The following is a 57,671-nucleotide window of genomic DNA, read 5'->3' as shown; positions in this document are numbered from 1 at the left end:
GCGGTGCCATGCAGAACATCACTCCCTCGTCAAAATCATAATCTTGCTGTCCATATCTATACTTGTGATCCATATCCCGTTTAACAGAAATTAGATAAAAATCGAAAAGCAAGCTTTGTTTTCCAATCCTCGTATTGTCGGTCATATCTTCAAAATTTATCACGCTGATCAGTGGATGCTTTGGTGCCGGCAATCCTCGAAGCTTATGAAATTCGGAAATGGTCTTTAGTCTTATCGGTTTATTATCGGACATGGCATTACAGCATTTTTAGTATATGTGGATCGGAACAAAAGTACAAATATTTAAAGCCCAGAAAAATAATATGAGCCTTTTAAATCTTCCAGTAAAGTCGGATGGACCGGGGTCCAGTCCAGCATTTCCCTTGTGAGCGTACTTGAACTATGATTGTCGAGTTTTGCAAAATGCGTAAACCAAGAAAAATGCTGTTCAGCTTCTTCGGCATTCAGTGAAATGAGTGGGATGTTGAGACGCTCGGCAATTTCAGCAGCGATTGTCTTAAGCTGAATTCCTTCTTCCGCTACAGCATGATATCTAGTTCCTTTTTCAAATGGTTTTTCAAGGGCTAGGCGGTAAAGCTTTGCTGCATCTAGGCGGTGCACAGCTGGCCAGTGGTTCTTTCCTTCGCAAATGATGGCTGAGACGCCTTTTTCTTTTGCTATTTTTATAAATAATGGAACAAAACCTATTTCATCCCCCTCACCGTGTACTGAGGGAGATAATCTGATCACCGAAACATTTACGCCTTTCTCAACCTGATCATCCGCTGCATTTTCAGTAGCAATCCTTGGATGCGGATGGTTCATCGCTCTGTCATTCTCCGTTGTTATTCCATCTTTTGAAAACAACGCGGTTCCAGAAGTAATCAAAAAGGGTTTTTCAGTTCCAACCAGCGCATCTCCGATAGCTTCGATCACTTTACTATCTAAAATGCACATTTCGGGAAAACGGCTAAAATCATGAACAAATCCTAAATGGATCACAGCATCGGAGAGTTTGGCTCCTAACTTTAAGCTTTCAAAATCCATCAGGTCACCAACATGGGGCTCTGCTCCTGCGTTAATTAATTTTTTAGCAGATTCTTCTGATCTTGCCAGACCTAGAACTTTGTGACCAGCTTTTAATAATTCCTGTACTACAGCTGTTCCTACGAAACCTGTAGCGCCTGTAACAAATACTTTCATATCCTAAACTATTTATAAACCAAAGTTCAGATTTGGCAAACTTACAAATGTATCCGAAAGTAGTTATGTTGTAGCCAGAACGATATTATTTGTATAAATATTTCGTCATCTCAGATATTTTATTCTCAAAAATGTTTTGTTTTGTACCATTGCAAAAATTCCAAATTCATTGATCGTTAGCATTTTTTTAATAGTCTTTATCTCCATTACGTAATATGCGCATATTGAAAGGAAAAAGTTACTCACAGGAGGAATACAATGTAACAAATGAAAGATCCCAGTTGTCATTATCCTAGTTTCACCATTTATAATATCCATATGAAAAGTTATTTCAAAATCATTTTACTCCTATTTACAAGCACATTGTCTCAACAGGTTTTTGCTCAAAGTACTTCGGATAGCATTGATCTTTTTATAAAAGAAAAGATGCTGAAGTTAAAAATCCCCGGACTTCAGCTTGCTGTTATCAGAAACAACAGCTTAGAAAAGCTGTCCGCATATGGTCTTGCCAACATTGAACATCAGATTTCCGTTGATTCCACAAGTTCATTTTCAATCAATTCCATGACCAAGGCGCATATTCTACAATTGTCAATGTGGACGGTAAATGGATCAATGACGGCAAGCTTCATAATGCCTTTGCCACTTTCCCACTCTTCTTCAGAACTGCAACAGGTATAACCTCGACATCGGAGGACTTGGCCAAATGGCTGATTGCATTACAAAGCGGAAAGCTGTTGAAAAATAAGGGTAGCGTCCAGCAATTGTTAACTTCTGTAAAATTGAACGACGATCGTATTGATGGTTTTAACAAACTGACTAATGGCTATGCTTTGGGCTGGCCGACCGTAGTCAGAGATGAACATCCCGCAGCGGCTCCTGTCGGGGGAATGCGCTCTGCATTATTCGTCTATCCTAAAGATAATTTGTCGATAATCGTTTTGACTAATCTTCAGGGCTCTAATCCGGAATGGTTCATTGATGAGATAGCAGGATATTATTTCCCAGATATGAAAATAGCAAACGGTTTTGGATTGAGTAAAAATCTCAAGCTGCTACGGCAGGGACTTCTGAAAAATAATTTTCAAAATAGTTTCAAAATCTATTCTAATATCAAGCGTAGTAATAAAGAATTTGATTTGTCAGAAGACGAAATCAACTCGTGGGGATACCAGCTTATTGAACAAAATAAGAAAAAGGAAGCATTACAGATTTTTCAATTAAACACTTTGCTGTTTCCAAAAAGTGCCAATGTCTATGATAGCTATGCAGAGACGCTGGAACTACTCGGACATCGCAGAGAAGCCATCAAAAATTACAGCAAATCCCTGGAACTTGATCCCAAAAATCACAATGCTCGCCAATTTTTAGAAAGTAAAAGATGAGGAATTTCCAGATCAAAAATACATTTCACGGATTTGCTGAACTGTATATTCTATTTATATGATCAAATATTGATATTGCAAATTACAAAGATTTACAGTAGGTCGGTTACCTATTTTCATGAATTGAAAGATTCTGTTGTCATTTGTAAATTTCCTCGAAATTATCATATCAGTAAAGATCTTTTGCTATTCAACGTTCTTCGCTTCAAGAACTTAGAAAGTAGGACTTTCTACTTTTTTTATTATTTTTAAGTATGAAAGAACCCAATCCGAATCTTGGAAATGCTCAGGAGCTGACGATTAATCCAGTTCAAGCGCAGCTTAGGTCATTTGCCTACTTCTTGCCATTTGCGCTGGTCTTTGGTCTTGCCTTTTACGCTCTATGGCCGCAAAGGCTTTCCATTGCGAATTATAAAGCCGCTTTTCCGTCGGGTACAGCTGGGATTGCCTCGCTGATCCTCACTATTGTTGCGGGGGTGATTGTACATGAGCTTATTCACGGCATAACTTGGTCCAGATATGCCGCCTCGGGATTCCGGTCCATTCGCTTCGGCATCTTATGGAAGTCCATCACCCCATACTGTCATTGCAAAGAACCGCTGAAGGTGAGAGAATATCAGATCGGTGCTGCCGCTCCTGGTATTATCCTGGGCATATTACCTTCGGTAGTCGCCCTGTTTTTAGGCAATATAGTGTGGTTGGCATTCGGACTGTTTTTTACGATGGCAGCAGGTGGAGATTTAATGATTATACTTATGCTCAACAGGCAAGGTAGGGAAAGCTTAGTACAGGACCATCCCTCCAAAATCGGCTGCCTGATTTATCCCAAAGAGGGCCTGAACGGACAATAGAGTTGTCGAGCTTATCTGTCTCGCTTCTAAACAATCAGACGCGTATTTCTATTCGCCAGATTTTGCTATACTCATCATCTTCGTTTACCCAGTTTGGCCAGCAGCGTACTGGTAGCAAAACTAACGGATTTGACCAAAGCAGCGGTCGTAGCAGTTTGCAGTACATCGCCCAGCGATATACCTTCGCAGGTTGCACAGACTCTACCAATAATTTTCTCAATTTTCCTTCTAGATGCATCCATTCGTTTTGGATTTCAATCAGAATAAGTGCCGATTTTTGTTTTGTTTATGCGTGCATAACGTTCATACTTAAAAATGTCAGAATAATACTATAGATAAAATTGAAATTGTATTTTTCATACTTTTATTGCTTTTAATTATCAATAATTGTAAATTATTTACAAATGAGCAAATCAGATAATAATAAAGACCTTTCATTTGAGTTTAATTTTTTAGATAAATTAGTTGTGGGAATTGGAGAAGTTGCACAAATAACAGGCATTCCGACAAGGCAAATACATTATTGGGAAGAAAAAGTAATTATACAAAGCCTAACGGAAGAGGAAGGTAAAAACAGATGATATAATTATGAGAACATCAAAAAAATGCTGCTCATAAAGGAAATGATTGATGATGGCTATACGCTCGATGCTTCCGCTGAAAAGGTTAAAAGGTGTATCGAAATGATTGAAGAAACCTTAAATAAGCTTAAAGATAGTTAAAACCTTACATGGATTTTATACAATTATGGATACTTTCAGCATAATAATAAATGATAAATGTACTTACGGAAATAGCCTTATTTAAGGAGGGAATTGTAGGAAGATCATTGACACCTTCAAATTTTTTGTTCATCATCATAGAAAGCGGACATATAAAAATTGAGGAAAATGAAAGCAGAATAAAATACAGTAGAGGTAATATCGTAACGCTACGATAAGATTAATGTACGAGAAAAATTTGAAAGTTATTAAAGACTGTTTTCAACTTCAAATTGCTTCTTGATACGATTTCTTTTGTCATCCGCTTCGTAAACTACCTGATATAAACGTTGTTTATCAAGAGCAAGTTTATATCTTTTATCGATGGCAATCCTGAACTTTTGTTCGTTTTTTCCCTGCTCTATTTTCTTTTGCTGCTCAACTTCTTTTTTGGAAAAGAGATATAGATTTTTGAGAGCCATATAGTAATCAATCTCAGCTTGCTGGATCTCTTTACCTTTTTTTATACCATCAACATTTGCATTTTTTAGATCTTTGAGAATAACGTTGAACGCTGTTTCCTGTTGATCGATAATTAATAGGGCGCTGTCATAATCATGTTGGATCAAATAGTTCAGCTTAGCAGACTCCATACCTTTTTCACCAATCAAAATAGAAGTTGCCTGAACTTCCTTCTCGTCCATAATTTCTTTCAATTGAATAGCATTTTTATTTGTACATCCACAAAGAAATATAAACGATAAAACTGTAAATAAGACTATGCCCAATTTTTTTAAAGCCATACAAATGAAGTTGGTTTTTAAAGATACTTACGCTTTATTTTCTAACAATTACCATACCTAAGCGCTTAGTTGATTACTTTATATAGTCTAAAGTTTCCTAATTTCTTCACTACGAAGCATCCATATTGAACAGGCATGGTGTCCAGAATTTCCTAATGGCTTTTGAAGTAACCTAAAGCCCATGTTTTCGTACATTCTTATAGCATTTGAAAATTCCGGAAAGCTCTCAAGATAGATTTTATCATACCCTAGACTCTTTGCGCTTTCGATGCTTTTATTCATTAAAGCTTTACCAAGCCCCATGCCTCTGAACGCTGGATTGAGATAAAACTTAACCAGCTCTGCGCAGTACGGAGGCAATCCAGCAGTGGGATAAATCCCGCAACAGCCCACCACGACGCCATTTACCTCACCAACCCAGAGCACGGAACTTTCATTGCTGAAAAGTGCATATAAGTCTGAAGTGGTAGGATCGGAATAAACAGTTCCTTCTTTTGGTGCGTTGTGCTCTTCAAACACAGCTCGAATTAGTTTTAAAAGAGTATCGTTGTCCGATTTTTTTATTTTTCTGATGATTGTACCCTTCATACGCCGATATTAAGTTTATAAGATTAAAATTTTGCTATTGTCCGAAAAGTTTTCTAAAAAAGCTTGGCTCTTTGACGTTCGCCCGTGCGATTTTTAAGTTATCTTCTGTAATACGATTATAGAAAAGTCCAAGTGAGATTTCAAGATTTTTCACTGCCTCTGTGTAATGTCCGATATCAATCAGCGAAGTACCGATATGTTCATATAGTTCTGCCGCGATATCATCTGTAATTTCTTTCTGTTCCGGCAGCATGGAGATTGCCAATGTACCGTAATGCACAGTTTTTTCATTTTCTGTCAAGTGGTATGCGCTGTGTACGGCCCAGTAATAACACCAAAAATCTGTGTTGCCATGCCCAATGCTCTGCTCAAAACTATCAAGAGCTGATTCGCTATCTTTCATATGCACTTCTAAAACATATCCCCGGTTGTACAATGCGACCTGAACAGATCTTGCCATTCCTTTTTCTAGCCCGAAATGTACTGCTTGATTGTAACATTCCAAAGCCTTTTCCCATTGTTTATCCCTTAAAAACGTTTCTCCTCTGCTTATCATCAAACTCGGATTGTCGGGCATAGCTTCCAGTAAGGAGTCAGCCTGTTCGGAATCCACCGAATTATTAACATCTAAGCCAAGCATCGACCCGGCTTTGGATTTAGATATGTAGAAATTGGTTACACAGCGTACAACTTCCTCGTCTTGAAGAAGTGGGTCACCTGGATTTACCGATTGATAATATTCGAGTCCCTGGTCGGCCCAGTACAGCATTTCCTGATATTGACCAATATCCGAGTGGCTCAGACATACCACATCAATCGTGCTAATTAAGGTAATAAAGTCCATTTCTTCAGAATACGCTCTCAAAAGCTCTTCGCCATCGATAATAGCACTTTTAGGCATACCAGCACTCATATAAATGTACATTCTATTGAGAAGAATCACCATAAATTTACTTTGTGCTATGCCCTCGTTGACAATGGTAACAGCATCCTGATATTCCCCTTTAAAATTGAGTTCCCGCGCAAGATTATTACAGCACATGGCGAACGTATGCGGGTCGTAATTAAGACTGTTCGTCTGCGCTGTCAAAACTGCCGCTCTAAAAAGTTGATAAGATTGGGTGTAGAACTGTATTTTTAGTTCGGTGAGCCGTTGGTTCTCAGCTCCGGACATTTCGGCATATTGCTTGAGAACATAATCGATTTCAACCCCGGCATTGTATAATTCCATAGCAGATTGCGAATCTGCAGAAGGATGAAGTTGCGAAAAATCCGGATAGTCACTGTGTCTATTGATTATCCGGAAGATTCGTATCTCTAAGACTGGAGCGGATCGTAATTGACAGGATCTTTCGTAATAACGCAAAGCCGCATCCCAGTCTTCAAGCCAGTACAGTGCAGAACCAGCATTCCGGTAACAATGGTAATGCTCAGGATCAATTTTAAGCCCACTAATAGCCCAGTCCAAGCATTTTTCTAACGCTTTCTCTCTGTCGGATTCAAATATTTCATTATAGTCGAGTGCTATAAGACCCAATATGGCACATAGATTAGGGTCAACGCTTGCCTCATTGAGGTTATTGATATGGTAAAATAGTTCATGAAGTTCCTCCAAATCATGAGGAAGAGCATATCCGTCCAGCCAAAATTTCGCAGCCAAGGCATAATTGCCTTCGGCAACTGCGTTTAATGCGTTCTGATGAAGTGTATCTTTCATTGTTGTGTATAATTATTTTAAATTCAGAGCGATTGACCACGGTGTGGTTCAATCCTAACGTACAGGCAATTGCCGCATTTCATAGAGCTTTGCTAAAATAGCGTTCTCGTATGCTGATTCTTTTGACGATTTTTTTCTGCCCTCCCTAAAATCCTCACTGATACGGTAGCTTTTAACCAAATGATTATTCTTTGCCCCAATAGCATAATGCCAATAGCTTCCCGTGGTGCTGGTGAAAATGACAATTTCTTCAAAGGACATAATCTTTTTTGTAGGAAATAAGGGCTTTTCTATATATACGATCCGATCTTCTCGGTCAAACACGTAACATATTTCGGCGCGTATAAAAATATCATAAAGGCTGTGTAGGATAAGATATGGACCAAGAACAGTAAGCAGAATGACCATTCCCCGGTTGATATCACGAAAAAAGATAATGGCTAACAAAACCAGTGACAAAATTACACCAAGTGTCCAAACTGATAACTTAACGCTATGGCGGTTGGGCGTAAAACTAAAAATCCTACCGCTGTCAACAATTTTATACTTGCTGATTGCCGACATAAGGTTGCGTTATTTCTTCAATATCATTCAAAATATCCTGCATAGCTCGTTTTGACAGGCCTTGTGCAACGATAGCGAACTTCTCTTCACCTGCGGAAAAATAACGCACATTAAGTGATGTGTTGACAGGTATAAAGATGTAAATCAACCTGCTCATCTGGTAATGGGCAATATCTGAAAATGGAATACAGGTCTCTGCTTTTAAACCTCTTTTGATAAACAAAGCTTTCTCATCTAAGTCAATCACCATGCGCTCTGTATAAATGGATAAAAAACATAGTGCCGCGAAGATTCCAAAAATCCACATCATTGCTGCATTATTAGATGTGTATCCGAACCAGGCCAAGACTGTAAGACCAGCGACAATCAATATACCGAATCCATACTGCCGTTTAAGTATATAACGGTTACCCTCTTTCTTAAAATTTTTAATTGTATTTTCCATAGTTAATCAAGTTTAACACCGTTTACGTTTATTTCACTGCACCAAAGATAGAGGAACATACTAGCCTCATCCCGCGTACTCTGGTAGGCAACGTTATCCAGCGATGCGCCAAAAAATTCTATTTTCTGCGAAAGGTTATTGTCCACCTGACTAATGACCCGCAATTCACCTGAAAAATCACTTTCATAGTCGGTCAACAATTTGAGAATTTCAGCATTCATCTTTTCAAAATCGATAGTCAAAAAATATTTTTTTTCTATTCTTTTATTTTCACTGGGTGAAGCAAAACTAAATGAAGCACCTTTGTTAGGATTACTGAATGTCAGCGATACTCCCCGTGCTGCATGAATAGCTATACCATCTTTACCTTTCACTAAAAATTCGATCTTATTTTTGGTATTCTTTTTAGTCTGCGCATTAGAGATACTAGAAATCATTAAAAATAAGAACAGGGAAAATTTCAACGGTTTAAATATTTCTATAAAATACATATAATGATGTGTTTTGTATATCAAGTAGATCAATATTACTACTTTAAAGCTATCGATTCCAATAGGTAATCTGTATCTGGATGTTTTTACTTGTTGTATGGTGGATTTGAGTCCCTATTCGAAAAATTAAACCAATGATTTAATAGCTATATTTGCAAAAAGATATTGCAGCATTTTATGGATCACCTATATTTTACCAGACTGTATTTTTTCCGTGCAATATTAATCCCGCTGATGGCATTGACCGCTTCACTGAAAGCGCAAGACTCAAAAATAGAGTCATTGGCATCCCAGGGATATTCGTATAGATTTACGGATAGTGCGAAAGCTAAACAAATGCTCAATAATGCGCTAATACTGGCCAAGAAATCAAATTCTAAAAAAGATGAAGCAATCTGTCTTGCCTTTTTGGCGTTAACTTATCGAAGGCTGAATAGCCCGAAGGAATTTAATAACTATGCCGAGCAAGCCTACAAAATTTCCTCACAAACCAACGATGAGCGCGCAAAGGCTTACACTTATATGGTTATGGGAAATCTTAAATCATATTTCGATGACAATGCAGCCGCGCTGAATTACCAGCTTCAAGCCAATACACTTTTTGAAAAGCATAAGAATTATGCTCTCTGTGCTCAAATATGCGCCGATATTTCCTATAGCTTTTCCTTAAATTCGGATGATCGGGTCGAAAAATATGTGCGCGAGGCTATGAAGCATGCGCAACAATCTTCAGATGCCGAAAGCATACTACATGCCCGATTGGCAATGGGCTCTTACCTGACAGGTTTGACAGATAAAGACCCGGATAACATTTCCTTATGGGAAAATTCTGTGAAATTTTTAAAACAGACCGCAGACTATTCCGCAGAGAACGATAGCAGGATACCTAGTAAGAGTAACATCGCTATTTCTCATCTTAATCTTGCAGCACTGTTGATAAGACGGCCAAAACTGATGGATGGAATGTTATTTGCGCGACAATTGGATACGGCCATTGCCATAAGCAAAAAATACGGCGTGAAGGCTACTTATAGAAACAGCCTAGGATTGCGTGGAAAGTATTTATTGTATCAGGGCAACTATAGCAAAGCGAAGAAATTGTTTCTGGACGGAATTGCTTACCAGCTTCGGCTACCTTATAAAGACCATGAAATATTATCCCAGTTTTACGCCAGTCTCAAAGAAGTCGCTGCAAGGGAAAAAGATTATTCTTCTTATTATCTCTATGACCAGTCTTTTAGCAAATATAACCGCCTTACCTACGATGAAGCAATGCAACGGAATTTGCAGCTTGCGGAAATAAAATTTGAATCTGCTGAAAAAATCCGTAAAATAAAACAGTTAGAGAATGAAAAATTGCTTCAGGAAAAAAATAAGAATCTTGGATATGTAATTTCACTGATCTTGTTTCTTATCGTTATTTTTATCTTCATTTCTTTTTATTATAGAAAGCGATTTTACCAGAAGCAAGCTGATAACTTGAAGCAGCAGCAAATAAATGACCAACTCAAGCTCAACCTGCTGGAAAAGGACAGCCTTGAAAATCTATTGGCAAAGCTTTCTTTGGAACGGCGGTTTCTTCAGTCTCAGATGGACCCTCATTTTATTTTTAATTGCCTTGCAAATATTCAGAGCATCATCCTGAAAGGTGACCGTACAAAAGCGCTCACCTATCTTAATAAATTTGCACGGCTAACCAGAGAGACCTTGTATCATTCCAGAAAAGAATCAGTAACCTTGGAAGAGGAGACAGAAAACTTGAAAAGTTACATTGAATTGCAACAACTGAGGCTTAACCATTCATTTGATTATAGGTTCGAATTTTCAGATGAAGTAAATATGTACGAAAAAATACCACCCCTACTCATACAACCTTTGGTGGAAAATGCGATCGAACACGGGCTAAAACCGTTGACACATCGAAAAGGAAACATGGTTATAACATTCACAAAAAAATCATCGGAGCAGGTATTGATTTGTGTTATCAGAGACAATGGAATCGGAATGGAAGCTTCCCAAAAAGGGAAAAACAAAGACAAACATGATCCATTGGCTATAAAAATAATAGATGAAAGACTGGCACTGTATGCAAAGAATGACTCAGACAAACTTATTCCTCATTTTACAAAACAAAGCTCTGACGAGGGATGCACAATCACTATCAATATTCCAATAGTATAAATATGTATAAAGCAGTTATTATAGAAGATGAATATCATCTGAGAGAGGCCCTTTCTATCCTTCTTGAAATGGTCGCGTCTGACAGAATACAGGTGATCGGTTACGCCGAAGGGCTGCCAGAAGCCGTCAAAATTATTGACCGTTTAAAGCCAGACCTAGTTTTTATGGATATCATGCTGAAAAACGGGACCGGTTTTGATGTTCTTGAACAGATTAACCATAAAAACTTCCATCTTGTTTTTACTACCGCTTATGAGGAGCATGCGATAAGGGCATTCAAATTCAATGCTATCGACTATCTCCTGAAACCAATAGACTATGATGAGTTAAGAGAGACGCTTGATCGTATAGCACTCAAAAAATCGGATTACATGGATTTTCAAAATGTTATTGCTCCTTCTTCTAGCATCGCCAAGAAGCATGATAGAATAGTGCTTCCTACCATAGAAGCTATGCATGTTGTAAAACTCAAAAACATTATCAGGTGTGAAACCTCAGGTTCTTATACAACATTTATTCTCAAGAACGGGCAGCACATTATTGTTTCCAAACCATTGAAATATTATGAAGATATACTTATTTCACCCAATTTTATACGCGTACATCAGTCGCATTTAATCAATACAGATTTCGTCACAAGCTTCTCTAAGGATGGGGTTATAATGATGCTGAACAATGATACAATCCCTATATCCCGAGCTAACAGAGAACATTTCTTTAGAATCATGAAAAACGAAGAGGATTAGACTTCAAACCGGATAAAAATCCAAACTGCAGAAACGCAAAGTCATCAGGACAGAAAAAAAATCTGCTGACAAAAAATTCGGGCGTTATGATAGTTTTGTAAAAAAAAATCAGATTATGACTAGCAAAACTGCAGCAATTTTATCTTACATCACCATTATCGGATGGTTAATAGCGTATGTTAAAAGGAATGATATCACTCCTAAAAATGATCTTGTAACCTACCATTTGAAACAGGGTTTTGGCCTCTTTATCACTACAGTGATATTTAATTTCAGCATGTGGTTTGTTCTTTTATTAGTTCCTTCACTCTATTTTATTAATTTTATTGGAATCGTACTTTTCATTCTTTTTATCATCGGAGTCATCAATGCTGCCGGTGAAGTCAAGAAACCTCTTCCTTTGATTGGTAAACTTTTCGAAAACCAGTTTAATTTCATCGAGCAATAACTTGTGAATAACTGAAATTAAACATCAGACATAAAAATAAGATGCATTTTCTAATCTCCATTATTTTTTTAATATATAGATGTTGCTACTCTTTTTACTGAAACCAAGCTTTTCATAGAGTCCGATGGCAGACGTACGGTGTTCTTCGGTAAATAGCAGCACTTCACTTAGTTGCTGTTCGTTGGAGATGGACAGTAGTTTTTCGATAAGTCTATTCCCGATTCCCATTCCACGATAGCCCTTGTCTACCACAACATCTTCAATCCAGCCTTTCCTACCTGAGATTACGTGGTAGACTGCCATGGAGGCAATGCCGACTATTCTGTCTCCGATAAAACAAGCTAGTAAAGTTACCTCGTTGTTTTGAATTAAAATTTCATCCAATTTCGATTGTCTTTTATTGGGACTCAATTGCTTAAACAGCTCAAAAATCTGATTCTGGACATTTCCATTGATATTGGTATGGTTTAAAACTACTATTTTTATCATGTTAAAACGCTATTTCTTCTCATGCTTTAATACGTTGACTGTTTTCAGATTCCCCACTACATCCATTCAACTTTCGGAAATAAGTCGACAGAAAATTTAAACTAAGCTTTAGGGGCAAATAGTATAAAGATCCGTGAATTACTGGGGCTTCCCGATAACAAATGCTTTAAGTTCTGCTATTTTTCCATCTTCGAATCTCCAAATGTCGCAATAATAGAAATGCTCATATTCTCCGGCCTTGTTTTTCAATCGGATTTCTCCGGTCACTGTAACAAAATCCTCCTCCTCAATCGTCTTCTCTACGTTGAAAACTGGCGGTTCCTCATAAAACTCCTCCATATAAGTACGGACTTCTTCCTTACCATTCAGCGTTCGCTCCCCGACAAATACCCACTTTGTTTGATCAGTACAGTAGGCTAAGAACCCTTCATGGTCTCCTTTGGATACAAATTCATTGGCTGTGTGTAAAATTGATGCATTTTTCATGTTCGTATATCTTTTTGCTATTATCCTATTGCATTATTAAAATAGGTCAATCGACCTAATACAAATATAGGTCATTTGACCTATATAAAAATATTTTTTGATATTTTATTTTTAAATTTGTCGAATGCATAAAAAGGAAGAGCGGTTACACAAGATTTTATCCACAACAATAGCGATCCTAACTGAACAGGGAGCCGAAAAACTATCGATGAGAATGGTTGCTAAACATGCTAATATCTCGCTCAGTAACCTTCAATATTATTATAAGGATAAGGACCTCCTCTTCATTGCCACAGTTGAATTTTACTTTGAAAGCTGTAAAAAAGAACTTACCCAGACCATAAAACTTTTAACCGAGAATAGCGTGCCCGATAAAGATACTTTTTTGGAAAAGGTATTGAGCATGTTATTAATTGATAGCAAATCCAGCCATCAAACATTGATGTTTCAGGAGATATGGACTTTGGCAGCTAGAAATGAAGATTTGCAGCACGCAGTAGAAGCATATTATAAAACATACTGTCTTTGGATGATTAATTTGGTATCCAAATTTTGCCGCAAGCCTGAAGATGTTGTGAACTTCCTTATTCCTTTTGTGGAAGGTTATACGATTGTTCATAATGTCATCCCTTTGACTAAAGAAAAGGTGATTACAATGATGTTACGGATAATCTCCATCGTGGATGAATAAAGATGTAATACATATTACTGGTTAAATGTGACGATTCGATCATGTTGAACTGTACCTATATTGCAGGTCAATTATTGCCATCAATTTTCGAAAAAGAATAGACATTTCAAAAAAGAGCGCCAAGAAATTTTGATTTTTTGGCGCTGGTCTATCGTTCATAATACGAGGCTAAAAATAATAATCGCTGCGACTAGCTATATAAATAGACAGCTCGATTACTGACTAAGGATTATATACTCCGTTAAACAGTACAACCCTCCATCCGTCTGGATCTTCATACGTCACACTCTTATCTTTCCAGTAAGGATTTTCAGGTTCGACGGCGCCAATTCCCGCATTCTTGAAACGGTCATTTGCGCGTTTATAGTCGTCTTCATTATCGTAGTAAAGGACTAGTAGGTTTTCTTTCGTCGGCTCAGGTAAAGGAAACTTTTCCGCTTGCTGGGTAAACTCCAGATGATAGGTTTTGTCAGGCATACCCAACATCACACCATCGTAACCCAGATGATCTTCAAATTTTCCAATTATTTCCATTCCCAGGATATCAAAAAAATTGGGCGTTACCTCTTATGATGTTTTTGTTGCCGATGGACACTCGGATTTTTATGGCAATAATCGCTACAAAACCAGTTCTGCCGGCAATCACGAATTCTTAACAATCGGTTCGAGTGTTTATTCCGAACAATTTAAACAAGGATTAAAAGATCACCAGCCAGGCTAAACAGACTACGCAAACAGCTCGTCGCCATCACGCGCTTACATTTTATATATCTTTGTAGTGCTTTTATAGAGATTTAGGAGAATTCTATCTCATATTGATTTATTAGCTCTTTAAAAAAATGTTTAGAAAAGTTCGTAGTGGATATCCTTTTTAAAATATCTAATTGATCTGAATATTCTTTTTTTAAAGATTTCTCGACATACTCCCAGGAGTCGCCATCTAAATTTCGTTGTTGAAATTCTTCAGATTTTACAATATTTATAATTTCCTCTGCCCGGCACCTTTTCGCATCGAAATAATAAAAGGCCATTCGTATTCCTTGTTATGGGTATTTTATAGCGATACATAGACCATCGCGATACGTTTTAATGAGTTGGACAGGCCCACTTTCAGAATAATTCCATTCACCTGTTCGTTTACCGTTGATATAATGCCCATCTTCGACCATATTTTTATTGAACATAATGTCATACCGTTTCTCAATCCAATAGCCATTTTTCAGCTGATCTTTGGTTAGGCCCTTTAGCTGGTAATCTCCCCATTTTTTATCAACCGATGGCGTGCTTAGGTAATCAAGGAACAAACCATCCTTAACCTCATACTTCAAAGCTTTATCAGCTTTTTCGGTTTTTAAATGAATAGTGACTAGACTTTGTTTAATCTCGCTGTAACGCCGGTAGGTTTCTTCTGAATGAAGTACCTCGTAACATAACAAACTCGTGTATTCTACAAAAGGTAGCTCATTAACAAGCAGAATTGCCTGATAATCTCCATCCTCATAATCTACTTTCAAATAGAAAGCTTTAAACGTTGTGCCGTCGATAACCAGATCTTTGTAATTATAAAATTGCAATAAGGTGTCATTAGATGAAACAAAAAGATCCCACATAAATGGTCTTTCTACATCTCTTTCTAGAGCACACTTTAATCTCTTTTTCAACGCACAGATGCTATCTGGTGTTGTAATTATTTTTTGAATAGCGCCTTTCTCAATACTATTTATTAAAATTGAATCACCATCAAAAGATGTATTACTATTTTGGGCATGGTGTGTAAGACAGAGAAAAAATAATATGCAGGTACTAATAACACGTAATATAGGCATGGCTTTATTCTAGTTTCTATACATATTTATTTTTAGTGATTGCCACACCTATATTGCTGCAGTATTTCTTTTGCCATAACTTGACTATCAGCAAGTAGATTAACCTCATGCTCTTTTAAATATTTTCTTACCTTTTCTTTCATATATCATTAGTTCTTTAAAAATTCAGTTCGTATAACAATACGTATCAGTAATTGTTAATTACTCTCTATAGTACGTTTTTTTATATTTAATTTCTACCGCAAAACGCGACTCATCTTCCAGAAACTTAATTTTCTTCTAGATACAAACCCCAGCTTTTGATATAAGCGTATCGCATTCGCATTATCAGAAGCAACGTGCAAATAGGGAATTTTGGATCTGTTAAATATTTTATTGCTTACGTGGCTAATCAACTGTTTTGCATACCCCTTACCGGTATAGTCGGGATGGGTCACAATAGCACTTAACTCGGTATAATTGTTCATCTTCATACGCTCTCCCGCCACTGCAATGAGATTTTTATCTTTATAAATACCATAATATGTTCCTAAATCAGCAGTTTTCTCTTTAAAATAGCCCGGCTGAACGAGATTCACAAGGGTGGAAAGCTGAACTCTTTGTTCATATGTCTGCAGTTCAACTATATATTCATTGGATTCTAAATCGATTGGTTTCTCAAGAATCATCTGATTGCATACAAGTTCGCCATCAATTTTGACGTTCTGATCAATCTTGGGCTCATCGCCAATTAGGAAAAAATAGTCTGTGAATGAAGCATAATCTGCTATATTGAGCGCAACCGATTTATCATTAAATACCCCTCCAAATGGACAATAAGCAGGTTGGTAAAACTTTAGGCCATCATAATTAACTGCGAATTCCTCATGTGCTTCATCTAGTGAATACCAGGCAGGGTTATCTAATTTAAAAGTATCCATTTTAATATTTTTCATTACTTCAAATTACCTAATTTAAGAAAATAAAGTAATCTATTAATATCCTGATAGGTAAAAAATGATCTTAATCCATTTCTTAAACCTGTTTAAGTTTTATCAAATTATATTTATTCAACTTTGCATTACTCAAATAATGAATTATAAAATCAAATATGAGCATAACAGGAGGAAAACAGAAATATCTTTTTAACTACGAAAAATAGACAAAAATGAAACAACGCATCAACATTAAGGAATTGGAACCAAAAGTGTATGAAATCTTATATGCTATGGAAAAATATTTATCAACTACAAACCTAAGCGTAAACCTTCGTGAGCTAATCAAAATTCGGGTTTCGCAAATCAACAAATGTGCTTTTTGCATTGAGATACATACAAAGGATGCTAGAAGATTAGGGGAAACGGAATCTCGTATCTATGCTCTGACAGCATGGAAGGAAAGCCCATTGTTTAATGATGAGGAAAGAGCTGTTTTAGCATTGGCTGACCAGGTAACAGAAATTTCTGAAAACGGTGTATGTGAATCCGTCTTTCAAGAAGTTCAGAAATATTTTGACGACCATCAGGTCGCTCAAATGATTGTTGCCATCAATCAGATGAATTTTTGGAACAGAATTGCGGTATCTACAAAAATGTTTCATAGCTAAACATTTTCGAATTTTGCTTTTTGGATATGAGAATAAGGCGTACGTTGTAGTGCGCCTTATTTGTTCCTCTTTATTGTTCCGTTTGCCCAATCGGGCAAGCACCCTCGTTTGAATATATTAGGCAACTCTGGCTGGAACCAAAGCGTACTTTTAATGTAATCATGCCTAGAGAATTTGTTTACAACTTAATAACTGGAGTATAATCACTAGTTTAAAGGTTACAAGTCGTAATATGAATCCAGAGAAACCATAATTCAAGACTGAGTTGAACAAATAATTTGTAAAATAAAAAGCATAACTTACTTTCGCGCTTCAATTGTAATAGTTACATATCAATACTAAGATCCTGTATTTCCAATGAATAATCTAGCTGTACATTGATGGCATTGTTGGAAAAAATCTTCGGCGCTACAAAAACGATGATCAATTCTTCTTCAAAAAAATGAAATTGATCTATCAGCAGATCTTGCCTTAGCTCAGCATACTCTTTCTCTCTCAAATCGCCTTCGTAGGCACTCTCGGTGATTTCTATTGCAATCGCCTTTGTAATTTCAACAATCTCATTCTTAATAAACAATGTCTCGAGCACTCGCTTACTTTGTGCCAAAAGCGCTTTATAGTCTTCTTTTGATGAACCGTCCTGCTCTAAAAACAGTTCTGCCGCAATTTTTTTTTGATAGCATCAATTTCAAAAAGTACTTTTAGACTATCTGCTGTAATTTCTTCCTTTGTGACCCTGATTATTTCTAGCATATAATTACTTTTCAGTTATAAACTTTTGTGCCTGCTGTCGTATTCACGAATCATGGGCGAGACAGATCAAAATCCACTTCTCATTCTGATTAATATCACTGATTTTATTTCTTTCCGATCCAGTCCTTATCCGGATACTTTTTACCGGCACCACTGTAATCTCACCCTAACTAACTATATTCAAAACTAAATAATTCCAGCCGAATTTATTATTATTATCTTGTTGGATGATTGGGAAACTCTCCTGTTTACCATATTTCATTAAAAATTCTGCAGGTGGAAGTTGCCCTAGCGAAGAATGTGATCTGACATTGCTAAATTTAAATACATCTTAAAAACACGTGGCAAAGAATTGAAGATAACAATTGAAAAAAATCTATCAATCATAATTTGAAAGGTTCGAGACTGCAACATAGACTGTGTCAACCAATTTAATGGGCTCCGCCCATTCATCTATCGGTGTGGAGCAGTCATCCAAAATAAAGAAACTTAGAGTTTTTGGACCTCTTCGACAGAAAGTCCTGTGCCCTTAGCGATATCAGCTATAGGTAGCCCCATTTCCTTAAATGCTTTAGCAGTCTCAAGAGCTTTTTTACGCTCTCCTACTGCTAGACCTTTAGCTTTACCTTCTGCTAATCCTTCTGCTAAGCCTTTAGCGTGACCCAAAGCTTCTCCGGATTTCTTGGCCGAATTAAATACGCTCTCAGCATCACGCTTATGTTTTAAACTTGCTTCGTATGACATTAGCTCCTCCTCNNTGGCAATCTATCCATGGTACTCAAATGTTTAAGTAAGTACAACCACTGATCCATAACTGTCTTTAGTTCTTCTGGCTGTTTATTAAATAATGGAAGCGAAATCATTTTATATCCCAATTTATCATAAAATATTTCTTTGGTCATTTTGTCACACAGCGCCACATCATAGAAATAAGGCCGCCCTGTGACACGGGATACCCCAGAGCTTCCATTTCTATCCATGTCAAACTCCAAAATACCAATAAAGTAAACCTCTGGTAGGTAATAATCACTGCCCTTCTTACCTCGTGCTAATTGTTTATTGACAAAATTTCCAACCGAAATCGGTACGTGGATCTACATACCTACCCAAATGTTTTTTTGATCTAGCCATATTATTTATTAATTGGTTATCGAGTAAATATACAATAATAAATTGAAAAATACTAAAATAATTAGCACAAAAAAAGATTGGTTACCATTGCTATAGTGCGTGTGAGATTTGTCGCATAATCGATCTCTTTCGAATTAAAGAGAATTTTAGCTATTGATTGATAACTTTATACTCGGAAATTATTTTAATGGTATTTTTCCCTGCAGATTGAAACTCAAAGAAATATGCATAATTTACTTCTTTTGCTTTATATTTAATCGTTCCATTACATGCACCATATTTACCGTGGCTTAGAATTTCATCTATATTCAGTTCGACTACATTAATAAAACTATGTAAGTATTTTACAAATTCATCATCAGTTTCTATATTTCTATTGCCGATAATTTTGAAAGTAAATTTGTCTTCAAGCATTTCATTAATTTTTTGCCAATCTTTTTTATAAAAGGCAACTACAAAATCCCTAATAATTCTTCTTTTAGGGGAATTATCGCAATCTTTAGGTATATTCAGTACAATCTCTTTTTCTGATTTCATTTTGTTCATTGATATGATAAAACTCTTGAGTTTTAACTAAATTAAGTGAAATATTCCTTTCATAAACTTAAATTGGAATGAGGCTGCTGTTCTCATCCCTTTTAAATTAGTAATTCAAGTCCGAATTCTCTACTTTTAAATGCTCCATTTTTGCAGGGGGGGTCACAAATTTTAAACAGCAAGAACTTTACGATAATGTATTAAAGTCGATCAATAGCTTATATTCAAATCCCAAAGAAGGCCTGACTTTGGTTCCCGGGCAGGCGATAACTTTAGCAGCTTACCAACATAGAGGACTTAAAACATCCGCTATTGCCATCATACCAGAAAGTAATACCATAGCTCCTGCTAAAATTAGGCGTTCCTGTTTTTTTGCATTCTTAAACTTTTAAAGCTAACCTCAGAAACGGTATTGCGGTTGTCAATACTACTACGGATGAGTGGATGAGTTAGACATAACGTTGGATTTCGGCTTATTTTTTCGTTAATAAAAGAGCTAAATCCTGTTTTGCAAGCAAATGTCCTTTATTGACGATGTTACTCTTGAGATACAGAAAACACTGATTGCTATGATCGAGTTTGCCAATGATTACCTTAATAGATTTTATATCCAGTTCTTCCATTTCTGCAGGAGCTACTTTATTCGGATCTGAAATTAGTTTTCCGTCTTTCTTAACTTCTTCGAGTTGCCAGGAGTAACCTACCCAAGGCCCTGCAACCAATGTTGTCCGTTTGGCATCCATAGTGATCTGCTCTTTGTATTCCAAGCCCACATTATCAACTCTGAGTCTATGGTCTTTTAAATCGACGACTAGGTATTTTAAATAGTCTCCGAAGTCTTTCGGTTCAAAATGTAAACTATTTTCCTTACGCACAATCTTGACCTCCATAACCCCTATTTTGTCTAATTTGACAGATTGGGAGAAAGCTATAAATATAGCATACTCCTCTTCGCTAATACCTAGATTTTTGTGATACGGTATCGTTTCTCCTGGTTTTAATTCCTTCATTGTTTTAAAAAACCAATCTTCATTGGCTCTCATCGCTTGTTTCATTTTCTCAACAATTGCGCCCTGCGCTGCGTTGGGTCGGGGAACACCCAACACCGCCGCGGTATAGTCGCCCTCAGGAAGTTGTCTTTCAACGAATTGAATTGCCAACGCATTGCTGTCCACTCCTGATTGTTTTTGCGCAAAAACATGGAGAGAAAATTGGAATGTAGCTAGCACCGCAAATACACGAAGATATTGGTATAGAAATGTCATGTTAAAGCTGTTTGATCGATGAAATTACGTTTTTATTCTCACATTCTTACGTTTTCCGCGCCAAACTGATACTACTAGCGGGCGGAATGATCTTCTGGTGACTTCCTATAAAAAAAGGCCGCTTGGACAGTATTCGAGAGGCCGTAAAACCTGATATGTTATATGCTTTACTTTCGCTATGTCTGTTTTTTCCCGATGAGAAAATCCGTCCTACTCACTCCGCGGATCGGGCTTTAGCGGCATCTTGGCACAGCGTATTACCTCGATCGATGGACAGCCGAGGTTATCCGGAGGCAATTGACTGCGGATATGGAATTTCCAATGGGGAACGCCTAAAATCGGTATATCGCTGAGCTAATTCGAAAGAATGAAGGCTTATGATTTAGAATATGTAGGGAATATCAGAACATGTTTCAAAAAACTATATGACATCCATTATGGACGAATTTCAAATGCGAAAATTGGGTATAGAAAAGCCGACCTTTAAAACTCGGCTTTTCTATAATTGATACAACCTGTAAAAAGTAATCTTTGGATCATTTTTAAATCACACATACTTATTATCTTTCCATTTCAGCAATAATAGCTGCAATCAGTTTTTCCGCATCATGATATTGGAGAATAGAGGCTGCCTGACCTGCCCAAAACGATTTCATTTCAGGATTCGATTCGGAATTTGCAGGGTACGCTCCCAGTTTACCAACAATTTTTCCCTGCAATGGATAAGGGGCAAGACTATTCTGAAATTCTTTTAACTCCTCTGTCAAGCGGTTTTTCAACCCTCGCGATAGCCTTCCAGTAAAAACTTTGGTCAACGTTGTATAGCGGGCTTCTTTAGAGAATAATTTTTCACGATGTATTTTACTTGCTCCTGATTGCCGGGTAGCCAGAAAAGCAGTTCCTATTTGCACAGCATCGGCACCTAATGCCATTGCCGCTTTTACCCCACGGGCATCGGCAATACCGCCAGCGGCTATGATAGGAATTTTTACGGTATCCGCGACTTGCGGAATCAATGAAAAGGTTCCTATTAAGCTTTCCTCAGGTTTATTCAGAAATGAAACCCGATGCCCACCTGCATCAAATCCTGTGGCTACCACGGCATCTACCCCGGCATGTTCTATAGCGATAGCTTCATCTAAAGTAGTAGCAGCTCCTATCGTTATGATTCCAAACCGCCGACATTTCTCCAAAATAGCTTCAGAGGGTATGCCATAAACAAAACTAAAAACTGCTGGCTTTATCTCAAAAATAGCTTCAATCTGCTCTTCAAACTTAGGACCGCCTGGCAAAGGAAATGTGGGTGGTTCTGTACCGACCTCTTCAAAGTACGGTTCCAAAAGTTTGATAACTTGCTGAAACTTACTTTCATCAAAATCTCTTGCCGTAGCGTCTTGATCATTAACCCAAAGATTAATGTTAAATGGTTTTGTGGTTAATTTTCTGATGCCGCTAGCAATAGAAATTAATTCGGCAGCATCATACGGCTGTCCACCGTAAGACCCTAATCCACCCTTATTTGACACGAGTGCTGTAAGGTCCTCTGAGGATAATTTTCCACCAAAGGGTCCTTGAACGATGGGTAAATCTATTCCAAGTAATTTAGTGAAATTTGTTTTTGTCCACATATGAATAAATTTAGCGTTGCCCAACTAATTTGAACTGTAGTACAAACTCATCGTAAATCAATTTGTCGCCCAAATTCGGTATAAACTTTCCGGAGCCATACCGAATATTGTACAATGTACGGTCAATTTTGATTTCGCCCAATGCATGCAAGAAATCGTTAAATAGTTCTACATTTGCCGTAAAACGAATGGGCTGTGTAATCTCCTTAATGGTCAAGTCGCCACTAATGATGTAATGCGTATTTTCCTTTCTTCCATTCTTGATTTTCAAAGATGCCGTCTTAAATTGATCGACCGAGAAAAAATCATCGTGGTTTAAATGATCAAAAAACTCCTTGTAAATAGATTTGTCAGAAATATCGGTGATGACAATTGAAGTCATGTCAATATGTATTTCTCCATCGATGATATCATCGTTTTCGAAACTCAAAAAACCATCTTTGATTTGAATAGTTCCCGTGTGTAAGCCTAGAACTTTCTTTCCTGTCCAGTTGACAGTGCTGCTTTCTGTTTGAATGTTAAATTTTGTCATTGCTCTTGATTTTTAATTTGACAAAACAAAAATCAGGGTATTCTTTAAAGATATAAAGGACATACCTCACAAAAAAAATGTGAGGTAGATCAATTGTTTGGCGAGTATAAACGACTCAGTGTTTCCCTTGTTACACCAAGATAAGCAGCTACAATGTGCTTGGGCAACTTTTGCACCAACGATGGATACTCCTGTACAAACTTTTCATAACGTTCCTTTGCAGAGCTACTTAATAACGATAGGATTCTGTTTTGCAACGCCACGTTCCTGCGGTTTGTTTTCTTTCTGAAAAAATGTTCGACTTGATGGTATTCCCGGCAGAGCTTTTCTCTGTTTTCATTACTAAGGCATAGCACTTCGGTATCTTCCAGACAGTCAATATTTACTTTTGCTTTCTTTTGATCATAATAGGCTTCGTAATCTGTTATCCACCAATCCTGAATAGCGAAAAGAAGAATATGTATTTTCCCAATTTCGTCAGTATAATATGATTTCACGCAGCCAGAAAGCAAAAAATAATCATTTAATACGGACTGACCTTCCTGTATGAGGAATTGATGCTTTTTGAATTTCTTAAAGATGAAATGACTCAAGATATAATCAAACTCGACATCTGTTATCTCGATATATTTTCGGAACTGTTCTCGTAGAATTTTACTCATGTCTAAATTTAAATATATATCTTTCACCGTCTTGTCACGACGATGAATAACTTATTATTTCGCCATAAATTTGGTCCAGTTTCTATTTTTCTAAATAGTTTTAATACGGCTATTTTTACTTTATTTAAAAAAGTAATATTCCATTATATTGAAAAAAAGAATCATGATGATGATGCCTATGGATAAGATCATTGCAATAACCTGCCAGGGTTGCATCTTGTTGATGATGCTGTATTTTATTTTTTCACCTTTTCTTACAAATACTCCAAAATTTGGAATAACGTTGGGGTTTATTGCATTCTTGAGCACCTTTGTATTAAAATTCTGATCGATATAAGGCCTTAGGTAATCTATAAATGCATCCAGCTTATTAATATCTTCGTCGCTGGAAAAGGGAGCGAATCCGGTGTGGCCGACCCTTATTTTAAGAAATTTATCGCTAGTTTTAATAGTTAAATAGCGGACCCCTTCATTACCCATATTTTTAATCATCACGATATCAGTCATATTAAAATTATATACATAATTTCTAAATCTTGCGGTGATAGTTTCTTGATCGTTGATTCTGATGATCCTGATGATCCACTCCTTCTCTTTTATCCTATTGGTCATGATCTTCAGTAGTGTTATACTTCCTAAAATTGTAATCAGTGCAGCAATAATAATTGGGAAAAGAAAAAATGTATTAGAAACAAACAGATGGGAAAGATACAGGGTTCCGATCATCATAATTAATGCGGGAATAACAAGCACCAATGAAATGTGTAGTTCAGTTTTAGCATCCAGTCCTTGAAATCTAAATTCTTTGTCTTCCATGTTTTTTACGGTGAATATACATTCGTCCCCCATTAGTACAACCTTGGAACCTCTCCGTTGTTGCGTTTGAATTGCTTATCAACACGAACACCTATATTTAATCCAAGTTATGGACCTCGTTTACTCCGATTAATACTGCATATTTGGCCATTAAAGGCTTTTAGTATTATTGTTCAAAATACAGATCTTTTCTTTATTCAGCAACTGTTTTTCTTTGCTATTAGCCGCTACTTTGATAAAAAGTCGCGGTCATAACAATCTTCCAGTAGATTCTAAACTCTTATTAAACTACACTCAAAGCATATTTGCAGCATTCCTAATCGTATGCATCCATTGTTGAATTCACAAAATTCAAATAGTATTTTGGAGTATAGGTATATTATTTATATTTGTTCTAAATAAATATTAAACACAACCTTTTAGTCATAATTATCTATTTCATTGACATGCAACCAAAAATCAATTTTAACTTTAATAATCCCATAGGGATCTTTTTTATTCTACTTATGATTTTTTCGTCACACAAAGCTGTCTGCCAAACAGCAGCATTGCGTGGTACAATAAAATCGCAAACTGGGGAACAAATGCCATTTGTAACGGTGTCGCTTTCCGAAATCAAAAAATCTGTCCAAACGGACAATAATGGAAATTACAGCTTTACTAAGCTACAAGCTGGAACCTATATAGTCTCTGCAAAATATTTGGGCACAGATATGGAGTCAAAACAAATCACATTACTTAACGGCCAGGAAATGGTATTAGACTTTGTATTAAGTTTAAAAGAAAGGGTACTGGACGGCATCGAAATATCGGGATACCGCAGGTTTGGAAAGAAAGAATCCGAACAGGTAGCGAAGTTGCCTTTGAAAAATTTAGAGAACCCTCAGGTATACAATGTTGTGCCCAAGGAAATTTTGCAAGAACAGGTCATCGTTACCTATAATGATGTGCTAAAAAATGTAACTGGTGTGAGCCAGGGTTTGGTCAATGGAAGCAACTCTTTTTATATGCGCGGTTTTGAGAACAACAGTTTTATCAGGAACGGTATTCAGGATAGAAAAGATAATAGTTTGGAAGTCGCTAATATTGAACACATCGAAGTATTGAAAGGCCCGTCCGCCACCTTATTTGGAAATAGTTTGACCTCCTTTGGCGGATTGATCAACCGGGTAACAAAGAAACCTTTTGACATAGCTAAGGGTGAGATTTCATATACATTGGGCGGATTTGACCTGAATAGAATTACGGCCGATATTAACAGCCCCCTGGCAAAAGATGCCGGACTTCTGATGCGCACAAATATTGCTTACCACGATGAAGGCAACTACATGGATGCAGGCTTTACCAAACGTCTTTTTATTGCACCATCTCTCTTGTATAAGGTAAATGATCGTTTAACAATTTCGATCGATGCGGAGATTTATCAACAGAAAGCAAATGATTTCCATCGTCTATTTCCCGAAATGTCATTTACAAAAACAAGTACAGAGAGCTTGGGTATCAATTGGAAGAGATATTATCATGGGAACGACTTAACGGAGTCTAAACCATCCGTTAGCATTTACGCTGAAGCCGCTTATCAATTGTCAGATAAATGGAAATCACAAACGCTGATCTCGCAGACAAAACACTCCAGTGTCGGCTACCGCGTATGGAATGAAATTATGCAGGACAGTGTGAATAGAAATATCCGATATAGTAACTCAAATTATAATAGTATTGAAATTCAACAAAATTTCACGGGTGACTTTGAACTTGCTGGCCATCGCAACCGTTTAGTAGTGGGGCTGGATTATTATAACGCCCGATCGAATGAAAACTTCATTATTGCCTACCCGTTCGACCGTATTGCACTAAAAGGAAAAGATCCAGCTTATACTCATATTTCGAAAGCTACTGTAGATGCTATTTTAGCCACACTAAGTCCCATACGTACAATCAGTGAACAAAGTACTTATAGCGCCTACTTTTCTGATGTTTTTAATATTTCTCATAATTTTTTAGCCATGGCCAGCCTTCGCATTGACCACTTTGCATCTGGGGGATCACACGATCTGGCGGCTGATACTGTTACCGGAAAGTATAGCCAAACAAACCTTTCGCCGAAATTTGGACTCGTGTATCAGCTTATACCAGATAAGATATCTTTATTTGGAAACTACATGAACGGATTCGCAAACAATGGCCCTGCTATACAGCCCGATGGCGCACGAACGGTTTTTAAACCAAGTAATGCTAATCAATGGGAAACCGGTCTTAAACTTAATGTGCTTGATGGCAAATTAAACTCGACAATAAGTTATTATGATATTAAAGTGAACGATATCCTCCGACCTGATCCTTCCCGTAATGGTTTCACCATACAGGACGGCGGCCAAATCAGTAGAGGACTTGAAACAGAATTAATAGTTAACATGGTCAAAGGTTTCAATGTTATCGCTGGATATTCTTACAATAAAGCTTACTCCATAAATACAAACGCAGATATCGATGGATTACGTCAGTGGACGGGACCGGCGCAAACGGCCAATTTATGGGTGAACTATGCATTTCAGGCTAAGGCCTTACAGGGATTTTCTATTGGTGCAGGTGGTAATTATAATAGCAAAGCCTACATCAGTCAATCGCGTCAGTTTGGTGAATTTTATATTCCGGAATATGTGGTCATGAATGCTGTGGCTGGTTATGAAACAAAGAGAGTTCGGATAAGCTTTAAAGTGGATAACCTCACAAATAAGCTATACTGGGGTAATTACGTGAACCAGATGATGCCTAGGCGTTTTTCCGCTAATTTAGCAGTCAAATTGTAATACATAAATGGTAATAGTATGTTGTGAAGTTTATTTTTTGTGCTAGCGTATAACTTCCCAAAAAGTCAATGAAAAGGATATCGGTTTGGATAGGTAACTAAATCGATATCTTTTTCTTTATTATAGTCATATAGAATATGGAGTAATGACTGAAGAAATTAAGAAGGGAAAAATTTATATTGGAACCGCTGGGTGCGTCGACTTGCTAAAGATATCGCGAAATAGATTACAATTTCTCCAATCGATCTGATTTTAATAGTTCTGTATAGTAACCATTTTTTGCGGCTAACTCCTCGTGGGAACCGCTCTCAACTATCTTACCCCTGTGCATTACCACAATTTGGTCTGCATGGCGGACCGTTGATAGTCGATGGGCAATTGTTATTATCGTAGTATGCTGCATAGAGTCAATTAAGGCACTTGATAGCTGACGTTCGGTAATTGTATCTAATGCACTTGTCGCTTCATCCATAATAATAATAGCAGGTTTTCTCAATAACGTCCTTGTTAAGGATAGTCGCTGTTTCTCACCACCAGAAAAACGATATCCATGTTCGCCAATAGGCGTATCGTACTGCATCGGAAGATTAACAATAAAGTCATGCAACTTTGTAATTTTCGCTGCAGTAATCAACTCTTGGTCAGTTGCACTGGGATAAGCAAACAAAAGATTCTCTTTTATCGTTCCATTAACTAGATAGGGATCCTGTGAAACAACGCCCAAAATATCGGTAAGTGAATCAGGACTTAATTTCCTGATATCAACTCCATCGATATATATCGCACCTTTATTCACTTCATAAAGTCCCGCAATAAGATATCCAATAGTCGTCTTTCCTGAACCTGTAGCTCCAACTATGGCGACATGACTTCCCCCTGATATATCAATTGTCACCTCGGAAAGGATCTGAACACCATCCTCGTATGAAAAACTAACATTTTCGAGTTTCACTTCCCCTTTTGCTGTCTTTTTGTCCAAAACAACTGCTAAAGCTATGTTCTTAATCTGAGCAGGCACGTCCAGATACTCGAATATACGTGAAAACAAGACGCGTGCTTTTCGGACCTCAATACTTGTCCGTAGCAACTCTTGTAAAGGGAACGTAAGTTGCTCCTGCAATGCGATGATAGCCATGATCGTCCCTATTGAAACTTGGTTTTCACTTTGCATCCTTAGCCCTCCAAGTAATAACGTCAGCGCTGGAAGAATGGTCAGCAACAAATAAATAATCTGCCACTGCCATTCATTGGATGTACGCGAACGAACTTCCAAATCTGCCACATCTTTCGATGTCTGGGAAAATTTGCTAATTAGAAATGTCGATTTCCCCATTGTACGCGATAGGATCATTCCCGGTACCGATAGGGATTCATTGATTTCTGAAGATAAATCGGCCAGCTTCTGTCGTTGCTTTTCAGCAACTTTTTCTCTTAATGCCCCCACCCAATTACTCAGTGCCAATGTTATCGGGACAACAGTTAGTGAAAACAGTGAAAGTTTCCAATCTAAGAGAAACATTGCAATAACAGTCATAATCGCAATACTTAAGTTCTTTGCGGCTTCCTGGGCAGTGTTGGAAACAAGTTCCTGTAGCGATCCAATATCCTGTGTAATACGGGACTGAATTTCGCCGCCACGCGTATTCGTAAAAAATCGCAATGAAAGTGTATGCAAATGAGAATACAGCTTTATCCGCAGGTCATGCAATACAGATTGGCCAATTTTTGTTGAAAGTATCGTCTGAATCATGTTGATTACGGCAGAAATTAGCGTTACAAAAATCATCGCAAAAACTAACGTAATTAACAACTGTATGTCACCATGTGGAAGAGCATCATCAATAATGTTCCGCAGTAGAAATGGCATCGCCATGCTTGCTCCTGCTCCGATAAAAATCAGCATTAAAGAGCCGAGCAATTGCCATTTGTAAGGTTTAAAGAATCCATAAACACGATATAGTGAAAAATGGTTCGTGTTTAGAGTTCTTTCGTTTCTTTGTTTGTGCGTAAAGAATTTCATCACTTTTTTTAATTATTTTCTTCTCCTTCTTGGCGATTTATCATCCGCTTGGTCAGTAAAATGATTGTCTTTTTCCTTTGAAGCACGTAATCCGCCAAACTGCCAGCTAAATGTCAACGTAGCAGCCCTGTTGTAAAATCTGTTGATCTGGGTACTTTGGAATGTAGGGGCAAAAGCATAAACCGTCTCCTTAAAATTGTTCTGGAATGGATTGATGACGGCCAACGTAAGACTAGCTTTACTATTCATAAAATCCTTCTTCATTGCAAAACGGTAAGAGTAGTTTGCTGTATTTCTGCCCTGTAATGTGATAAAACCATTGCCATAATCTCCTGAAGCACTTAATTGTAGGCCTTTCATCAGATGAACTGTATTACTGATGCTTGAGTTAAAAAATGTTCCATCATTTTTCAGTCCCAAAGAGTTACTTCGGAATTTTAAATGAAAGACCTCTATGCCGGCATTGACCGTCCAGATTTTTACAGGATTGAATACCGAATTGACGTTCACTCCCATTCGTGTACTTTCACCGATATTATCCGGCATGGTAAAAGAGACTCCTTTTTCATTCACTCTAGCAATCTGCTCCACCGCATTCTTATTTGAGCTATAATAGATACTGCTTGTCAATAAGGTGTTCTTACTTCCGGTATAGGTATGTGAAAGTTCGAGTTTTTTGGTAAGCTCTGGTTTAAGATAGGGGTTACCTTGCGTGATATTCAACGGGTCCGCTGCATTGGCATACGGATTCAGATCCATGATCCACGGACGGCGAATTCGTTCATTATAATCTAACTTTACTTCATGGCGTTCACTCAATTTCTTTACAACAAGTAAATTAGGGACCCAGTTTGAAAATTTCCGCCTATAGGGTGCATTATTCTGAAATGTGGCATTGATGTTTGTTTGCTCAAAGCGAATTCCCGGACGTACAGTCCACTCGTTTCCTAAATCAAAATTAAGGGTAGCATAAGCTGAAAATACCTGCTGCCTGTATTGCATGCTTCCGGAACGGCTAGGATCTACAGGCACTGCACTGCTAAGGACTTCATACACGCTTTTGGAATTATTTCCCAAATATTTAGCCCCTGTTTCTAGCGAAGTTTTGCCTTCTTTTCCAAAAGGATGTGAATAATCCGCCTGAAGACTCCACTCCTTTTCCTTACCTGTATTGGGTCCGCGTTCTGCAAACGCGAGTTGACCATCCGGCTTATACTGCTGAGTTAAATAATTTGACACGTCAGATGCCGTTGAAGCCAGCCCTATAAGCTGTAATTCCTGCCCTTCACGATTAAATTTTTTCTGATAGTTCAATACCCATTCCGAGAAATTGAATTTACCACTTTGCTCCGTTTTTTGCCGATACACTTGATACCGATCAGCATTGGTATATCGATTAAATAATCCACCCTTTTGGGGCCAAGAGCCGTTCCAATATGAATAACTCGCTTCAAGTGTCTGAAGGGAATCGATTTTATATTGTCCTGACAGGGAAGCAGAACCGCCCTTTGTGGTTTGAATCATATCAGATTCTTGAAACAGCGATCCAGTTTGAATTCCGTTATTCAGATTGGTTCTATCAAGTGAAGATGTCATTTTTTCTCTTTCCCGGCTGTAGTTACCCATCGCTGAAAAGTTAAATTTTCCTGTGGACATATTGAGGGAAAGATTTCCTGTTTGCTCCAAATTTCCACCCGTGATATCCAATGTTCCACTAGTTCCTTTTAGTTTCTTTTTTGTGATGATATTGACCACACCGGCCGCGCCTTCTGCCTCATATTTGGAAGAGGGATTGGTCATCACTTCTACGGAAACAATGGAACTTGCCGGAATCATTTTTAACGCCTCCTTGAGGTTCTTCGCCATAATACGGGACGGTATGCCGTTGATCAACACTTTAATATTAGCGTTCCCGCGCAGCTTTAGCTCGCCATTGGCACCTACAGTCAGCATCGGCGCTTTCCGTAATACATCCGCTGCATTTCCTGATTTGTTACTGATATCCGATGCGGCGTTGTAGATGAGCTTGTCTTTGGTGCTTTGAACCAAAGGCTTTTTCCGGCTTGCGACTACGGTAACCCCTTCGAGCATTGTGCTTTTAATGTCCAGATATATACGTCCTAAATCTAGATCTTCTTGGCTCAGCGTTATGGCATCGGACTCGTAGGTATTAAAACCAATATAGTTGACTGAAACAATAATAGCGGTGGAGGGCTGCGCCTTTAAGTTAAATGTTCCATCCTTGCGCGTGTTTGTCGAACTTATTATTCTACCGCCGGCATCTTTGATTACAACGGTGCTTCCGGCTAATACTGTATTTTCGGATGCACTAACAACGGTTCCTTTGACCTCAATTTCATTTTCCGCCTTCTGGGCCATTCCCCATGTTGTACTTAGTACTAGGATAAACACTAGTATTTGCCTGCCTACGTTCTTCATTAATTCTTTCATTTGCAAAAATTTAGTCTTGCAAAACAAGTTGATATATTTCGGCCTTAAAAATAAAACGGACAAACAGACTTTATTAAATGTCAAATAACGTTGGTCATTTTAATTTTCCGAATTACCTTTATTTTCCGACTTTTGAACAACGGAAGTTGTACAGGAATCCTTTAAAGATTAGACATCTTTGATCAGAACGCAAACTTATATTATGAACACAACAAAAATTGGCATACGAAAAAGATGGACACAGGAGATTATGATCTTTTGTGCCATGTATATCCTCACAATGCTTCATGAATGGTTGTTTATAAATTCGTTGGAAAATTTCTTAAAGGGTTTTGTCTTTTTTGTAATTCTATATGTGCAGGCTCAGATCCATCGTTTTTTTATTTTTAGGTTCTATCTGCTCAAGAAATATTTAAGCTATATTTTTTATTCCTTAGCGACTATAATGGTAGGCGCATCCGTACTTTTTGTGTCGAATGTCTATTGGATACAGCCTGACTTTTTTGAACCCAATGAGCTGCTACTCGATTTCCTTTACCACTTTGCAATCTGTATCATCAGTACAGCAACCATTATGGCTCTTTCGCTGATGCAGAGTTACGCTTTGGAAGTGCAGCGCAGAAGTATGGACCAGATCTTGCTCAATGAAATGAATCTAAAATTTCTACATGCGCAGCTAAATCCCCATTTCTTCTTCAATATGCTTAATAACCTATATGGAGTAAGCTTAACAGAACCGGATCGTACTCCCGGACTTATTGTTAAACTATCTGAGCTGATGCGCTATCAGATAGAAAATGGAAACCTACCGAAAGTTTCGCTAGCCGATGAGATCAATTTTATCCGGAATTATATTGACCTGGAAAGGGAAAGGATCGGTAAAAGATGTGATATAAAGTTTATATGCTGTCATCCCACAGTGGAGATGAATGTTTGGCAGATTTCGCCGCTACTTCTTATCATATTGGTTGAAAATAGTTTTAAACACAGCCAAAACCTATCGGAATGGTTTGTTCATATCCACATTGAATTAAAATCCGATATGTTATTGATGACCATTGCGAATTCGCTTGCAGATAATAAGCTTAAAAACCCATCTACGCAAGTAGGCCTAAAAAATCTAAAACAACGATTATCGTTTATATATAATGGTGATTTCAAACTTGATGAAAAAAAGTTTGAAACACGTTATGAGACAACGCTTTTAATTCCAATTCAAAAAAAACTACTATGAACTTGCTAAATTGCATTATTATTGATGATGAAGAAGGTGCGCACCGCGTACTGGAACATTTTATCAGCCAGCTGAAACAACTTCAGCTCAACGGATCATTCTACACTGCTGTAGAGGCGATGGAATATGCGTATCATCATCAGGTAGACGTTATGTTCCTTGATATCAATATGCCGGGCTTAACAGGGATGGAAATGTTGGAAGCAATGTCCAATAAACCTTTTGTTATCCTTACCACCGCCTATAAAGAATATGCGCTGGAATCCTATAAGTATGATGTGGTGGATTACCTGGTCAAGCCATTTGATTTTAAAACCTTTATTTCGGCAATTGATAAAGTAATTAACCGTATGGGAACCCCTAAGAGAAATTTAGAGCAGAATAATCCCAATGCCTATCAGCCTGTAACAAAATCGGATCATCTTGTTTTAAAAGTCGACAACGAAATCGTAAAACTGGATCTTAGTACGATATTCTATACGCAGAGCTATGGCAATTATGTCAAATTTTTCACAGCTGAGAAAATGTATATGAGCCAGATCACAACACAGGAAGTTGAAAACAAACTGGATCCCGACCTTTTTGTCAGGATCCATAAATCCTATCTGGTTGCATTGAAGGAAATTTCCAAAATTGCCGGTGGCGAACTCTCTTTAAAAAATGGAACGGTTCTTCCAATTGGAAAGTTCTATAAAAAAAATGTAATCGAGCGGATGAAAGGTTAGATCCATTCCTTTTTCAATAGTGCAAACTGCAAGGTATTCTCATATCGTGGTGATCCGTCATCATTATTGGTAAAAGATATATACTCAAGAAATAATCCTTCCTCACGCATGCCCAGGCGTTTACACAATTGCTGTGAGCGTACATTGTAGTCCTCGACGTAACAGTATATTCTTCTTGCGTTCTTTTTGCCAAAGAGATAATCAAATAAGCCCTTTGCCGCCTCTGCAGCGTAGCCCCTGCCTTCAATCTTGGTATTAAAATGCCAGCCAACATTGTAAGTATCCCCCTCTTCCATCGCAAACAGTTGTCCGATCAACATATCATCTTCTTTCCTGCAAACTGCGAATTGGGATCTATCTTTGCTTTTCTTACTGACATCGGCTAAGGCCTCGTGGATATTGGAGCATTTTTCTTCCAAAAAACAATTCACGCGCGGATCGCTCATATAATCCAAGAATGCTGCCGCATCTCGTTCAATGAACCGGCGAACAATTAATCTTTCTGTACGGTATAATGCCATAAAAATTGTTCTAATTGTGTTGATTATCGCTCTAAATTTACCCAATTCTGTTTCTTTGCGGGTCTTTAAATCTACAAATCGTGATATAAAGAGAAATGCATAAGCATATAAATGAGCCATAAAAAACGGGCAGCTGCTGCTCCACTATTTTTTGAAATAGGATACCACAGCAAACCAAAAACACGACGATCAATAAAGCAATATACTGTTTTTTCGATATCCATCGCCATAAATTGCATTTTTGATTGATAATGATACCTCCTACACCCGCTATGTAACCAATAATGGATCCGATTATAACATCTAATGTATAATGAGCGCCTACACCTACCCGAGTCAAGCAGATGATCGCGGAAATTGTAACGAAACTCAATATCCAAACCAATTTTTTTATCTTTTTTTGCGGCATAAATGCGATTAAAATAATTGTCAATGTTGTCAATACTGTAATAGCATGGCCCGAAGGAAGACTATTACTACCAACTAGCTTCTTTCCGATGACCACAAAATGTTTCGTATCCAACGCAGCCGCGGGCCTGGGAACATTAAAAAGCCATTTTAAGGAGCAGCAAAGTAGACCTGAGATCAGTGAACTCAATAGCAGCGGCCCAAAGATTCTTGGGGTAAAGATCAGTAAAGACGAAAGAAAAGAAAGTATAATAAGCGCATCTCCAAGCTGTGTTAGATTCTCCATCCATTTCGGATACTGCGACAATACCAAATTAATCCTAAAAAAAGTCTCTTTTTGAACAGCGATATAATTGTCGACCGTCCAGGCATGATTGATAGAAAGGAATACCGCTAAGACAACCGAAAAAAATAATGGTACATAGAAGGACGAGAATTTTACCTTCTCAAAATTGTTATTAACTAGATTATCCATCATTTACTTCTTTACACGCATCACTTTATTGATGACTAACGGGGCTGTTAAAAGATCGATATCATGACTATATACAATATACTTTTGTATCCACAAAGGATCATATTTCTCTTTAAACTCCCTCAATCCACGTGTATTTTTAAAATATTTATGTTTGTTATAGAGAAAATGTATCGCTGTTCCTATTAGGCCTTTTTTACTCTCAAAACCTGAAAGCGGAGCGAGTCCCATATTCAACATCTCATAGCCCTCTTCCTGGCAGTATGCTATAAAGCGAAGCAACAGCACGTCCATATTCCCGCCGGGCGCCGTATCAGTTTTCCGGATGAGGTCATAGGTAGCTTCTTTAGGCGTATAATCCGGGATAATGTTTAAAAACGACAAGATTGTGCCATATTCATCTTCCAACGTGATCACATCACTAGTTCTTACTTTTGACTCCTCGAACATACCCTGGGAAAATACACGCTCACTTCTTTTCATGTCGATGAGCCAACTGTCTGACACCAGGCGAAGCTGAGCAATCAAAGCTTCGGATAAAGGAGCGCGATAACATTGCGTTTGATAACCTTTGCGCTCTATCGTGTTAACGGCGTTTCTTAAGGACTTACGCTTCTTTCCCTGTAAGTTAAAATTGGTAACATCGACAATGGCTTCTTCACCAATAAGGAAATGCTTCTTTCCCAATGCTTGATATAATCCGAGCTGCGTGATATCTACCCTGTAATAGGTAACTTTCAGACCTTGTGTTCTGCAATACCGTTCAAAAGACTGGATTAAATCAAGCATAATATCCCGATCATTTGCGCAGACCGGCCCCTCCAATACTACCGCAAAGCCTAAGGTTATTTTATAAGCAATAAATCCAGTTTTATCTGCATTGAAATAGAAACTTTTGTCACCGTAGGTCTTAAAATAATCTACTGGCGACCGTCCATATTTTTCAAGTAGCATCTGTGCCAGTTCAACCTCCCTGCCTATCGCATTTTCCGCTTTGGTTACGGGCCTTAGTGCGAAATAAAACAGCATTGAGATACACAATGCTCCGAGCAAATTGAGTGAATATATGAAGCTGTGTCCTAAAAGCGTATATGGATTGCCTGCTTGTGAATCAAGCAGAGCAAAGGCCTGCAAAGTAGTCTTTATTAAACTCACTACCGTGGCATCCATGACAAAATGTGTACGATTAAGAAAATAAAATCCAAGGAGTCCATACATCAACGGACTTAGCATTAAAGCAATTGAAGCGTTATTTTTTATTGATGTAAATCTGGTTATGTTTGACACAAAATAGTGCTTATATGAGTATAATAAGATAACGATTACAACAAAGGCAGTCATCCCTTCGGTATATACCTCACCGGCAATGAAACTGACTGCGCATAAAGCGATACAAAGGATAAGTGAAAGATACCACGCTGCCCGCAGGCCACGAAGCAAGAAGATAGCGCAGACAATACAAACAATCCCGATCAATAGAAAACTGACCGTGGAACTAAAAAATCCGCTTTCCAAAAAAATCATCATGATTGGCTCCTTTGCTGGAAGAAAATCCGGTAAGAAGGCGGAAGCAATATTCAATAGCCCGCATACAAAGAGAAAAATAGCCGGTAACAAACGGATGAGAATATTGTCTTTCTGAACGAAAAAGCTTACGCCGCCGATCAATAAGGGAATCCAAAATTCAAACAGTCTATAAAGCAGCGATATTGAGATTGCTTCCTGCTCCGTGTAACCAAAACGGCACAGTAAAACAACCATGGAAATTTCGACAATACCTACTCCTTTCATAAAGGGTGAAAAACAGTAAAATAATGTCGCAATTGTATAAACGACGAGACAGGCCTCAACAGATGGTTCAAGATTTAGCGCACGCATGGACACATAAAGATGAAATATCCCGATCAATTCTACCGCCAGTGCCCAAACTAAACTTAATATTAACGGTTTCATAGCCAACTTTCGACTGGCGAGATCCTGATGAAAAGACTGCGCCCGTGGGAAGTATCGTGCGACTAGATGGTAGACACTTTTTTTCCTGTAAAAAGATATGATGCCCCAGATTAGCATAGCACAAAAGGCCAAAGATCCAGCTAAAAAGAGCTGAAAAGACGCACTGGCATTGTGAAATCCCCAAAAAAATAAGACAAATAAGCTTAACAACAAAAGCGATAATAGATTGATCAAAGTATAGACGACCGAAGCAAAATCTGTTGTTGCTCTGGATATTTCCTCTTTTGCGGTATCGTTTCTAAACAGCGCTATTGAAGTAAATCCACCAGCGGGAAGAAATACACCTGCAAAGTTTCGCTTCAAAAATAACTTTATGGCTGCGGGTAGAGAGAGTGTATAGGACAGCGTTTTAAAGCTGGCTGTGTACACGAAACCATGGGCAATAATGTAACTCAAAGACAGCATAACTCCAGCGCCAAACCAAAGGTGAGAGCAATTCCGTATCAATTGACCGGCAGCCATGACTTCAGACCGCTGATCAATAAAGAAAAGGACTCCTCCAAATAATAAAATCAGACCTAAGAATATTTTAAAGAATACTTTCCAATTTTTCATGATTGATAGTTGCATAGTTGAATGAAAAAAGTTTAAAAATCAATTCCAATTTTTGCCCTGATTCCCCATTTCGAAACTGACGGATTGTCCAGGTAGGTAAAACGTTTCACGACATCAATACGCAGTATTTTAAAAATGTTACCCAGCCCTACACTTCCCTCCACATACGGTCCCCTATTTAATCCAAATAATGTAGGCGTGGAACCGGGCGTGAAATTGGAGGTCCCAAATTCTCCATTATTCATCCTATTTTCAGGATTTACATGTCCATACAATACTTTTAAAGAAAGCCACTCCCTTAAATCCAATTTTTTCAATAGGGGAACCTTGTTTAGGATAAAACCATTAAATCCATGCTGAAATTGCAGGGAGCTGTAGCGGTCACTCATAAACTCCAATGTATTCATCAAGTTGAAGGAGTTGGCTTGATAGGCATAAGTCTGATTGGCGCGATGAATCATCATCAACGGATAAGGTACTTTTCCAAATTGAATGCCGCTTTCAAAAACGACGTCCGAAAATCCCAGCTGCGACATAAAAATTCTTTTATTGGCAGCAAAAATGAAGCGCTGATAATCATACTGTCCCCCGATCAATCCTTTGATCCCAACTTCTGCGGATAGAGAGAAAATAGGTTTCCCTGTATTTATTATTCGACGAAAACGCTTGCCTTGATAAATCTTCTCACCCGGTGCCCAACGGAATACTCCGGTGAGGGCCACCGTGCTGATGTTGTCCATATGGCTTTCATTAGTATTTAATGGAAACATCAGTTTGCCCCCTGGAGTTAACGTTTCTTTTTTAAACCCGAGCTTAAACGATATGTGATTGTCAAATTCGTGGTGGAGCTCGACCTGGGTTTTGTTAAAATAGATCATCCGGTCATTAATACCGCGTCTAAAAGAGAGCAGAAAATTATCGTTGTCCAAAAAATTGAGATCTTGTCCCGGCACACGGATATCGCGTGTAGTCCTGACAGCGATTGAACTAACGGGATATTTGTATACCGACTCGCCGTTGAGGGAGTATATAGCACCTAGGTTATATTTGAATTTCTGGTCTTTAGATCCGTAAGCACCATAACCTTCAAAAACGAGCCGTTTACTGAATTCGTCAGTCGTATTTCCTCCAAATTTGAATCGGTTTCCCTCCACTGGGTTGAAACTGTAAAATGAAGGAATTGGCCCGATTTCAAACAATCCTTTCCCAATATAACCGGACGTAACAATAGCACCGACCGACATTAAATTGCGGAATGATCGCGAATTCTTTAAGCTATCAATATTACGGAATGCATTACTTTCAAGGGTACTTAGCTTTACCGGACGTACAAGGTCCCAGTTCACGTTGGTCCTATTTTTTCGTTTGGCTAACTCACTATTGTCCGAAGGTGGTAATGCAAGCTGTGCTTGCTCGTCGAGCGTTCTGATCAATACTTTCTCTCCAAATAGGTTCATGCCCTTTTGAAATAAACCAAGGTCAATTTTAGTCACGCTTTTATTGAGAAAATACTTACTATTTCTATTTTTACTGTAATCAAAGTCCATCTGCAGGCTCTTCACCCAATTGATGTTGGTCGCATCACTTAGGGTTAGCTCTGCTTTCCGCAGTGCATAGCTACCGTCTAGATCGATATATAGGTATCCTGAAAATAGTGCATCTTGGGCATTACGAGGTACAAATCGAATTTTTAATTGTTTTGGCAATGTTTCGCTGATTGTATCCATGTTATAATACTTATAAAAAGAAGGCGCAAAGGTGGCGATAGGACTTAAAAAACGTCTGTTACCAATGGCTACATCATTTTCATACACATCGCTGAGACCATAGATTTTATTTAAATATTCGTCTACTCCGTCCTCATCGATAAACTGATCTACCCGCGATTGATTCTCACCTCTCAACGTGTACAAGGAACCCTGGCTATTGGATATCGTTCTAGCTCCAAGCTTTTCATTCATGTAAATCGGTATAAGCGATCGTCCCGGTAACTTTACTGTATCAAGCCCAGCTTTAAGAAAAGTGAACTTTTTCAGTAGACGGGAGTCGGCAGTTTTCTCATTGAGAATGCCCAATGACATTGAAAGTTTCTCATATTCTGAAAAAACCTGATCCGCACCTTTAAGCGCATTGTTTTCGTCACGTTTTTCGATTACTTTTTTGATAAAGTCGACCGTTGGATTGTTCTTATTTCTGTACCGCTTTTTCGGTGCGTTGATAACTACCTCTTCCAGATTTTGACTGTATTCTGAAAGTATGATCGTTATGGATTTCCCTGGAGTAAGCTGCGAAACAGGCATCGTCTGGCTTGTGTAACCAACCGAGCTAATGGATAGTGTTCCTGTTAAGGCGGAAATCTGCAGATTAAAATTACCCGATTGATCGGTACTGCTTGCAATGCCGCTTTGCATATGTTTGACGGTAACACCTCTTATTGCTAGACCGCTGCTGGCATCAACAACTTTTCCGGTTATGAGTTCCTGTGCAGACAAGAATGAAATAGCAAATAAAAAAAGGAAAACGAGGTAGTTGCGCATAAAATTCATTAAAATGTTTTTATTTTTTAATAATCATTTGGTTTGCAAGCTTTATTTAGTGAGCTTGATTGCCTGGTAAATTGCGTGAAAATTTCTGTTGTAATTATGAGGTCCGTCTAACCGGGCTACGGATAATCCCGATTTTTGAAACAAGGATGCTAATTCCTCCTCACCTTCTTTACAAAATATATAGGTGGAAGCAATAGATCTCAATTTGAGCGCTTCATGAAGAACCTCATACTCATTTGGCTTCTGTTTGAAATTAAGCATGGTGGATAATGTCACTTCCAAACTTGCATATCGATCAGGAGAAAGAAAGGTGGCATGCCTGATTTTTTTCTGCAGAGCAGCCGAGAAGTGATGTATTATAAACGGAAGTACTGCCGCAGAAAAAGAGTGGCCGATGATATAGATATTATCACATTTAGACTTTTCTAGATACAGTTGAATATATCTTTCAAAATCTTGACTTGCTTCTTTCGGTGTCTTCTTTTTCCAAAAATATTTTTTTGAATCGAGGATCAACCTATCGAAACCGTCTCGCTCAAAATAGCGCAATAAGCTCTTGCTAAAATTGTTATATCCACCATCGCCAGTGATAAAAACAACCAGCGTCTTTTCAATTGTGTTCCCTTTTATTTCAGGGATGACATAATCTGGAATCTGAGCATACACCAATTGAGGGCTTACAAAGCTGAAAAGCATGATAGTCAATAGGGATTTGATATTTAAAAGCATTTTTGTCAGTCTGATAAACTTATTGGTAAGTCCCGTTATTTTCATGTACAAATGAATAAGAAACGCAAAGGACTAAGAAAAATAAATGACAAACGGACAACTAGTAATGATGAAGTGTTCTTGTCAGAAAATGCTCGGACAGATCCCAAATCGTTTAGGTAAAAGATTGATTCCCGATAATTAGTTAAAGTATTTTATACGCAATATACAACTGGAACCAAGAGGGATGCTACAGTTAATTCTACAACAAAGAATTTCTAAAAATGAGAAAGGACGGTTTATCGCAGTAAATTGATCTGTGTAAAGGTGAGATTTTAATAAATAATCTTCATGAAACAAGCAATAAGAAGGCGAATTATAGTAGAAATCTAATCAGATAACTTGCCGTTCGGTAGGATAAACCAAAATGTACTTCCTTCATTAACAACACTCTGGGCTCCTATCTGGCCTTCATGTTTTCTGATAATTTCAGAACAGATGTATAAACCAAGTCCTAATCCAGAATATTCTTTACCCGAATGACTTACTCTGTAATATCGGTCAAATAATTTAGGCAGGGCTTCTTGCTCGATGCCTATGCCAAAATCACGGACAGAGACTTTTACGGATTGATTTTCCAATACCTCGACATTTAGATGGACTTCTTTCGACATCGGCGCATACTTAATTGCATTATTGACAAAATTGATAACAACCTGATCGATCCTATGCTCATCGGCATATACCCTCGCAGTTTGATTTCCCGAAACAACCAATTGATATTCATCCTCAAAGCAGACATGGTCACAAGTACGCAGAAGAAGATCAAACATATTAAACCAATCTTTTTTGATTTCAAGCTGTCCCTCGGTAAGGCGGCGAATTTGCAATAGTTCAGCAACCAAATCGTTCATCTTCTCCACGCTTCTTAAGGACTGGTTGATCATTTTCGAATGGATATTACTATAAGGTTTATCCTTTAAAAGTTCAAGATACTGCAGGGAAGCTTTTAAAACTGTAATTGGAGTCCTTAACTCGTGGCTCACAATACTTAAAAAGTCATCTTTCTGCTGTTCAAAAAGCTTTCGATCTGTGATATCCAATGTCATGCCTACCATGCGGTCTGCGACTCCCAAATCATTGTAACGAGGACGTCCATGGGCCTGAATCCAATGCGTAGAGCCATCGCGCCATTTGACAGGATATTCTGTGCTATAGATTCCATTGGTGCGAATCGCCTCCTGCACCAGTTCTTTTACCCTGTCACGATATTCCGGATACATTGCCTCAAAAAGATCCGAATAACAAAAATCCTCCTCCGGCATAAATCCATAATTCATCTTAAACCGATCCGTGCTCTGCATCTTCCCCGTAGCTAGCTGCACCTCGGTAGATCCTAATCTGCTGGCGTCCATCGCAATTTCCAGTCGGGTATTTATTTCATTGATTGCTCTTCTGCTATTGACCTGTTCTGTCACATCCGTAGCAACAATAAGAATAAGCTTCTCCTCCTTTGAGAGACCATTCGTAGGCTGGTAAACGAAATTAAGATAGCGTTCCAGCGTTTCTCCGTCGACAGTAAGCAGGGCCTTGAGTTCTTTTCCGTAAAAAGGTTCGTCAGTTTCATAAACATTTTTCAGAATATCAAGGAATTGCTGATCTTTCAGTTCTGGTAATGCCTCAGCGAGTCGCCTCCCTAATACAGAGCGATCTTTGCCCCAGATATCAAGAATATGCTGATTTACAACATCCACAATAAAGTCAGGGCCTTTCAAAGTAGCCATAGCTACGGGGGACTGCTCGATCATGATGCGGAAAAGCTGTTGCTGTTCATGCAACAGCGAAAATAGTTTATGAAGATTGTCTTCTGAAGTGATGAGTTCCTCGTTTTTAGATAGCAGATCGGCATTTACTACTTTAAACTCCTCATTTATGGCCAAAAGCTTTTCGTTGAGATTTTTTTCCGCAAGGGACTTTTCACCTGCAAGTTTTAAGGCATTCATACGTTCTGATACTTCCGAAGCAGTATGAAGAATATATGCAGTTTTACCGTTTTGATCTAAAATCGCTTTATATTCAAAATCGAAGAAAAATTCCTGGAGTACACCATCTTTTTGAAGAAATGCGGAACAGTTTTTTGCAATGTAAGTCTTACCAGAATACCAAACTCCTTTGAGAATATCAACAAAAGGCTGTCCTTTAAGTTCGGGAACGGCATCTTGTAGGTTTTTACCCACAACCGATCTATCCTTTCCCCAAAAATTGAGCATTGCTAGGTTGGCAGTCATTATTTTTATGTCTTCTCCCTGATAGACTGCAGTGGCATTGGGTGAGTGAAAAAGTACACTGAGCAATGACTCAGAATCAATATTTTTGGGAGAATTCATACGATAAGATCAATAAAACAAATGTAATCAATTTATTTGCTATAAACCGATAATGCTTTAAATAGTTCTCACCCTAACGATTTTGACCCATAAATAAATGATGCTACGGACATAAATATTTTTAATAGATAAGTCAGTAACATTTAATGCTACTGACTTATCCCTTTGCTGATTACCCTTTATACTCACCAATAAGAATTACTGGTTTAATGGTCTTTCCTGATTCTGAATCTTCTATAGCTTGATTGATATCTTCGAATTTATATTTCTTAATTAATTTATCAAATGGGAACTGTCCATTCAGATACATCTCTACCATCTCTGGGATAAATTCGGTCGGTACACTGTTCCCTTCTACAATCCCGATCAACTTAATTCCTTTAAGTACATATGTATTCATTTCAACTTCAAGGGGCTTTGTAGCCACACCAACAATACCCATTTGTCCCAAGGACTTCAAACTCGATAAGGTATTATTAATAACATCATTACGACCGGTGGTGTCAAACCCAAAATCAAATCCTTTCGGGGAAATCTTTTGTAAAGATTCTACCACATTCTCATTACGGCTGTTAATGGTATGGGTTGCACCGAGTTTCAACGCAAAATCTAGACGTTCTTGATTGATATCGACTAATACGATCTCCGCAGCCGAGCATGCTTTTGCCGCCAGCAAAGCAGCCAATCCGACAGCGCCGGCACCAGAGATAACAATTGATTTTCCCGGAGATACTTTCAACGAGTTGATGATTGCTCCTGCCCCAGTCTGAATACCACAACCTAACGGTCCCAATAATTCTAACGGCGCTTTTTCAGAAACTTTTATAGCGTTTCTTTTATTTGCTATTGCGTATGTTGCAAACGAGGATTGAGAAAAGAAATTATCGAAAATATCTTGTTGGTTGTGTTGGTGACTATGAGAGCCATCCATACGTGCTCCCCCAAAATTCAAAGCCGGGAAATTTTCGCAGTAAGTGGGTTTACCACGCTGACATGTGTAGCACTCTCCACAGAAACCGAAAGTTAAAACAACATGATCACCCACTTTAAGGTTTTTCACACCATCTCCTACTTTCTCGATAATTCCAGCACCCTCATGTCCTAATACGATGGGAAAAGGAGTAGCGCCCGTTTGTTGATCTCTTGCAGCCATATCAGTATGGCAAGTTCCGGTTGCTACAATTCGTACTAGTACCTCATCTTGCCGAGGTTCTTGTAGCGTTATTTTTTCCAATTCGAATTTTCCACCTTTTTCTTTTACTAATGCGGCTGTTATTTCCATTGTATTATCTTTTTGTTAGATTAAATTTATCACATTACAAGATTTTTTTTCTTGATCTAGATCAAGAAAAATCAGCCTACTCAATTGCTTTATTAGGTAATTCGAATCATTTCACCTTATCTTCGGAAATATACTCTTCAGCTCTGTCTCGCTTCATGTACATATCATACCATATATATGCGATCTTGTCCTGTACAGCGGAGTCTTCCTGCATCCAAATACCAATACCGATATGACCTGCGTAAATACCTTTTCCAGATAACTCGGTATTCAGATTAAGAACATAATTGCGAAGACCAGCCATCGCTATTCCTACGTTACCCATCATGGGTACAGGCGAAAATGAAGCACCTCCGTTTGTGAATAATAACGCTCCTGTATTTTTAGCCAACATATCCGGAAGCACTTCACGGATGGATGAAATTGCACCAAGCACATTGAATTGAAATTGATAAAGTGCATTTTCTTCATTAACATCTAAAGTTGCTGCCAAATTATGGACACTTGGTATTGGGCTGTATTCAAGAACATCTATGAAACCGTATTTTTCTTTGATAGCATCAAAGGCAGATGCGATCTGAGCTTTATCCAAGATATCTGCCGTGAAAGCCGCTGCTTCGATTCCTGATATATTCAATCGGCTGACTAGGTCATTCAGCTTTTGCTGATTTCTTGCAGTAAGGGCTATCCGAAAACCATTTTCACCAAATTTCTTTGCGATGGAGAGGCCCAGTCCAGCGCCTGCTCCAACTATTGCTATTGTTTTCACTTGTACTGATTTAATGAATGTATTTTATGGTTTTTAATTGCACTCGCCGTCAATTGAACAGTTTTTTCCTTGTATTACTTCTAATGTTGCCTGCGGATTCTCTTTCCGCCACTCAAAGAAAGAATTTTCAAGGGTTTGTAAAATATCATTGGGCTGTTGTGCACCAGCGATGGCATATTTGCTGTTGATTACGAAAAAAGGAACACCTTTAGCGCCTAATTTCTGTGCTTCTTGGCCCTCATGTGCTACTTTTCGCATATAGATAGGGTCTGTCAGTGCAGTATTGATCTCGCCTTCCGTTAAACCGATTTCTTGTCCAAGTTCGACCAGTGTTTTCTGATCATTAAGATTCTTGCCTTTTGTGAAATAGGCATTAAATAAAATCTCTTCAGCTTTCTCACCGAAACCTTTGGTTTTAGCAAACTGTATGATTCGGTGACCCTTCATTGAATTGGTGACCAATGCTTTATCCAAGTTGAATTGAAGACCTACAGTTTTAGCATACTCGATCAGATCCTGATGCCCCTTTTTTGACTGCTCATAACTTAATCCCTTCCGGTCGGCCACAAACATATACATATCGTTTTGATATTTAGGTGTTTCGGGTATGGCTGGGTCAAGCTGGAAGCTTTTCCATTCTACTTCTACCAGGTCCCTATGGGGAAACTGAGCTAAAGCTTTCTCGAAATTACGCTTTCCGATGTAACAGAAAGGGCACATAATATCCGACCATATTTCTATTTTCATTTTTTTTCCATCGTCCTATTTTTTATTTGTTTTAATTGCATTTGATTCTTTTCCTGACCAAACGTCATAATGAAGAGCAGGGATAATAGTACCGCTAGTGTACTATTTTTCATAGTTCAGTTTACGGAAATAATAATAAGATACAGCCAACAATGCAAACGGAATAAGCGGGGCAATACCTTTCGCCAGCCCATCGACAATACCATGTGCTAGACTTGCGGAAAGCAATAGAATGCCGAAACCTACATAAGCCCATTCTTTGAGCATCGTCGGGATAGCTGGAATGAGAATGAAGATGGCTCCCACGATTTTTAAGATATCCAGTTCAAGTGGGAAATAATCTGGAAACTGCAAGTTTTTCGTCGTCTGGATGAGGTATTCTCGTGGCGCGAAGTAGGATGGCAGGATGATTAACGCCATGGTAATACCGGTGATGATCCAATAGCTACGTTTTGTTCTTGCATCTGGATTCTGGGAAAAATCATTCTGTTTTGTCATTTTTAATTTACTTTAATTGTTGAAATAGATTTTTATAAATCAAAAATACGTACATTTGCTTACATTTTGTAAGCAGTTACCCTAAAGTAAGCAGTTACCTTAAAGTAAGTAAAATGAAAGATCAATTTCCAAAAAGCACCGAATCCGACTGTATGGCGAGAATGCTAACCGTTCGTGACACCCTTGACGTTATCAGCGGGAAATGGAAAATCCTCATCATTATTTCCATTATGAGTGGCCACAAACGTTTTAGAGAAATAGAAAGAAGTATTCCGAAAATTTCTTCAAAGGTACTTGCTAAAGAACTAAAAGATCTGGAAGAACACCAGCTCGTCAAACGTACCGTTTATGATGAGTCGCAAGTGCTGGTAGAATATACGGCCACTGATTATGTCTTTACGTTACAAAAAGTCATTGAAGAGCTACACAACTGGGGTGTGAATCATCGGAAAAAGATATTAGGGAAGTAGTGTTACGACCATAGTTCAAGGAAAATATTTTTAGACAAATAACTTGTTTTTATTAAAACCATTGTGTACCTTAGTGAAATAATCAGGCTTCTGCCATCGCTTCTTCTGAACTTTTGAGTTTACTCCATCTTATCAGTCTTCGCTTTTTCAGCCGCTAGTTTTTGTTATCAGCAGATCAGGTAAAGTTCCTTTCTTCAAATTGATATTTTCAATACGATTAAAATACCATCCTCATTTTTTGTTTACAATTTGATTTAACTGCTTTATGCCTAGCGCTATATATTAAGTACTCGCAGACGCAGGGAGAATTTGGGTAAAATATAATTTAATAATAAATATAATGCAACAAGGAACAGTAAAATTTTTCAATGAAACTAAAGGTTTTGGTTTTATTACACCATCAAATGGAGGTCAGGATATTTTCGTCCACTCATCAGGTCTACTGAATGATGTACGTCAAAATGACGCCGTAACATTTGATCTCGAAAATGGAAAAAAAGGCATTAACGCAGTTAATGTGCGCATCGCATAATTAAGTAGAAGCTTAAACACTTCGTTAAATTAAGTTCAGCAGGTAGCAGGTATGTTATCTGCTTTTTTTTGCCTATTTTATAGCACGGTTTCATGATCAAATCAATCTTTCACCGGAATTTTTAAGTCCTTATTGTGAATAGCACTGTATTTGACAATGCGGTTACAAAGAGATAAGTAAACTTGGCTATAAGCGCTTTTTTTGATATTCTAGTATTAAAATCAGCACAAGATTGTCCCTATTTTAGTCAATCGATCGTCTTAACTGCAAATAATAAAAACTTTAAATATATGAAAGAATTTGCATTAATTTTTAGATTAAAGGACATTTCAGACTTCAAACCTTCTCCTGAACAAATGCAGGAACCTATGAATTGGTTAGCTGGAATTGCATCACAAAACAAATTGGTGGATAAGGGCAACACACTTTTACCATTTGAGGGAAGTGCGAAAACGGTGAAGCCCAACAATGTGATAACAGATGGGGCTTATACAGAAATTAAAGAATTTATCAGCGGTTATATTGTTGTGAAAGCAGATAACATTGACGAAGCGGTAGAAATAGCGAAAGACAATCCAATTTTTACCCAAGTGGGTGGAAGCATTGAAGTTCGAGAAGTTGTAAAACGTGATTAGAGAAATCCAAGCAAACTTTCCAACAGCATTTTTGTTGGAAAGTTTTGTATATTTTAATGGAGTGTGTAACAAAATTCTATACCATGGAGCTTCTACCTCATTTATTTCGCCTGGAGTATACAAAAATGACGGCGGTTTTATGTCGTAGTTTTGGTTTAAAGCATATTGAAATTGCAGAAGATATTGTCAGCGATACATTTTTAAAAGCTTCGCAACATTGGGCCGTCAACGGAATACCCGAAAATCCAAGGGCCTGGCTCTATGTGGTTGCGAAGAATAAAACCAAAGACTACTTCAAGAAATTATTGGTTTTTGAAATAAAAATTAAAAACGAAATACAGCCTGACTTTCAAGTTGAACCCAATTTCGAATTTGATTCACAGATGGTTTCCGATAGTCAATTAGCGATGATTTTTGCGGTGTGTAATCCTGTAAACTCAGATGAAAGCCAAATTTGCCTGGCACTTCAGATTCTTTGCGGTTTTAGCATTGAAGAAATTGCAAATGCGTTTTTGACAAAATCAGAAACCATTAAGAAGAGACTACAAAGAGGAAGGGCAAATCTTCGAAAAGATAATTTTCAAATTAAAAGTTTAACAAAAACCGATATTTGCTTACGATTGGACATGGTTTTAAGAACATTGTATTTGTTGTTTAGCGAAGGCTATTTTTCTAAATCAGACAAACAGCAAATCAAAATAGATCTCTGTTCGGAAGCAACGCGACTCACATTGTTATTGACGGAGAATCCATTGACAAACACACCTGAATGCAATGCTTTATTGGCTCTTATGTGTTTTCAAAGTTCACGGCTTATGGCGCGCACAAATGATAAAAACGAGGCTGTTTTATTTGACGAGCAAGATAAAAGTCTGTGGGATAAATCACTTATTGAAAGAGGAAATTATTATCTGATAAATGCAACAACAGGTAACGAACTTTCAAAATATCATCTCGAAGCGGGAATTGCTTATTGGCATACTACAACGACCGATAAAAACAAATGGCATTACATTTTAAAGCTTTATAACCAACTTATTTTAATTGAATATTCACCAATCACAGCACTAAACCGAACGTTTGCTTTTGCCAAAGTTTATGGCAACGAAGAGGCCATTGCTGTAGCCAAAAGGTTAAATTTAGTTGAAAGCAATTATTATCATGAATTGTTAGGTTACCTGTATTCCAACGTGAACATTGAAAGAGCTATTGAACATTACAAACAGGCCATTAACCTAATCAAATCCAATACTGAAAGGCAAACTCTATCAAAGAAAATAAAGGAACTTAGTCTCATTTTGAAGAAATCGGAAATATCGCATTAAATGTTATCGATCAAAAATGCGCAATCTAGATAGACCGATACGATAAAATCAGAAAATTCGGACGATAGCTATTATTAAGTTTCTTGACAAAATATAGAGCGCATTTTAGTACGATTATACATGGATATAAATTATCTTTTCCATACTTTTGCTGGTGTATGAACTCCCCAACCGAAGGCCCATTTGATAATTCCTTTAGTGCTGAATTAATTATTCAGGCTTTAGCTTCCTCCCCTGCACCTACCGCTATATATTCCGGCGAAAATATGATTATCCGCTTTGCGAATGCCGGTATGTTGGCACTCTGGGGCAAAGAATCTTCTGTTATCGGCAAACCTTTAATGGAAGCTATTCCCGAACTCGAAGGACAGCCGTTTCTAAAACTTCTACAAGAAGTGTGGCATACCGGAAAAACGTATGCTGTATCTGAGGCGCCTGCCGTATTGATCAAAAACGGAAAGGAAACACTGGATTATTTTGATTACGAATATAGAGCGCTCGTTGACCAAGATCAGAAAACATGGTGTATCTTAAATACCGCACTCGAAGTAACCTCACGCCGGGAGTTTTTGCGGCAGATAAAGCAGAAAGAAGAAATAGAGCAGGCACTCAATGAGGAGATGGCTGCTACACTTGAGGAACTTACTGCTACTAATGAAGAACTCAATAGCTATATAAAGCAGCTTGCAGATAGTCGGGAGTATATCCGAGCAATCATAGAGCAGGCGCCTGTGGGTATTGCCATGTTAAATGGTCCCGAACATCTCATTGAAATTGCCAATCCCGCTATTCTCAAGATTTGGGGGCGCAAAGAGTCAGAAATAATCGGACTTCCGCATGAAAGTGCGCGTCCGGAGCTTCAGGGGCAACCCGTAAACGATTGGATTAAGCAGGTTTACAAAACCGGACAACCTAAAATTAATACGGAATTCACGGTGAAACTGCGCCACAAAGACGGCTTGAGAGAAGCGATCGTAAATTCCGTTTATCAGCCTATATTTTCAGAAGATGGCGATATTTCAGGTGTGCTTATTATCCTCGAAGAAATTACTCAACAGGTTTTGGAAAGAAGACGGAATGAGAATAATCAGCAGATGCTCGCGCTGGCGATAGAAGCGGGTGAGCTCGCGACTTTCTACTATCAGATCGCCACAAACCATTTTTCTGGAAATTCAATGCTCAAGACGTGGTTTGGCCTCTCAACAAATGAAAATGTGGACCTCAACCAGGCTTTATCGGTGATTTTACCAGAGGATAGAGATCGCGTGATTGCTGCAATTCAATACGCCGTTAGTACAGATTCGGATGGCTATTATTTTGTAGAATATAAGATTAAAAATAAGGTTGATAAAAAAATAAGGCTTCTTCAAGCAAATGGAAGAGTGTTCTATGATCAAAATGGTATTCCATTGAGTCTCAACGGTACGCTTAGAGATATTACAGAGCAAAAAAAAGAGGAACAGCGGAAGGACGATTTCATGGGCATGGTCAGTCATGAGCTAAAGACACCTCTAACATCGCTTAAGGCCTATCTTCAAATGTTACAGCAGATGGACTTTCATACAAAAGAGGCTGCGCCGCAAAATATGCTTGGGAAATCTATAAAGCAAGTTGACTATATGACCAGTATGATTAATGGCTTTCTCAACGTGTCGCGATTAGAATCGGGTATGATGTATATGGATAAAAGAGCTTTTGATTTTAAATTGTTGTTTTCAGAAATTGAAGAAGAGATTCGCGTTACAGCCAAAACCCATAATTTTATTTTTAAATCTTCTGGGGCTGTGGATATATATGCGGACCGAGAAAAGATAGCACAGGTGATCCATAACCTGATTGGCAATGCCATAAAATATTCTGCTGTGGGGTCGACGATAATTACAGATTATGTTGTGGATGGTAAAAATATCAATATCAGTATTCGGGATCATGGAAAAGGCATTCCATTGGATGATCAGGAACGAATATTTGAACGTTATTATCGGGTGAAGGAAATTAGCACTGGTGGAACTGCGGGCCTGGGTATCGGACTCTATCTATGTAAAGAAATAGTAGAACTTCATGATGGAACTATACGCGTAGAGAGTGTTCAGAATGAAGGTACCGTCTTTTCCTTCAGCCTTCCACTCCCCTATTAAGCGCAATAGCATTATAATCTTCAGTCAGTCTTATGCCTGGAGTGCGGTCAACTTATCAACCTTTGAAATAACATCGTTGATGTCAAATGGTTTGCTCATAAAATCATCAGCGCTATGTGGATCGTCCGTTTTCATAATTTTAGCGTGGGCGCTCATCAATAATACCGGTACATTGGATGTTATTGGGTCGCATTTAAGTTCTCGGCACACCTCGGTTCCGAGCCCATCAGGCAACATCACGTCAAGCATAAATAAATCCGGCTGAATATCCATCTCCCTACAGTTAAACTCCTTTACGGTTGAAAAGGTTACTACGTTATAATTTTGTGATGATAAAAGAAGTTCAAGCACTTCCTGTATACCAACCTCATCTTCTAGAATAAAAACAGTTTTCATATTTTCTTTTAAGGAACCCAATAAATTGACTGAGCAAAATGCCTTAAGTAACTAACCTAAGATATGATCAAATAGTTCAATTTAGTTAAACAAAAATTGTGCAACTGTTATACTGCGTGAGGGATTTTTTTAAAGAATTTTGCAGTCGATGTTATTCAAGCATGCAATCAACATTATTCATGGATAAGTTGTTCATGTAAAATTCCATATTTATAACTTACTTAACTTGGAGAATTGATCGCTGATGACTGAAATTCTCCAGGCTGAATCTACCATGGTATTTACCCATTCCCGAGGTGCCGACTCCACCGAAAGGAAGATAATGCGAACCGACGTGGATCAATGTACTGTTAATTTCGGCATCACCGCTTGTTGTTCTAGCGATCACATCCTCCGCAAATTTTTGGTCTTCCGAAAATACATAGAGTGCCAAAGGCTTTGGTCTGGAGTTAATTTCATTTATTGATTCGTCAATATCAATGTAAGTCAGGATAGGCAGTATTGGCCCAAATATTTCCTGTTGCATCACAGCATCATCCCAATTTATATCCGTCATTAGTGTAGCTTCGAAATGACGTGTATCAAGATCGTAATTCCCTCCATAGATTACTTTTTCAGGTGCCGCATCAAGATAAGAAGCTAGATTTTTGATTTGATGCTGACTTACGATCTTTCCAATTTTCCCTAATGATTTATCTTCGTAAGTTGTTTTTAAATAAGACTTAAAATGGTCTATAAACGCATCTTTGACGGATTCATGTACATAGATGTAATCGGGCGCTACACAGGTCTGCCCGCAATTGATCCATTTTCCTGAAGAAATACGCTGAACAGCTTTCTCTAGATTAGCATCGTGATGAACGATCGTTGGAGATTTCCCACCTAACTCTAATGTAAGCGGTATGAGCTGCTCAGCGGCAGCTTTCATGATGATTTTACCGACCTTTGGACTTCCCGTAAAAAAGATATAATCAAAAGGTAGAGTCAATAAGAAGCTATTTTCTTCGATGGAGCCTTGAAATACGGCAACATATTTTTCATCAAACGCTTCTTTCACAATCTCTTCAATTACCTTTGCAACATGTGGTGTGTTTTCAGATGGTTTTATAATAGCTGTGTTTCCCGCCATAAGGGCGCCAATGAGCGGACTGAAAGTCAACTGAACCGGATAGTTGAACGGACCGATGATGTAATTCACACCGTAGGGCTCGTAAATATACTTGCTAATGACTTCAGCTCCTGAGGTATGCGGTTTTGATTTGACAAAGGTCGGTTTTACCCATTCTTCCATATTTTGGATCATATCGTCAAGCTCATTGAGTACTATCTGAATTTCGGCATATTCCGCTTCTACCCTGCTTTTCCCAAGATCGATATTCAAAGCCTCACAGATTGCGTCAGTATAACTCGTAAATACCTTACGGAAATTTTGCAATTGCATTTTGCGAAACGTAATTTCTTTCGTAGTCTGCGTTCTGAAAAAGTCTTTTTGTTTTTCAAATACGTCTTTTATCTTCTTTTGAATTTCAGTTTTCATTTTATTATTATTTTGTGCAGCTTCAAAATCTTTGTCCGGCATAGGTGTAGTGCGTGCATATTGTCCTTACGAATAGTAAGCAGTTGCGCGCTGCCGTTAAATTATAAAAGGCAGTACAAACTGCCTTTTACATAGTCTATAAATTATCTTTTAAGGAGTGTAATTAATTTCTCCGCCACAGCTTCTGACGATGCTGGATTCTGTCCAGTGATAAGAAGACCATCTTCCACTACATGCACACCCCAGTCATCTGTTTTGGTATAATGACCGCCCGATTTTTTCAACTCATCTTCTACAAGAAACGGCACAACCTCTGTCAGTTTAACAGCAGCTTCTTCGCTATTAGAAAACCCAGTTACGTTTTTACCTTTAACAAATGGTTCACCATTCTCGAATTTTACATTTTTAAATACTCCAGGAGCGTGACAAACTGCTCCTACAGGTTTTTTGCTATTGTAAAAATCAAGAATCAACTGTTGAGAATCGCTATCGTTTGCCAAATCCCAAAGCGGTCCATGACCTCCAGGATAAAATACAGCATCAAAATCGCCAGCTTTTTGGTCACTCAATTTTTGTGTATTCGCAATAATGCCCTGTACTTCCTTATCTTTATAGTATCGCTCGGTAGCCGCTGTCTGCGCATCCGGAACCTCACTATTTGGATCGACTGGAGCTTGTCCGCCCTTTGGAGTGGCCACAGTTATTTCAAACCCAGCATCCTTAAAAGAATAATAAGGTGCAGCAAATTCTTCCACCCAAAATCCTGTTTTATGTCCTGTATTTCCCAAATCATCATGGGAGGTAACTACAAATAGTACTTTCATGTTTTTTATATTTAGTGATTTTTACTTTGTTTAAAACCTCGATTTGTAAATCAAATTTACAAATAAAATTATGTTGTGCAAAATATAATATTGAAATACATATATCGTGACTTTATTTTTACCTTACTTTACGAATACCTGTTTGAGAAAATAATTCTAACACGTATGCCTGTCTAATAACATCGAATACTATAAAATGGTTGGCTCATTACTGTTTTAAATGTTGACCGAAAATACAATTGAGTGTTTTTAATTCAGTATCTTTATAAGAAATAGATCCAATTATTGAACCGGAAAGCTAAAATGGAGCTGGGCATCCAATATAATAATGTATGATAACAATTGATAATTATCTCGACAATCATTACATCCACCGTAGTAACTGGCTCAGGGCTGCTGTTCTAGGTGCTAATGATGGTATTATTTCTATTTCCAGTTTGGCCATTGGTGTAGCTACCGCCAGTGTTGCGCGAGATCCGATTGTACTGGCAACAGTTGCTGGGCTTGTTGCGGGTGCTTTATCAATGGCCGCAGGTGAATATGTGTCGGTAAGCTCGCAGACAGATACCGAGATGGCCGACATCGAGCGAGAAAAAAAAGAGTTGCAGGAAATGCCTGAAGAGGAGTTGCAGATTCTTGCCCAGATCTACGAGCGGCGCGGATTAAAAAAAGAAACTGCCATGCAGGTTGCGATTGAACTTACAGAAAAAGATGCATTGGCTACGCATATCCGAGACGAACTTGGCATAAATGAAATTAGTCAGGCAAAGCCCATACAGGCTGCACTTGCATCAGGAGCTTCGTTTACAGTTGGAGGTATTTTGCCTTTATTGGTTATTCTTTTTGCCCCCGTTACTGGAATGGAATATTGGCTTTATGGATTTACAATCTTCTTTTTGATCCTTTTGGGTGCTATAGCTGCTAAAACGGGCGGGTCAAGTATAAAGAAAGCGATAATACGCATAACAGTCTGGGGAACAATAGCTATGGCCCTTTCTGCCGGTGTAGGTTATCTTTTCGGTGTTAATATTTAATATAAATTAGAGAACTACATTTCCCCTGGTGGTCTTTTTCATGCCGAAATTATTTTTTTAAGCTAAAAGCCATCGAAATACATATAATGATTAACAGTATAATCGAGAATACAAACAACAGATCGTACAGCCATGCGCCCTGTGGGTAAAAGGCATCGTTTGCTAAAAAAAAACGCTGCTGATTGGGGTTGTGTGGGTCATAAAACAATAAAGTTTCTTTTGCTTTATCTTTCTGATTCGCCCTATTTAACAATTCCACACGCATATTTTCAAAACTCCGATCACCCCAAATTGGAAAATATGAAAATCGCTTTTCAGCCTTTTTAACTTTTTGTTCATACGAGCTACCGTTTGCAGTAAATTGGTATTCCAAATCGATATAAACGTATTTGGTCCTCCCACGTTGTATATTACTTGTTAGATCTCGAATGACTGGGGTTACTGCAGTCCAACTTGGATGAGTCATCCTAAATTCTTTCCGATCCAAATACGGACTTACTGCAAAGACCGTTACGATTAGGGCATAAATAATGAATAACAAAGTGACAAAGGCACTGAGCTTGCTCATTGACATGCTAACGGGCTTTCCGTTGATCTCATACCGCACCTTCCTATTAATGTCTGAATTGCTTAATTTGCGGGCAATTACATCTCTTAATAGAAAATAGAACAACGAAGTAATTATAAAGGCATAGATTAGATAGCGATAGCTATTCATTATAAAAACGACAACAGCAACAAATCCCGCAAGCACCAACCATTGAACGATTTTCCAGAATATTTTCATTAGGCTTTCCTCAAAATAACATCATATACTATTGTCTAACGGCTGCTTAATTTCACTGCGTCACGATTAGGACGAGGCTGAGCAAAGAACCGAAATTTTAAAAATTTAAAAAAAATAAATATAGTAGATGAGCACATTCTATAATCGTGTTGAATGAATATTTCGATATAAAATTAATAAAAATTAATTTAGCGACGTTATGCTTAGCATAAGACTTCGTATATCCTGTTGAATTGATCGAATGGTCGCCTGCAGTTCATTGTGCATATTCGCCAGATCATGAAGCTCCTCAGCTGCAAACACCCCGCCATCTCTAAAGTAGAGTTCCTCCAATGAACTTTCCTGCTGATCATCCAGGCCATACTGCAACCAACGTTGGCGAGTTGTCTCGATTAAAGAGAGATTTTTAGAATTACTAAAATTCTTCTCAGATATAATGCCCCAAATGGAACTTGGATAAATCTGTGCGTTATTATTTTGATACCATATACTTTCGAGCATATTACGCTGCAGGGTCATCCGGATCTTTTTCCCTTTAGGATTTAATGTCATAAATCCTAAGGCAGCTGTACCCAGACCTCCTGCAATGCTAAGTCCATTATTGAGCTCCTTGTTGTTTACTGTCGTTGCGGTTACAGCCGTAACTGCACCTAAAAGGATGGAAGCTACGGTAAGTCGAGTCTGACTCTTTGCATTAAGACCATCTATGTAGTTCGCGAGCTTATCAATACGTTCGCCATTACAATCAAGTTCCGCTGCAATGGCATTCAATTCGGACTCAAACAACATATATTTTTCAGTCATCATCTGTTTGGCAACAAGTTTTCTTGCAGAATCATCATCACTATTTACATAATCTAGTACTTGAGCGTGATAGGTTGAGGTATTTAATCAGAACAAAATTATGTGGAGAGAAATGCTTTACAAGTTGTAGACTATCAGAATTAGAAATTTGTTGCACTGGAATGGATTGATAGGTAACATTTGGCATGCAATAATTCTTAGTCAAGGTCTGTACCTGAACAGTATTGATTAAGGATGAACAACTTGTCAACAGCGCTAATGAAAAAAAAATCAGAGAAATCGATGAAAGGACTATTTTCATAATAGGGTCGTTTGTAATCTTCCAAATAACATCAAACGATCTAAAATGTTTTGGTACGTATAAAGGTTATTTTATAAATAATTTTTATAGCCGTATTACAGTGAGTTAAAAAGGAATGTTAAAAATTACAATATCAATGAAACACGGAAAAATCATCCATTAATGATCCCTTATAAATCCTTTCCGCCCAGAATTGGTAGTGTAAACTGAACTGT

Annotated in this window: 60 protein-coding genes (1 of these 60 running past the window's edge); 20 read left to right on the top strand and 40 right to left on the bottom strand. The window is 38.0% G+C overall.

The features are described 5' to 3' along the window. Positions 1-253, bottom strand: partial view of a helix-turn-helix domain-containing protein gene (locus B2W36_RS08725; RefSeq protein WP_293887483.1) — the 5' end (the start) only. It extends 680 nt beyond the left edge of the window; the window shows 253 of its 933 coding nt (coding positions 1-253); the start codon lies at positions 251-253; its stop codon lies beyond the left edge, outside the window. Positions 254-303: 50 nt separating this feature from the next. Continuing rightward, positions 304-1,203 carry an SDR family oxidoreductase gene (locus B2W36_RS08720; protein WP_293887482.1) on the bottom strand — a complete coding sequence of 300 codons (900 nt, stop codon included), beginning with the start codon at positions 1,201-1,203 and terminating at the stop codon, positions 304-306. 318 nt (positions 1,204-1,521) lie between these two features. Between B2W36_RS08720 and B2W36_RS08715 the strand changes: the two genes are divergently transcribed. From B2W36_RS08715 to B2W36_RS08705, 3 genes are all read left to right on the top strand, one after another. Further along, positions 1,522-1,884 (top strand): serine hydrolase, encoded by a 363-nt coding sequence (locus B2W36_RS08715; protein WP_293887481.1) that lies wholly within the window; start codon positions 1,522-1,524, stop codon positions 1,882-1,884. Then, positions 1,800-2,588, top strand: coding sequence for a class A beta-lactamase-related serine hydrolase (locus tag B2W36_RS08710; protein ID WP_293887479.1), 789 nt, complete (start codon positions 1,800-1,802; stop codon positions 2,586-2,588). The genes B2W36_RS08715 and B2W36_RS08710 overlap by 85 nt, the downstream gene beginning before the upstream one ends. A 254-nt stretch (positions 2,589-2,842) precedes the next feature. Further along, positions 2,843-3,439, top strand: a complete 597-nt coding sequence (locus B2W36_RS08705) for a DUF3267 domain-containing protein (protein ID WP_209579630.1) — start codon at positions 2,843-2,845, stop codon at positions 3,437-3,439. A 74-nt stretch (positions 3,440-3,513) separates the two neighbouring features. Here B2W36_RS08705 and B2W36_RS08700 read toward each other — a convergent pair whose 3' ends face one another. Further along, a complete protein-coding gene (locus B2W36_RS08700; protein ID WP_293887477.1) occupies positions 3,514-3,681 on the bottom strand; it encodes a hypothetical protein in 168 nt (55 codons plus the stop codon). A gap of 162 nt (positions 3,682-3,843) precedes the next feature. On the opposite strand from B2W36_RS08700, the gene B2W36_RS08695 reads away from it, so the two are divergent. After that, positions 3,844-4,020, top strand: a complete 177-nt coding sequence (locus tag B2W36_RS08695) for a MerR family DNA-binding transcriptional regulator (RefSeq protein WP_293887475.1) — start codon at positions 3,844-3,846, stop codon at positions 4,018-4,020. 389 nt (positions 4,021-4,409) lie between these two features. Here B2W36_RS08695 and B2W36_RS08690 read toward each other — a convergent pair whose 3' ends face one another. The 6 genes from B2W36_RS08690 to B2W36_RS08665 all read right to left on the bottom strand — a co-directional run bounded on the left by B2W36_RS08690 (position 4,410) and on the right by B2W36_RS08665 (position 8,748). Continuing rightward, positions 4,410-4,943, bottom strand: a complete 534-nt coding sequence (locus B2W36_RS08690; RefSeq protein WP_293887473.1) for a hypothetical protein — start codon at positions 4,941-4,943, stop codon at positions 4,410-4,412. Between the two features lie 87 nt (positions 4,944-5,030). Then, positions 5,031-5,531, bottom strand: a complete 501-nt coding sequence (locus tag B2W36_RS08685; protein WP_293887471.1) for a GNAT family N-acetyltransferase — start codon at positions 5,529-5,531, stop codon at positions 5,031-5,033. Between the two features lie 34 nt (positions 5,532-5,565). Continuing rightward, the gene (locus B2W36_RS08680; protein WP_293887469.1) at positions 5,566-7,248 is read right to left on the bottom strand and encodes a tetratricopeptide repeat protein; all 1,683 of its coding nucleotides are present in this window, start codon (positions 7,246-7,248) and stop codon (positions 5,566-5,568) included. A gap of 54 nt (positions 7,249-7,302) precedes the next feature. Further along, positions 7,303-7,812, bottom strand: a complete 510-nt coding sequence (locus B2W36_RS08675) for a hypothetical protein (protein WP_293887467.1) — start codon at positions 7,810-7,812, stop codon at positions 7,303-7,305. Then, positions 7,790-8,257: a hypothetical protein gene (locus tag B2W36_RS08670; RefSeq protein WP_293887466.1), complete on the bottom strand. Its 468-nt coding sequence runs from the start codon at positions 8,255-8,257 to the stop codon at positions 7,790-7,792. The genes B2W36_RS08675 and B2W36_RS08670 overlap by 23 nt, the downstream gene beginning before the upstream one ends. Before the next feature lie 2 nt (positions 8,258-8,259). Further along, the gene (locus B2W36_RS08665; RefSeq protein WP_293887465.1) at positions 8,260-8,748 is read right to left on the bottom strand and encodes a hypothetical protein; all 489 of its coding nucleotides are present in this window, start codon (positions 8,746-8,748) and stop codon (positions 8,260-8,262) included. 177 nt (positions 8,749-8,925) lie between these two features. Between B2W36_RS08665 and B2W36_RS08660 the strand changes: the two genes are divergently transcribed. The 3 genes from B2W36_RS08660 to B2W36_RS08650 all read left to right on the top strand — a co-directional run bounded on the left by B2W36_RS08660 (position 8,926) and on the right by B2W36_RS08650 (position 12,123). Beyond that, on the top strand, positions 8,926-10,929 hold the full coding sequence (locus B2W36_RS08660; protein ID WP_293887464.1) for a sensor histidine kinase: 2,004 nt from the start codon (positions 8,926-8,928) through the stop codon (positions 10,927-10,929). 2 nt (positions 10,930-10,931) lie between these two features. After that, positions 10,932-11,675 (top strand): LytR/AlgR family response regulator transcription factor, encoded by a 744-nt coding sequence (locus B2W36_RS08655; RefSeq protein WP_293887463.1) that lies wholly within the window; start codon positions 10,932-10,934, stop codon positions 11,673-11,675. A gap of 115 nt (positions 11,676-11,790) precedes the next feature. Beyond that, the gene (locus B2W36_RS08650; protein WP_209579620.1) at positions 11,791-12,123 is read left to right on the top strand and encodes a DUF4870 domain-containing protein; all 333 of its coding nucleotides are present in this window, start codon (positions 11,791-11,793) and stop codon (positions 12,121-12,123) included. Positions 12,124-12,183: 60 nt separating this feature from the next. Here B2W36_RS08650 and B2W36_RS08645 read toward each other — a convergent pair whose 3' ends face one another. Continuing rightward, entirely contained in the window at positions 12,184-12,612 is a 429-nt protein-coding gene (locus B2W36_RS08645) for a GNAT family N-acetyltransferase (protein WP_293883409.1), read from the bottom strand. 138 nt (positions 12,613-12,750) lie between these two features. After that, positions 12,751-13,098: a nuclear transport factor 2 family protein gene (locus B2W36_RS08640; RefSeq protein ID WP_293883406.1), complete on the bottom strand. Its 348-nt coding sequence runs from the start codon at positions 13,096-13,098 to the stop codon at positions 12,751-12,753. A 124-nt stretch (positions 13,099-13,222) separates the two neighbouring features. Between B2W36_RS08640 and B2W36_RS08635 the strand changes: the two genes are divergently transcribed. Beyond that, positions 13,223-13,789, top strand: a complete 567-nt coding sequence (locus B2W36_RS08635) for a TetR/AcrR family transcriptional regulator (protein ID WP_293887460.1) — start codon at positions 13,223-13,225, stop codon at positions 13,787-13,789. 222 nt (positions 13,790-14,011) lie between these two features. On the opposite strand, the gene B2W36_RS08630 is transcribed toward B2W36_RS08635, so the two are convergent. Next, complete coding sequence (locus tag B2W36_RS08630) at positions 14,012-14,329, bottom strand: VOC family protein (protein ID WP_414712087.1); 318 nt, start codon at positions 14,327-14,329, stop codon at positions 14,012-14,014. A 13-nt stretch (positions 14,330-14,342) separates the two neighbouring features. Here B2W36_RS08630 and B2W36_RS22635 point away from each other — a divergent pair, with 13 nt between their 5' ends. Beyond that, positions 14,343-14,510 carry a DUF1398 family protein gene (locus B2W36_RS22635; protein WP_409530112.1) on the top strand — a complete coding sequence of 56 codons (168 nt, stop codon included), beginning with the start codon at positions 14,343-14,345 and terminating at the stop codon, positions 14,508-14,510. Between the two features lie 322 nt (positions 14,511-14,832). On the opposite strand, the gene B2W36_RS08625 is transcribed toward B2W36_RS22635, so the two are convergent. Both B2W36_RS08625 and B2W36_RS08620 read right to left on the bottom strand, forming a co-directional pair. Next, positions 14,833-15,615: a hypothetical protein gene (locus B2W36_RS08625; RefSeq protein ID WP_293887456.1), complete on the bottom strand. Its 783-nt coding sequence runs from the start codon at positions 15,613-15,615 to the stop codon at positions 14,833-14,835. Positions 15,616-15,851: 236 nt separating this feature from the next. Then, positions 15,852-16,550: a GNAT family N-acetyltransferase gene (locus B2W36_RS08620; RefSeq protein ID WP_293887454.1), complete on the bottom strand. Its 699-nt coding sequence runs from the start codon at positions 16,548-16,550 to the stop codon at positions 15,852-15,854. A 212-nt stretch (positions 16,551-16,762) separates the two neighbouring features. Between B2W36_RS08620 and B2W36_RS08615 the strand changes: the two genes are divergently transcribed. Then, on the top strand, positions 16,763-17,200 hold the full coding sequence (locus B2W36_RS08615; RefSeq protein WP_209579600.1) for a carboxymuconolactone decarboxylase family protein: 438 nt from the start codon (positions 16,763-16,765) through the stop codon (positions 17,198-17,200). A 325-nt stretch (positions 17,201-17,525) separates the two neighbouring features. Here the strand turns inward: B2W36_RS08615 and B2W36_RS08610 are convergent, their stop codons facing one another. From B2W36_RS08610 to B2W36_RS08590, 5 genes are all read right to left on the bottom strand, one after another. Continuing rightward, positions 17,526-17,807 (bottom strand): hypothetical protein, encoded by a 282-nt coding sequence (locus B2W36_RS08610; protein ID WP_293887452.1) that lies wholly within the window; start codon positions 17,805-17,807, stop codon positions 17,526-17,528. A 635-nt stretch (positions 17,808-18,442) separates the two neighbouring features. Next, positions 18,443-18,697: a hypothetical protein gene (locus B2W36_RS08605; protein WP_293887451.1), complete on the bottom strand. Its 255-nt coding sequence runs from the start codon at positions 18,695-18,697 to the stop codon at positions 18,443-18,445. Further along, positions 18,697-19,035, bottom strand: coding sequence for a PD-(D/E)XK nuclease family transposase (locus B2W36_RS08600; RefSeq protein ID WP_293887503.1), 339 nt, complete (start codon positions 19,033-19,035; stop codon positions 18,697-18,699). The genes B2W36_RS08605 and B2W36_RS08600 overlap by 1 nt, the downstream gene beginning before the upstream one ends. A gap of 199 nt (positions 19,036-19,234) precedes the next feature. After that, positions 19,235-19,621 (bottom strand): hypothetical protein, encoded by a 387-nt coding sequence (locus B2W36_RS08595; RefSeq protein ID WP_293883386.1) that lies wholly within the window; start codon positions 19,619-19,621, stop codon positions 19,235-19,237. Between the two features lie 473 nt (positions 19,622-20,094). Further along, positions 20,095-20,886 (bottom strand): hypothetical protein, encoded by a 792-nt coding sequence (locus tag B2W36_RS08590; protein ID WP_293883383.1) that lies wholly within the window; start codon positions 20,884-20,886, stop codon positions 20,095-20,097. A gap of 122 nt (positions 20,887-21,008) precedes the next feature. On the opposite strand from B2W36_RS08590, the gene B2W36_RS08585 reads away from it, so the two are divergent. Beyond that, on the top strand, positions 21,009-21,239 hold the full coding sequence (locus tag B2W36_RS08585) for a hypothetical protein (RefSeq protein WP_293883380.1): 231 nt from the start codon (positions 21,009-21,011) through the stop codon (positions 21,237-21,239). Positions 21,240-21,446: 207 nt separating this feature from the next. Here B2W36_RS08585 and B2W36_RS08580 read toward each other — a convergent pair whose 3' ends face one another. The 4 genes from B2W36_RS08580 to B2W36_RS08565 form a co-directional block, all read right to left on the bottom strand. Beyond that, entirely contained in the window at positions 21,447-22,514 is a 1,068-nt protein-coding gene (locus B2W36_RS08580; protein WP_293883377.1) for an NAD(P)H-dependent flavin oxidoreductase, read from the bottom strand. A gap of 10 nt (positions 22,515-22,524) precedes the next feature. Beyond that, positions 22,525-23,046, bottom strand: coding sequence for a YceI family protein (locus tag B2W36_RS08575; protein WP_293887450.1), 522 nt, complete (start codon positions 23,044-23,046; stop codon positions 22,525-22,527). 89 nt (positions 23,047-23,135) lie between these two features. Then, entirely contained in the window at positions 23,136-23,708 is a 573-nt protein-coding gene (locus B2W36_RS08570) for a Crp/Fnr family transcriptional regulator (RefSeq protein WP_293887449.1), read from the bottom strand. A 120-nt stretch (positions 23,709-23,828) separates the two neighbouring features. After that, positions 23,829-24,524 carry a hypothetical protein gene (locus B2W36_RS08565; RefSeq protein WP_293883368.1) on the bottom strand — a complete coding sequence of 232 codons (696 nt, stop codon included), beginning with the start codon at positions 24,522-24,524 and terminating at the stop codon, positions 23,829-23,831. A gap of 446 nt (positions 24,525-24,970) precedes the next feature. Here B2W36_RS08565 and B2W36_RS08560 point away from each other — a divergent pair, with 446 nt between their 5' ends. Beyond that, complete coding sequence (locus tag B2W36_RS08560) at positions 24,971-27,334, top strand: TonB-dependent receptor (RefSeq protein ID WP_293887447.1); 2,364 nt, start codon at positions 24,971-24,973, stop codon at positions 27,332-27,334. 226 nt (positions 27,335-27,560) lie between these two features. Here B2W36_RS08560 and B2W36_RS08555 read toward each other — a convergent pair whose 3' ends face one another. Both B2W36_RS08555 and B2W36_RS08550 read right to left on the bottom strand, forming a co-directional pair. Then, the gene (locus B2W36_RS08555; protein ID WP_293887445.1) at positions 27,561-29,354 is read right to left on the bottom strand and encodes an ABC transporter ATP-binding protein; all 1,794 of its coding nucleotides are present in this window, start codon (positions 29,352-29,354) and stop codon (positions 27,561-27,563) included. Positions 29,355-29,366: 12 nt separating this feature from the next. Beyond that, entirely contained in the window at positions 29,367-31,805 is a 2,439-nt protein-coding gene (locus B2W36_RS08550) for a TonB-dependent receptor domain-containing protein (protein ID WP_293887443.1), read from the bottom strand. A 202-nt stretch (positions 31,806-32,007) separates the two neighbouring features. On the opposite strand from B2W36_RS08550, the gene B2W36_RS08545 reads away from it, so the two are divergent. After that, positions 32,008-33,039: a sensor histidine kinase gene (locus B2W36_RS08545; RefSeq protein WP_293887442.1), complete on the top strand. Its 1,032-nt coding sequence runs from the start codon at positions 32,008-32,010 to the stop codon at positions 33,037-33,039. After that, positions 33,036-33,764 carry a LytR/AlgR family response regulator transcription factor gene (locus B2W36_RS08540; RefSeq protein ID WP_293887441.1) on the top strand — a complete coding sequence of 243 codons (729 nt, stop codon included), beginning with the start codon at positions 33,036-33,038 and terminating at the stop codon, positions 33,762-33,764. The genes B2W36_RS08545 and B2W36_RS08540 overlap by 4 nt, the downstream gene beginning before the upstream one ends. On the opposite strand, the gene B2W36_RS08535 is transcribed toward B2W36_RS08540, so the two are convergent. The 10 genes from B2W36_RS08535 to B2W36_RS08490 form a co-directional block, all read right to left on the bottom strand. After that, the gene (locus tag B2W36_RS08535; protein WP_293887440.1) at positions 33,761-34,285 is read right to left on the bottom strand and encodes a GNAT family N-acetyltransferase; all 525 of its coding nucleotides are present in this window, start codon (positions 34,283-34,285) and stop codon (positions 33,761-33,763) included. The genes B2W36_RS08540 and B2W36_RS08535 overlap by 4 nt on opposite strands. A 37-nt stretch (positions 34,286-34,322) precedes the next feature. Continuing rightward, positions 34,323-35,171, bottom strand: a complete 849-nt coding sequence (locus B2W36_RS08530; protein ID WP_293887439.1) for a phosphatase PAP2 family protein — start codon at positions 35,169-35,171, stop codon at positions 34,323-34,325. Continuing rightward, a complete protein-coding gene (locus B2W36_RS08525) occupies positions 35,172-37,736 on the bottom strand; it encodes a phosphatidylglycerol lysyltransferase domain-containing protein (RefSeq protein WP_293887438.1) in 2,565 nt (854 codons plus the stop codon). Positions 37,737-37,768: 32 nt separating this feature from the next. Next, positions 37,769-40,273, bottom strand: a complete 2,505-nt coding sequence (locus tag B2W36_RS08520) for a DUF5686 and carboxypeptidase-like regulatory domain-containing protein (RefSeq protein ID WP_293887437.1) — start codon at positions 40,271-40,273, stop codon at positions 37,769-37,771. Positions 40,274-40,324: 51 nt separating this feature from the next. Next, entirely contained in the window at positions 40,325-41,056 is a 732-nt protein-coding gene (locus B2W36_RS08515) for an AcvB/VirJ family lysyl-phosphatidylglycerol hydrolase (RefSeq protein ID WP_293887436.1), read from the bottom strand. 323 nt (positions 41,057-41,379) lie between these two features. Next, positions 41,380-43,377: a PAS domain-containing sensor histidine kinase gene (locus B2W36_RS08510; protein WP_293887435.1), complete on the bottom strand. Its 1,998-nt coding sequence runs from the start codon at positions 43,375-43,377 to the stop codon at positions 41,380-41,382. A gap of 172 nt (positions 43,378-43,549) precedes the next feature. Further along, positions 43,550-44,659 carry an NAD(P)-dependent alcohol dehydrogenase gene (locus B2W36_RS08505; protein ID WP_293887434.1) on the bottom strand — a complete coding sequence of 370 codons (1,110 nt, stop codon included), beginning with the start codon at positions 44,657-44,659 and terminating at the stop codon, positions 43,550-43,552. Positions 44,660-44,765: 106 nt separating this feature from the next. Then, entirely contained in the window at positions 44,766-45,428 is a 663-nt protein-coding gene (locus B2W36_RS08500) for an SDR family NAD(P)-dependent oxidoreductase (protein WP_293887433.1), read from the bottom strand. A gap of 33 nt (positions 45,429-45,461) precedes the next feature. After that, positions 45,462-46,175, bottom strand: a complete 714-nt coding sequence (locus tag B2W36_RS08495) for a DsbA family oxidoreductase (protein WP_293883351.1) — start codon at positions 46,173-46,175, stop codon at positions 45,462-45,464. A 102-nt stretch (positions 46,176-46,277) separates the two neighbouring features. Next, on the bottom strand, positions 46,278-46,673 hold the full coding sequence (locus B2W36_RS08490; RefSeq protein ID WP_293883349.1) for a DoxX family protein: 396 nt from the start codon (positions 46,671-46,673) through the stop codon (positions 46,278-46,280). A 152-nt stretch (positions 46,674-46,825) separates the two neighbouring features. Here B2W36_RS08490 and B2W36_RS08485 point away from each other — a divergent pair, with 152 nt between their 5' ends. The 5 genes from B2W36_RS08485 (at position 46,826) to B2W36_RS08465 (ending at position 51,773) form a co-directional block, all read left to right on the top strand. Further along, the gene (locus tag B2W36_RS08485) at positions 46,826-47,143 is read left to right on the top strand and encodes a winged helix-turn-helix transcriptional regulator (protein WP_293887432.1); all 318 of its coding nucleotides are present in this window, start codon (positions 46,826-46,828) and stop codon (positions 47,141-47,143) included. Between the two features lie 340 nt (positions 47,144-47,483). Continuing rightward, the gene (locus B2W36_RS08480; protein ID WP_209579577.1) at positions 47,484-47,675 is read left to right on the top strand and encodes a cold-shock protein; all 192 of its coding nucleotides are present in this window, start codon (positions 47,484-47,486) and stop codon (positions 47,673-47,675) included. Positions 47,676-47,965: 290 nt separating this feature from the next. After that, on the top strand, positions 47,966-48,310 hold the full coding sequence (locus B2W36_RS08475; protein ID WP_293887431.1) for a YciI family protein: 345 nt from the start codon (positions 47,966-47,968) through the stop codon (positions 48,308-48,310). 83 nt (positions 48,311-48,393) lie between these two features. Next, positions 48,394-49,635, top strand: a complete 1,242-nt coding sequence (locus B2W36_RS08470) for an RNA polymerase sigma factor (protein ID WP_293883341.1) — start codon at positions 48,394-48,396, stop codon at positions 49,633-49,635. Between the two features lie 158 nt (positions 49,636-49,793). Next, positions 49,794-51,773 (top strand): PAS domain-containing sensor histidine kinase, encoded by a 1,980-nt coding sequence (locus B2W36_RS08465; RefSeq protein WP_293887430.1) that lies wholly within the window; start codon positions 49,794-49,796, stop codon positions 51,771-51,773. 30 nt (positions 51,774-51,803) lie between these two features. Here B2W36_RS08465 and B2W36_RS08460 read toward each other — a convergent pair whose 3' ends face one another. The 3 genes from B2W36_RS08460 to B2W36_RS08450 form a co-directional block, all read right to left on the bottom strand. Continuing rightward, a complete protein-coding gene (locus tag B2W36_RS08460; protein ID WP_209579570.1) occupies positions 51,804-52,169 on the bottom strand; it encodes a response regulator in 366 nt (121 codons plus the stop codon). A gap of 217 nt (positions 52,170-52,386) precedes the next feature. Then, positions 52,387-53,706, bottom strand: coding sequence for an NAD(P)-dependent benzaldehyde dehydrogenase MdlD (gene mdlD, locus B2W36_RS08455; protein WP_293887429.1), 1,320 nt, complete (start codon positions 53,704-53,706; stop codon positions 52,387-52,389). A 143-nt stretch (positions 53,707-53,849) separates the two neighbouring features. After that, entirely contained in the window at positions 53,850-54,530 is a 681-nt protein-coding gene (locus B2W36_RS08450) for a type 1 glutamine amidotransferase domain-containing protein (RefSeq protein ID WP_293883330.1), read from the bottom strand. 332 nt (positions 54,531-54,862) lie between these two features. Between B2W36_RS08450 and B2W36_RS08445 the strand changes: the two genes are divergently transcribed. After that, positions 54,863-55,564 (top strand): VIT1/CCC1 transporter family protein, encoded by a 702-nt coding sequence (locus tag B2W36_RS08445; protein WP_293883328.1) that lies wholly within the window; start codon positions 54,863-54,865, stop codon positions 55,562-55,564. A 49-nt stretch (positions 55,565-55,613) separates the two neighbouring features. Here the strand turns inward: B2W36_RS08445 and B2W36_RS08440 are convergent, their stop codons facing one another. Then, the gene (locus tag B2W36_RS08440; protein ID WP_293887427.1) at positions 55,614-56,351 is read right to left on the bottom strand and encodes a hypothetical protein; all 738 of its coding nucleotides are present in this window, start codon (positions 56,349-56,351) and stop codon (positions 55,614-55,616) included. Positions 56,352-56,534: 183 nt separating this feature from the next. Then, complete coding sequence (locus B2W36_RS08435) at positions 56,535-57,158, bottom strand: hypothetical protein (RefSeq protein ID WP_293887425.1); 624 nt, start codon at positions 57,156-57,158, stop codon at positions 56,535-56,537. Between the last annotated feature and the right edge of the window lie 513 nt (positions 57,159-57,671).

The sequence above is a fragment of the Sphingobacterium sp. UBA3549 genome (assembly GCF_002376635.1).
In the GTDB taxonomy this organism is placed as follows: Bacteria; Bacteroidota; Bacteroidia; order Sphingobacteriales; family Sphingobacteriaceae; genus Sphingobacterium.
Note: the sequence above shows the minus strand (reverse complement) of the source record. Positions and strands in the feature narration are given on the sequence as shown.

What these genes read in the sequence shown, in the direction of transcription:
- B2W36_RS08655 (WP_293887463.1), top strand. Translation starts at nt 10,932, where the DNA reads ATGTATAAAGCAGTTATTATAGAAGATGAATATCATCTGAGAGAGGCC.
- B2W36_RS08550 (WP_293887443.1), bottom strand. Translation starts at nt 31,805, where the DNA reads ATGAAAGAATTAATGAAGAACGTAGGCAGGCAAATACTAGTGTTTATC.
- B2W36_RS08435 (WP_293887425.1), bottom strand. Translation starts at nt 57,158, where the DNA reads ATGATGACTGAAAAATATATGTTGTTTGAGTCCGAATTGAATGCCATT.
- B2W36_RS08555 (WP_293887445.1), bottom strand. Translation starts at nt 29,354, where the DNA reads ATGAAATTCTTTACGCACAAACAAAGAAACGAAAGAACTCTAAACACG.
- B2W36_RS08690 (WP_293887473.1), bottom strand. Translation starts at nt 4,943, where the DNA reads ATGGCTTTAAAAAAATTGGGCATAGTCTTATTTACAGTTTTATCGTTT.
- B2W36_RS08530 (WP_293887439.1), bottom strand. Translation starts at nt 35,171, where the DNA reads ATGATGGATAATCTAGTTAATAACAATTTTGAGAAGGTAAAATTCTCG.
- B2W36_RS08490 (WP_293883349.1), bottom strand. Translation starts at nt 46,673, where the DNA reads ATGACAAAACAGAATGATTTTTCCCAGAATCCAGATGCAAGAACAAAA.
- B2W36_RS08445 (WP_293883328.1), top strand. Translation starts at nt 54,863, where the DNA reads ATGATAACAATTGATAATTATCTCGACAATCATTACATCCACCGTAGT.
- B2W36_RS08705 (WP_209579630.1), top strand. Translation starts at nt 2,843, where the DNA reads ATGAAAGAACCCAATCCGAATCTTGGAAATGCTCAGGAGCTGACGATT.
- B2W36_RS08590 (WP_293883383.1), bottom strand. Translation starts at nt 20,886, where the DNA reads ATGACATTTCTATACCAATATCTTCGTGTATTTGCGGTGCTAGCTACA.
- B2W36_RS08480 (WP_209579577.1), top strand. Translation starts at nt 47,484, where the DNA reads ATGCAACAAGGAACAGTAAAATTTTTCAATGAAACTAAAGGTTTTGGT.
- B2W36_RS08570 (WP_293887449.1), bottom strand. Translation starts at nt 23,708, where the DNA reads ATGAGTAAAATTCTACGAGAACAGTTCCGAAAATATATCGAGATAACA.
- B2W36_RS08470 (WP_293883341.1), top strand. Translation starts at nt 48,394, where the DNA reads ATGGAGCTTCTACCTCATTTATTTCGCCTGGAGTATACAAAAATGACG.
- B2W36_RS08450 (WP_293883330.1), bottom strand. Translation starts at nt 54,530, where the DNA reads ATGAAAGTACTATTTGTAGTTACCTCCCATGATGATTTGGGAAATACA.
- B2W36_RS08620 (WP_293887454.1), bottom strand. Translation starts at nt 16,550, where the DNA reads ATGAAAAATATTAAAATGGATACTTTTAAATTAGATAACCCTGCCTGG.
- B2W36_RS08605 (WP_293887451.1), bottom strand. Translation starts at nt 18,697, where the DNA reads ATGTCATACGAAGCAAGTTTAAAACATAAGCGTGATGCTGAGAGCGTA.
- B2W36_RS08485 (WP_293887432.1), top strand. Translation starts at nt 46,826, where the DNA reads ATGGCGAGAATGCTAACCGTTCGTGACACCCTTGACGTTATCAGCGGG.
- B2W36_RS08615 (WP_209579600.1), top strand. Translation starts at nt 16,763, where the DNA reads ATGAAACAACGCATCAACATTAAGGAATTGGAACCAAAAGTGTATGAA.
- B2W36_RS08510 (WP_293887435.1), bottom strand. Translation starts at nt 43,377, where the DNA reads ATGAATTCTCCCAAAAATATTGATTCTGAGTCATTGCTCAGTGTACTT.
- B2W36_RS08465 (WP_293887430.1), top strand. Translation starts at nt 49,794, where the DNA reads ATGAACTCCCCAACCGAAGGCCCATTTGATAATTCCTTTAGTGCTGAA.
- B2W36_RS08475 (WP_293887431.1), top strand. Translation starts at nt 47,966, where the DNA reads ATGAAAGAATTTGCATTAATTTTTAGATTAAAGGACATTTCAGACTTC.
- B2W36_RS08495 (WP_293883351.1), bottom strand. Translation starts at nt 46,175, where the DNA reads ATGAAAATAGAAATATGGTCGGATATTATGTGCCCTTTCTGTTACATC.
- B2W36_RS08520 (WP_293887437.1), bottom strand. Translation starts at nt 40,273, where the DNA reads ATGCGCAACTACCTCGTTTTCCTTTTTTTATTTGCTATTTCATTCTTG.
- B2W36_RS08640 (WP_293883406.1), bottom strand. Translation starts at nt 13,098, where the DNA reads ATGAAAAATGCATCAATTTTACACACAGCCAATGAATTTGTATCCAAA.
- B2W36_RS08460 (WP_209579570.1), bottom strand. Translation starts at nt 52,169, where the DNA reads ATGAAAACTGTTTTTATTCTAGAAGATGAGGTTGGTATACAGGAAGTG.
- B2W36_RS08515 (WP_293887436.1), bottom strand. Translation starts at nt 41,056, where the DNA reads ATGAAAATAACGGGACTTACCAATAAGTTTATCAGACTGACAAAAATG.
- B2W36_RS08580 (WP_293883377.1), bottom strand. Translation starts at nt 22,514, where the DNA reads ATGTGGACAAAAACAAATTTCACTAAATTACTTGGAATAGATTTACCC.
- B2W36_RS08685 (WP_293887471.1), bottom strand. Translation starts at nt 5,531, where the DNA reads ATGAAGGGTACAATCATCAGAAAAATAAAAAAATCGGACAACGATACT.
- B2W36_RS08715 (WP_293887481.1), top strand. Translation starts at nt 1,522, where the DNA reads ATGAAAAGTTATTTCAAAATCATTTTACTCCTATTTACAAGCACATTG.
- B2W36_RS08595 (WP_293883386.1), bottom strand. Translation starts at nt 19,621, where the DNA reads ATGAAATCAGAAAAAGAGATTGTACTGAATATACCTAAAGATTGCGAT.
- B2W36_RS08635 (WP_293887460.1), top strand. Translation starts at nt 13,223, where the DNA reads ATGCATAAAAAGGAAGAGCGGTTACACAAGATTTTATCCACAACAATA.
- B2W36_RS08505 (WP_293887434.1), bottom strand. Translation starts at nt 44,659, where the DNA reads ATGGAAATAACAGCCGCATTAGTAAAAGAAAAAGGTGGAAAATTCGAA.
- B2W36_RS08525 (WP_293887438.1), bottom strand. Translation starts at nt 37,736, where the DNA reads ATGAAAAATTGGAAAGTATTCTTTAAAATATTCTTAGGTCTGATTTTA.
- B2W36_RS08560 (WP_293887447.1), top strand. Translation starts at nt 24,971, where the DNA reads ATGCAACCAAAAATCAATTTTAACTTTAATAATCCCATAGGGATCTTT.
- B2W36_RS08565 (WP_293883368.1), bottom strand. Translation starts at nt 24,524, where the DNA reads ATGGAAGACAAAGAATTTAGATTTCAAGGACTGGATGCTAAAACTGAA.
- B2W36_RS08700 (WP_293887477.1), bottom strand. Translation starts at nt 3,681, where the DNA reads ATGGATGCATCTAGAAGGAAAATTGAGAAAATTATTGGTAGAGTCTGT.
- B2W36_RS08720 (WP_293887482.1), bottom strand. Translation starts at nt 1,203, where the DNA reads ATGAAAGTATTTGTTACAGGCGCTACAGGTTTCGTAGGAACAGCTGTA.
- B2W36_RS08625 (WP_293887456.1), bottom strand. Translation starts at nt 15,615, where the DNA reads ATGCCTATATTACGTGTTATTAGTACCTGCATATTATTTTTTCTCTGT.
- B2W36_RS08670 (WP_293887466.1), bottom strand. Translation starts at nt 8,257, where the DNA reads ATGGAAAATACAATTAAAAATTTTAAGAAAGAGGGTAACCGTTATATA.
- B2W36_RS08645 (WP_293883409.1), bottom strand. Translation starts at nt 12,612, where the DNA reads ATGATAAAAATAGTAGTTTTAAACCATACCAATATCAATGGAAATGTC.
- B2W36_RS08650 (WP_209579620.1), top strand. Translation starts at nt 11,791, where the DNA reads ATGACTAGCAAAACTGCAGCAATTTTATCTTACATCACCATTATCGGA.
- B2W36_RS08660 (WP_293887464.1), top strand. Translation starts at nt 8,926, where the DNA reads ATGGATCACCTATATTTTACCAGACTGTATTTTTTCCGTGCAATATTA.
- B2W36_RS08535 (WP_293887440.1), bottom strand. Translation starts at nt 34,285, where the DNA reads ATGGCATTATACCGTACAGAAAGATTAATTGTTCGCCGGTTCATTGAA.
- B2W36_RS08695 (WP_293887475.1), top strand. Translation starts at nt 3,844, where the DNA reads ATGAGCAAATCAGATAATAATAAAGACCTTTCATTTGAGTTTAATTTT.
- mdlD (WP_293887429.1), bottom strand. Translation starts at nt 53,706, where the DNA reads ATGAAAACTGAAATTCAAAAGAAGATAAAAGACGTATTTGAAAAACAA.
- B2W36_RS08545 (WP_293887442.1), top strand. Translation starts at nt 32,008, where the DNA reads ATGAACACAACAAAAATTGGCATACGAAAAAGATGGACACAGGAGATT.
- B2W36_RS08680 (WP_293887469.1), bottom strand. Translation starts at nt 7,248, where the DNA reads ATGAAAGATACACTTCATCAGAACGCATTAAACGCAGTTGCCGAAGGC.
- B2W36_RS08440 (WP_293887427.1), bottom strand. Translation starts at nt 56,351, where the DNA reads ATGAAAATATTCTGGAAAATCGTTCAATGGTTGGTGCTTGCGGGATTT.
- B2W36_RS08665 (WP_293887465.1), bottom strand. Translation starts at nt 8,748, where the DNA reads ATGTATTTTATAGAAATATTTAAACCGTTGAAATTTTCCCTGTTCTTA.
- B2W36_RS08575 (WP_293887450.1), bottom strand. Translation starts at nt 23,046, where the DNA reads ATGACAAAATTTAACATTCAAACAGAAAGCAGCACTGTCAACTGGACA.
- B2W36_RS08675 (WP_293887467.1), bottom strand. Translation starts at nt 7,812, where the DNA reads ATGTCGGCAATCAGCAAGTATAAAATTGTTGACAGCGGTAGGATTTTT.
- B2W36_RS08540 (WP_293887441.1), top strand. Translation starts at nt 33,036, where the DNA reads ATGAACTTGCTAAATTGCATTATTATTGATGATGAAGAAGGTGCGCAC.